50 protein-coding genes and 1 other annotated feature (2 of these 51 cut by a window edge) are annotated in these 57671 nt (G+C 47.0%); of the genes, 48 read left to right on the forward strand and 2 right to left on the reverse strand.

The features are described from left to right. The 31 genes from MKY28_RS04980 to MKY28_RS05130 form a co-directional block, all read left to right on the forward strand. A protein-coding gene (locus MKY28_RS04980; protein ID WP_036614890.1) for an ABC transporter ATP-binding protein crosses the window boundary here: on the forward strand, positions 1–1016 show its 3' portion. It extends 754 nt beyond the left edge of the window; the window shows 1016 of its 1770 coding nt (coding positions 755–1770); its start codon lies beyond the left edge, outside the window; the stop codon is at positions 1014–1016. Positions 1017–1173: 157 nt separating this feature from the next. Further along, positions 1174–2805 carry a bacillithiol biosynthesis cysteine-adding enzyme BshC gene (gene bshC, locus MKY28_RS04985; RefSeq protein WP_340935197.1) on the forward strand — a complete coding sequence of 544 codons (1632 nt, stop codon included), beginning with the start codon at positions 1174–1176 and terminating at the stop codon, positions 2803–2805. A 44-nt stretch (positions 2806–2849) separates the two neighbouring features. Continuing rightward, complete coding sequence (locus tag MKY28_RS04990; protein WP_036674829.1) at positions 2850–4115, forward strand: adenosylhomocysteinase; 1266 nt, start codon at positions 2850–2852, stop codon at positions 4113–4115. Between the two features lie 273 nt (positions 4116–4388). Further along, the gene (gene mraZ, locus MKY28_RS04995) at positions 4389–4826 is read left to right on the forward strand and encodes a division/cell wall cluster transcriptional repressor MraZ (RefSeq protein WP_017687291.1); all 438 of its coding nucleotides are present in this window, start codon (positions 4389–4391) and stop codon (positions 4824–4826) included. 18 nt (positions 4827–4844) lie between these two features. Next, positions 4845–5795: a 16S rRNA (cytosine(1402)-N(4))-methyltransferase RsmH gene (gene rsmH / locus MKY28_RS05000; protein ID WP_036674830.1), complete on the forward strand. Its 951-nt coding sequence runs from the start codon at positions 4845–4847 to the stop codon at positions 5793–5795. Positions 5796–5822: 27 nt separating this feature from the next. Next, positions 5823–6251, forward strand: a complete 429-nt coding sequence (locus MKY28_RS05005; protein WP_036674831.1) for a hypothetical protein — start codon at positions 5823–5825, stop codon at positions 6249–6251. A gap of 12 nt (positions 6252–6263) precedes the next feature. Next, positions 6264–8597: a penicillin-binding transpeptidase domain-containing protein gene (locus MKY28_RS05010; protein WP_340935201.1), complete on the forward strand. Its 2334-nt coding sequence runs from the start codon at positions 6264–6266 to the stop codon at positions 8595–8597. Between the two features lie 94 nt (positions 8598–8691). Beyond that, positions 8692–10644, forward strand: a complete 1953-nt coding sequence (locus tag MKY28_RS05015; protein ID WP_036614879.1) for a stage V sporulation protein D — start codon at positions 8692–8694, stop codon at positions 10642–10644. 140 nt (positions 10645–10784) lie between these two features. Beyond that, positions 10785–12272 (forward strand): UDP-N-acetylmuramoyl-L-alanyl-D-glutamate--2,6-diaminopimelate ligase, encoded by a 1488-nt coding sequence (locus MKY28_RS05020; protein WP_340937830.1) that lies wholly within the window; start codon positions 10785–10787, stop codon positions 12270–12272. Further along, positions 12272–13684, forward strand: a complete 1413-nt coding sequence (locus tag MKY28_RS05025) for a UDP-N-acetylmuramoyl-tripeptide--D-alanyl-D-alanine ligase (RefSeq protein WP_340937832.1) — start codon at positions 12272–12274, stop codon at positions 13682–13684. The genes MKY28_RS05020 and MKY28_RS05025 overlap by 1 nt, the downstream gene beginning before the upstream one ends. 12 nt (positions 13685–13696) lie before the next feature. Beyond that, complete coding sequence (gene mraY / locus MKY28_RS05030) at positions 13697–14665, forward strand: phospho-N-acetylmuramoyl-pentapeptide-transferase (protein ID WP_047843751.1); 969 nt, start codon at positions 13697–13699, stop codon at positions 14663–14665. A 3-nt stretch (positions 14666–14668) separates the two neighbouring features. Continuing rightward, positions 14669–16090: a UDP-N-acetylmuramoyl-L-alanine--D-glutamate ligase gene (gene murD, locus MKY28_RS05035; protein ID WP_253501944.1), complete on the forward strand. Its 1422-nt coding sequence runs from the start codon at positions 14669–14671 to the stop codon at positions 16088–16090. A gap of 48 nt (positions 16091–16138) precedes the next feature. After that, complete coding sequence (gene spoVE, locus MKY28_RS05040) at positions 16139–17236, forward strand: stage V sporulation protein E (RefSeq protein WP_127545333.1); 1098 nt, start codon at positions 16139–16141, stop codon at positions 17234–17236. Positions 17237–17243: 7 nt separating this feature from the next. Further along, positions 17244–18353 (forward strand): undecaprenyldiphospho-muramoylpentapeptide beta-N-acetylglucosaminyltransferase, encoded by a 1110-nt coding sequence (gene murG / locus MKY28_RS05045; RefSeq protein WP_036674835.1) that lies wholly within the window; start codon positions 17244–17246, stop codon positions 18351–18353. A gap of 149 nt (positions 18354–18502) precedes the next feature. Continuing rightward, positions 18503–19408, forward strand: a complete 906-nt coding sequence (gene murB / locus MKY28_RS05050; RefSeq protein ID WP_340935203.1) for a UDP-N-acetylmuramate dehydrogenase — start codon at positions 18503–18505, stop codon at positions 19406–19408. Between the two features lie 17 nt (positions 19409–19425). Beyond that, positions 19426–20709 (forward strand): UDP-N-acetylglucosamine 1-carboxyvinyltransferase, encoded by a 1284-nt coding sequence (gene murA, locus MKY28_RS05055; RefSeq protein ID WP_100527062.1) that lies wholly within the window; start codon positions 19426–19428, stop codon positions 20707–20709. Positions 20710–20767: 58 nt separating this feature from the next. Beyond that, positions 20768–21535, forward strand: coding sequence for a cell division protein FtsQ/DivIB (locus MKY28_RS05060; protein ID WP_340028841.1), 768 nt, complete (start codon positions 20768–20770; stop codon positions 21533–21535). A gap of 293 nt (positions 21536–21828) precedes the next feature. Beyond that, positions 21829–23112, forward strand: coding sequence for a cell division protein FtsA (gene ftsA, locus MKY28_RS05065; protein WP_036614863.1), 1284 nt, complete (start codon positions 21829–21831; stop codon positions 23110–23112). Between the two features lie 150 nt (positions 23113–23262). Next, positions 23263–24378: a cell division protein FtsZ gene (gene ftsZ, locus MKY28_RS05070; RefSeq protein ID WP_017687306.1), complete on the forward strand. Its 1116-nt coding sequence runs from the start codon at positions 23263–23265 to the stop codon at positions 24376–24378. A gap of 261 nt (positions 24379–24639) precedes the next feature. Continuing rightward, positions 24640–25620, forward strand: a complete 981-nt coding sequence (gene spoIIGA / locus MKY28_RS05075; RefSeq protein WP_091014080.1) for a sigma-E processing peptidase SpoIIGA — start codon at positions 24640–24642, stop codon at positions 25618–25620. An 11-nt stretch (positions 25621–25631) separates the two neighbouring features. Then, positions 25632–26354, forward strand: a complete 723-nt coding sequence (sigE, locus tag MKY28_RS05080; protein ID WP_017687308.1) for an RNA polymerase sporulation sigma factor SigE — start codon at positions 25632–25634, stop codon at positions 26352–26354. A gap of 111 nt (positions 26355–26465) precedes the next feature. After that, on the forward strand, positions 26466–27248 hold the full coding sequence (sigG, locus tag MKY28_RS05085) for an RNA polymerase sporulation sigma factor SigG (RefSeq protein WP_017687309.1): 783 nt from the start codon (positions 26466–26468) through the stop codon (positions 27246–27248). A gap of 174 nt (positions 27249–27422) precedes the next feature. After that, positions 27423–27815 (forward strand): YlmC/YmxH family sporulation protein, encoded by a 393-nt coding sequence (locus MKY28_RS05090; RefSeq protein ID WP_017687310.1) that lies wholly within the window; start codon positions 27423–27425, stop codon positions 27813–27815. 51 nt (positions 27816–27866) lie between these two features. Beyond that, entirely contained in the window at positions 27867–28766 is a 900-nt protein-coding gene (gene pgeF / locus MKY28_RS05095; protein WP_340935204.1) for a peptidoglycan editing factor PgeF, read from the forward strand. A 6-nt stretch (positions 28767–28772) separates the two neighbouring features. After that, positions 28773–29474, forward strand: a complete 702-nt coding sequence (locus MKY28_RS05100; RefSeq protein ID WP_036614854.1) for a YggS family pyridoxal phosphate-dependent enzyme — start codon at positions 28773–28775, stop codon at positions 29472–29474. Then, a complete protein-coding gene (locus tag MKY28_RS05105) occupies positions 29465–29932 on the forward strand; it encodes a cell division protein SepF (RefSeq protein ID WP_036614853.1) in 468 nt (155 codons plus the stop codon). The genes MKY28_RS05100 and MKY28_RS05105 overlap by 10 nt, the downstream gene beginning before the upstream one ends. A 7-nt stretch (positions 29933–29939) precedes the next feature. Then, a complete protein-coding gene (locus MKY28_RS05110; protein WP_036674839.1) occupies positions 29940–30209 on the forward strand; it encodes a YggT family protein in 270 nt (89 codons plus the stop codon). A gap of 15 nt (positions 30210–30224) precedes the next feature. Further along, the gene (locus tag MKY28_RS05115; RefSeq protein ID WP_307416744.1) at positions 30225–31007 is read left to right on the forward strand and encodes a YlmH family RNA-binding protein; all 783 of its coding nucleotides are present in this window, start codon (positions 30225–30227) and stop codon (positions 31005–31007) included. Between the two features lie 240 nt (positions 31008–31247). After that, complete coding sequence (locus tag MKY28_RS05120; protein WP_017687316.1) at positions 31248–31757, forward strand: DivIVA domain-containing protein; 510 nt, start codon at positions 31248–31250, stop codon at positions 31755–31757. Between the two features lie 57 nt (positions 31758–31814). Next, positions 31815–32107, forward strand: a binding site (T-box leader). Between the two features lie 341 nt (positions 32108–32448). Next, on the forward strand, positions 32449–35547 hold the full coding sequence (gene ileS, locus MKY28_RS05125) for an isoleucine--tRNA ligase (RefSeq protein ID WP_047843743.1): 3099 nt from the start codon (positions 32449–32451) through the stop codon (positions 35545–35547). A gap of 165 nt (positions 35548–35712) precedes the next feature. Beyond that, positions 35713–36072 carry a DUF5665 domain-containing protein gene (locus tag MKY28_RS05130; protein WP_340935207.1) on the forward strand — a complete coding sequence of 120 codons (360 nt, stop codon included), beginning with the start codon at positions 35713–35715 and terminating at the stop codon, positions 36070–36072. Between the two features lie 38 nt (positions 36073–36110). Here the strand turns inward: MKY28_RS05130 and MKY28_RS05135 are convergent, their stop codons facing one another. Further along, the gene (locus MKY28_RS05135) at positions 36111–36848 is read right to left on the reverse strand and encodes a TraR/DksA C4-type zinc finger protein (RefSeq protein ID WP_340935211.1); all 738 of its coding nucleotides are present in this window, start codon (positions 36846–36848) and stop codon (positions 36111–36113) included. Positions 36849–37069: 221 nt separating this feature from the next. On the opposite strand from MKY28_RS05135, the gene lspA reads away from it, so the two are divergent. The 8 genes from lspA to MKY28_RS05175 all read left to right on the forward strand — a co-directional run bounded on the left by lspA (position 37070) and on the right by MKY28_RS05175 (position 43588). Beyond that, positions 37070–37564: a signal peptidase II gene (gene lspA, locus MKY28_RS05140; RefSeq protein ID WP_017687321.1), complete on the forward strand. Its 495-nt coding sequence runs from the start codon at positions 37070–37072 to the stop codon at positions 37562–37564. Continuing rightward, positions 37557–38519 (forward strand): RluA family pseudouridine synthase, encoded by a 963-nt coding sequence (locus tag MKY28_RS05145; RefSeq protein ID WP_445670885.1) that lies wholly within the window; start codon positions 37557–37559, stop codon positions 38517–38519. Before lspA ends, MKY28_RS05145 begins: the two co-directional genes overlap by 8 nt. A 110-nt stretch (positions 38520–38629) precedes the next feature. Beyond that, positions 38630–39883 carry an LL-diaminopimelate aminotransferase gene (locus MKY28_RS05150; RefSeq protein WP_036674844.1) on the forward strand — a complete coding sequence of 418 codons (1254 nt, stop codon included), beginning with the start codon at positions 38630–38632 and terminating at the stop codon, positions 39881–39883. 203 nt (positions 39884–40086) lie between these two features. Continuing rightward, on the forward strand, positions 40087–40977 hold the full coding sequence (locus tag MKY28_RS05155; protein WP_047844436.1) for a decaprenyl-phosphate phosphoribosyltransferase: 891 nt from the start codon (positions 40087–40089) through the stop codon (positions 40975–40977). A gap of 18 nt (positions 40978–40995) precedes the next feature. Continuing rightward, the gene (locus tag MKY28_RS05160) at positions 40996–41628 is read left to right on the forward strand and encodes an HAD-IB family hydrolase (RefSeq protein ID WP_036614827.1); all 633 of its coding nucleotides are present in this window, start codon (positions 40996–40998) and stop codon (positions 41626–41628) included. Positions 41629–41654: 26 nt separating this feature from the next. Further along, the gene (locus MKY28_RS05165; RefSeq protein ID WP_197997836.1) at positions 41655–41945 is read left to right on the forward strand and encodes an EamA family transporter; all 291 of its coding nucleotides are present in this window, start codon (positions 41655–41657) and stop codon (positions 41943–41945) included. Beyond that, complete coding sequence (locus MKY28_RS05170; RefSeq protein WP_235431595.1) at positions 41932–42252, forward strand: EamA family transporter; 321 nt, start codon at positions 41932–41934, stop codon at positions 42250–42252. The genes MKY28_RS05165 and MKY28_RS05170 overlap by 14 nt, the downstream gene beginning before the upstream one ends. A gap of 31 nt (positions 42253–42283) precedes the next feature. Continuing rightward, positions 42284–43588, forward strand: coding sequence for a DUF6080 domain-containing protein (locus tag MKY28_RS05175; protein ID WP_340935213.1), 1305 nt, complete (start codon positions 42284–42286; stop codon positions 43586–43588). Positions 43589–43685: 97 nt separating this feature from the next. Here the strand turns inward: MKY28_RS05175 and MKY28_RS05180 are convergent, their stop codons facing one another. Next, positions 43686–46361, reverse strand: coding sequence for a YhgE/Pip domain-containing protein (locus MKY28_RS05180; protein ID WP_340935215.1), 2676 nt, complete (start codon positions 46359–46361; stop codon positions 43686–43688). A 710-nt stretch (positions 46362–47071) separates the two neighbouring features. On the opposite strand from MKY28_RS05180, the gene pyrR reads away from it, so the two are divergent. The 9 genes from pyrR to MKY28_RS05225 form a co-directional block, all read left to right on the forward strand. Further along, a complete protein-coding gene (gene pyrR, locus MKY28_RS05185; protein WP_017687330.1) occupies positions 47072–47635 on the forward strand; it encodes a bifunctional pyr operon transcriptional regulator/uracil phosphoribosyltransferase PyrR in 564 nt (187 codons plus the stop codon). Continuing rightward, positions 47635–48546, forward strand: a complete 912-nt coding sequence (locus tag MKY28_RS05190) for an aspartate carbamoyltransferase catalytic subunit (RefSeq protein WP_036674848.1) — start codon at positions 47635–47637, stop codon at positions 48544–48546. Before pyrR ends, MKY28_RS05190 begins: the two co-directional genes overlap by 1 nt. Before the next feature lie 126 nt (positions 48547–48672). Then, positions 48673–49977 carry a dihydroorotase gene (locus MKY28_RS05195; protein WP_036674849.1) on the forward strand — a complete coding sequence of 435 codons (1305 nt, stop codon included), beginning with the start codon at positions 48673–48675 and terminating at the stop codon, positions 49975–49977. Positions 49978–50412: 435 nt separating this feature from the next. Continuing rightward, on the forward strand, positions 50413–51555 hold the full coding sequence (gene carA / locus MKY28_RS05200) for a glutamine-hydrolyzing carbamoyl-phosphate synthase small subunit (RefSeq protein WP_047843735.1): 1143 nt from the start codon (positions 50413–50415) through the stop codon (positions 51553–51555). Between the two features lies 1 nt (position 51556). Then, positions 51557–54775 carry a carbamoyl-phosphate synthase large subunit gene (gene carB, locus MKY28_RS05205; RefSeq protein WP_340935220.1) on the forward strand — a complete coding sequence of 1073 codons (3219 nt, stop codon included), beginning with the start codon at positions 51557–51559 and terminating at the stop codon, positions 54773–54775. 103 nt (positions 54776–54878) lie between these two features. Continuing rightward, a complete protein-coding gene (gene pyrF / locus MKY28_RS05210) occupies positions 54879–55619 on the forward strand; it encodes an orotidine-5'-phosphate decarboxylase (protein WP_076250785.1) in 741 nt (246 codons plus the stop codon). Then, positions 55616–56257 carry an orotate phosphoribosyltransferase gene (gene pyrE / locus MKY28_RS05215; protein ID WP_340935223.1) on the forward strand — a complete coding sequence of 214 codons (642 nt, stop codon included), beginning with the start codon at positions 55616–55618 and terminating at the stop codon, positions 56255–56257. Before pyrF ends, pyrE begins: the two co-directional genes overlap by 4 nt. Positions 56258–56547: 290 nt before the next feature. Continuing rightward, positions 56548–57477, forward strand: coding sequence for an ABC transporter ATP-binding protein (locus tag MKY28_RS05220; RefSeq protein WP_253501909.1), 930 nt, complete (start codon positions 56548–56550; stop codon positions 57475–57477). Beyond that, positions 57440–57671: the 5' portion of an efflux RND transporter periplasmic adaptor subunit gene (locus MKY28_RS05225; RefSeq protein WP_036614803.1), read on the forward strand. The gene runs 878 nt beyond the window's last position; 232 of the gene's 1110 nt are visible here — the first part of the coding sequence; its start codon is at positions 57440–57442; its stop codon lies beyond the right edge, outside the window. The genes MKY28_RS05220 and MKY28_RS05225 overlap by 38 nt, the downstream gene beginning before the upstream one ends.

The raw sequence follows: 57671 nt of genomic DNA on the forward strand, positions 1-57671 counted from the left end.
CCATTAAATTGCTGAATGCCTTGCCACGTCTGGACGAGCCCAAAAAGGAAAAACCAGCTCCGGCTGGTATTATCAAAGGCAGCAATAAGCCTCTGGTACAAGTGAAAAACTTGAAACAGTACTTTAATTTGGGTAAAGGTAACATTCTCAAAGCGGTCAATGACGTAAGCTTTGATATCTTTGAAGGTGAAACACTTGGCGTTGTAGGCGAGTCTGGCTGTGGTAAATCCACAACAGGTCGTACCATTCTGCGTCTTTATGAGCCAACTGGCGGAAATGTTAACTTCAACGGAACGGATATCTACAAGTTGTCCCCGCGCAAAATGAAAGAAATGCGTAAAGATATGCAGATGATCTTCCAAGATCCATATGCATCTCTTAACCCGCGTTTCAATGTTATGGATATTATCGGGGAGTCACTCGATATTCATGGTCTGGCTTCCAGCTCTAAAGAGCGCAAGAGACGAGTGGAGGAACTGCTTGATCTGGTAGGTTTGAATCCAAGTCATGCACTTCGTTATCCACATGAATTCTCCGGTGGTCAAAGACAACGGATCGGGATTGCGCGTGCGCTTGCTGTAGACCCTAAATTCATCATCTGTGATGAGCCATTGTCTGCACTGGATGTATCCATTCAGGCGCAGGTCGTTAAATTGCTTGAAGAACTTCAGCAACGTCTCGGCTTGACATACCTGTTTATTGCGCATGACTTGTCAATGGTTAAACATATCAGTGACCGTGTAGCTGTAATGTACATGGGTAAAGTGGTTGAGCTCGCAGAAAGTGAAGAACTATATGCGAACCCTGTCCACCCTTACACCAAAACATTGCTTTCCGCGATCCCTGTACCTGATCCGGAAGTGGAAGCGAACAAACGTCGCATCTTGCTGCCAGAAGAGCATATGAGCCCGATTCAGAACGGATCTGGCGGTCCTGCAAATGATCCGTACAACCTGGAAAATTCTCAATTGATTGAGGTTTCCAAAGGTCACTGGGTTGCAGAACCTTACGTATAATAGGAATATTAAAGCGATATGCTATTATTGATGTATTAAATGCCGCCGACTCGTTCGGCGGTTTTTTTCGTATTTTAATTACTTTCTTTTGACGAAGCGGCCCTGAATTCGGTACAATCAAGAAAGGCTCTTTGAAGCAGAATAGGAGGCAGACCTCATGAACGGTATTACCGAGGCACTCCGCAGCGGATCAAGACTTGCAGAAGATTATATCTGTTCAAGAGATGCTGCGCGTGGCCTTTACGAGTATGACATTCGCTGGGAATCAGGACTTCAGGCGCGTGCCGAGTGGCTGGACCAATCGGAAAACACACGTATTGATCGTCGTGATCTGGCAGAGTATTTACGTATATATAATAAGCGGGTGAACGACCATGGAGAGGTTCATGCGTCCATCACACGTCTTGCAGAACAAGATGCATTAGTGGTTACAGGAGGACAGCAGAGCGGTCTGCTCACCGGACCACTGTTCGTCATATACAAAGCCGCCAGCATAGTGGCAGCTGCGCGTGAAGCGGAAGAAAGACTTCAACGCCCGGTAGTCCCAGTATTTTGGATTGCCGGTGAAGACCATGACTGGGATGAGGTTAACCACACATATCTACCTGATCGTCAGGGAGACATGAACAAGGTTAAGTTACAAGGACGATTCGCAGGAAGGGATTCTGTGAGTAATGTTCATGTGGATACGCAGCAGTGGATGAATGTACTCGAACAGGTGGAACATCTTTTACCTGATACGATACATAAACCAGGACTGATGAAATGCATCACAGAGATCCATCAATCCAGTTCAAATCTGAGTGATGCATTTGCCCGCATGATATCTGCTTTGTTTGCCAGCAGTGGACTTGTTCTAATGGATGCATCGGATCCAGATTTACGCAGGTTGGAACAGCCCGTGTTTGAGCGGTTGATACGAAAAAATGAAGTGCTGCGCAGCGCATACACTCAAGGTGCTTCGCTGGTACAACAAGCTGGTTATGCTATGCCTGCCGAAGTGGCGGAGGATGGAGCTAATCTGTTCTACATTCATGAAGGTACGCGTCTGCTCTTGTTGTTGAAGGACGGTTTATATAGTGATCGCAAAGGTTTGGTTTCTTTCTCAGAGGAACGTTTGCTTCAGGAACTGGGAGAACATCCGGAGCGCTTCAGTAACAACGTATTGACACGACCATTAATGCAAGATTCCGTGTTGCCTGTAGCCGCTGTTATTTTGGGGCAAGGTGAAATTGCATATTGGGGTTTGACTCGGGAAGCATTCCGTCAGTTCGGCCTGCAAATGCCCATTTTGTTGCCGCGGTTGTCTTTCACCATTATGGAAGATATTCATCACAAACATATGAAACAATATGGACTTTCTTTTCAGGATGTTCAATATCATATGGAAGAAAAGAAGGAGCAATGGCTCGCACAGCAGGAGACGTTCCAGGTAGATGAACAGTTTGACAAGGTTCAGGAAGCGTTTCTTGATCTGTATGGACCGTTGCTAGATGAGATCGCGGAGATTCATCCGGGGCTGGAACGAATTGGCGACACCAATTTGAGTAAAATCAACGAGCAAATGCAGTATCTGAAACAACAGACTCACAAAGCTATCGAAGATAAACACAATGTGAGTCTAAGGCACTGGAACGGCATTCAGAACTCCTTATTCCCAACGGGCAAACCACAGGAACGAGTACATAATGCACTCTTTTACCTGAATCGTTATGGCACCGAGTGGATCGATGAACTGATTAAGGCCTCAAGTGAATTCCTTGGAGAGCATAAGGTTATTGCACTGTAGAGCCCTTTATAATAGAAGAAACACATAAACGAGGAGGACGTGAAATGACTACACCTGCATTGCAAAACAGTATTGTTAAAGATATGGGACTCGCTTCAGAGGGTCACCTGAAAATTGATTGGGTAGAAGCGCATATGCCGGTACTGAACCGCATTCGTCGCCAGTTCGAACAGGATCTGCCCTTCAAAGGTTTGAAGGTTGCTATTTGTCTTCATCTGGAAGCGAAAACAGCTTACTTGGCAAAAGTGATCCAAGCCGGTGGAGCAGAAGTGACGATTACGCATAGCAATCCATTGTCTACACAAGATGATGTTTGCGCAGCATTGGTGGAAGACGGCGTTACGGTGTATGCGAAGTACAATCCGGAGCCTGCGGAATTCAAATCACTGCAACTGCGTGCGCTTGAGGTGAAGCCTGATCTCATTATTGATGATGGTGGAGACTTTGCAACCATTATTGCATCCGAGCGCCCTGACCTCGCAACAACCATTCGCGGAGGAGCAGAAGAAACGACAACGGGTATTATCCGTTTGAAAGCATTGGCGAAAGAAGGCCAATTGAAGTTTCCGATGGTTGCGGTTAATGACGCATACTGCAAGTATCTGTTTGACAATCGCTACGGTACTGGACAATCTGCATTCGACGGGATTATTCGTACAACTAACTTGGTTATCGCTGGTAAAAACGTAGTGGTAGCAGGTTATGGCTGGTGTGGTAAAGGTGTAGCGATGCGCGCCAAAGGTCTTGGTGCAAATGTGATCGTAACCGAGATCGATCCAATCAAAGCGGTAGAAGCACACATGGACGGGTTCCGGGTCATGACGATGGTGGAAGCCGCCAAATTGGGCGATTTCTTTATTGCAGTTACAGGCAATAAGGATGTTATCACAGGGGAGCATTACGATGTGATGAAGGATGGAGCGATCCTGAGTAATGCGGGTCACTTTGATGTTGAAGTGAATAAACCTGAACTGGCTAAACGTTCCGAATCGATTCGCACAGTTCGTCGCAACATTGAGGAATATCGTTTTAAAGATGGTCGTAAAATGTACCTTCTTGCTGAAGGTCGTCTTGTGAACCTGGGTGCAGCAGATGGTCACCCTGCCGAAATCATGGATACAACGTTTGCTCTGCAGGCGCTTGGTCTGCGTTATGTAAGTGAGAATTATGAAAACTTGGGTAAAAACGTTGTTAATGTACCTTATGATATTGACCAGCAGGTTGCCAGCTATAAACTTGAAAGCCTGAATATTGGCATCGACTCCTTGTCAGCTGAGCAAGAGAAATATCTGGATAGCTGGAAATTTTAAGCACTATCCAATAATTACAAGCTGATGAAATGATTCAATAGGTATAGAATGGTTTATTGATGATATGGCTCATGTGCGGGTAGACATACGATTGCCCGTTTAAGGGAAGCGTCTTTGATCCTGAGTTACAGGATCAAGGACGTTTTTTTATGCTGAAAAATTAAAAAATCAAGTCATGCAAGAAGGGTTTTGATTTTTTTGTGCGAATCTATTATGCTTAGGTGGTGGAAAGTGGGGCAAAGTGGGAGAAACGGGTGAGGAGTGAGTGGGCCAATGTTTATGGGGGAGTTCCAACATAGCATTGATGATAAGGGTCGGGTTATCATTCCGGCTAAATTCCGCGAATCTCTGGGACCGTCTTTCGTTGTCACACGGGGTTTGGACCAGTGTCTTTTCGTGTACCCCATGGAGGAGTGGGGGGTCATGGAACAGAAGCTCAAAGCACTGCCATTGATGAAATCTGATGCACGTGCGTTTACCCGGTTTTTTTTCTCGGGTGCAACCGAATGTGAACTGGACAAACAGGGCAGGGTAAATCTGCCGGGCAATTTAAGAGAGTATGCCAAGCTGGACAAGGATTGTGTTGTTCTTGGCGTGTCGAACCGGGTGGAGATTTGGAGCAAAGGCATATGGGAGAGTTATTTCAATCAATCCGAAGAAGCATTCAACGACATTGCCGAAAAGCTGGTCGATTTTAATTTTGATTTATAAAGTCAGGAGGGGTGCAGGTTGTTTCACCACATAACCGTACTCAAAGAAGAGGCAACAGAGGGATTAAACATCAAGCAGGACGGTATATACGTGGACTGCACTTTAGGCGGTGGCGGACATAGCTCCGTGATTGCTTCCAAGCTCGGTCCAGGGGGACGTCTGATCGCACTTGATCAGGATGATTGGGCTTTGGATAATGCTCGCGAGAAGCTCGCAGCTTATGGAGAACGTGTAACATTGGTGAAAACCAATTTTCGGGATCTGGAACAGGTACTCAAGGATCTGGATGTACCAATGAAGGATGGTGTACCACAGGTCGACGGTATTTTGTACGACTTGGGTGTGTCATCCCCGCAATTTGATGAAGGAGAACGTGGATTCAGCTACAATCACGATGCTCCGCTCGATATGCGAATGGACCAGGATGCAATGCTGACGGCCAAAGAGATTGTGAATGAGTGGCCAGAAGAAGAGATTGCTCGAATTTTGTATCGCTATGGTGAAGAGAAGTTTTCGAGAAGAATTGCCCGTGTTATCGTGGGAAAACGAGCGCAATCTACCATTGAGACGACAGGTGAACTCGTGGAACTGATCAAGGAAGGCATCCCGGCGGCAGCTCGCCGTACAGGTGGACATCCTGCCAAACGCAGCTTCCAGGCATTACGCATTGCCGTCAACGATGAGTTGGGTGCGTTTGAAGAAGGCTTACATCAGGCTGTTCGTTGTCTGGCACCAGGAGGACGTGTATCTGTTATTACCTTCCACTCCCTTGAGGATCGGATATGTAAACAGATTTTCAGCAGTTATCTGGAAAAATGTACATGTCCACCCGATTTTCCGTTGTGTGTATGCGGCGGCAAGGGGACCCTGCGTTTAGTTAACAGAAAACCGTTGATTCCAACGGAAACGGAATTGACCGAAAATTCACGTGCTCGTTCAGCCAAGCTGCGCGTAGCCGAGAAATTGTAGATCAAGAGTGGAGGAGAGAATCGGAGTATGGCATATACACGTGGTAATCTCGCTGTAAAAGAAAAAGCGTCCCAGGAACGTGTGACCCAGCAACGATACAAAGAAACCACCAAAGTGGTGACCCGTCGTACGGGTCTTCCGGCACGCGAGAAGATTTTGTATCTGATTACCCTGGTTGCAGTTATCCTTGTTGGAGGAGCCTTGATGTCTCGTTATGCTCATATCTATGATCTGAACAAGCAGGCGCAGTCCACTATTTCGGATATCAAGGGGTATGAAAAGACGATTGCAGACCTGCAGGTGGAAAAAGAAACATTGAACAACCAGGTCATCGAAAATGCAAAACAACTTGGTTACGTTGAAGCTTCCGGTAAGGATGTCATTTATGTACCTCGCTCAACAAGTACGAAATCAACTGGCACTGAGTCGTCCTCGAATACAGCAAGCAGTAAGTAAAGAGGTGTTCCGATGATAAAAAGAATAAAGATGCGCACGTTGCTTATAGGGGGATGTATTACCCTCTTTTTTCTTGTACTCGTAACCCGAATCTTTTTCATTCAGGTTGTGAATGGCGGTGAATGGCAGAAACGGGCAGCCGGTTTGGTAGAGCGGGAACAGACGATTAAGGCTGCACGTGGAACGATTACGGATCGAAATGGTAATATTTTGGCTACCGATGCCCCTGCGTATACGGTTTCTGTTAATCCGTTATTAATTAATGAACTCGGAATTCAGGATGTTGTTACGGAGAAACTCTCTACCCTTCTTGGGAAAAATGAGAGTGAGATGCGTGCTTTGGTCACAGCGAAGAAAAAAGATGGTGAGTTTTTTCAGCAACGTGAAGTACGGAGTGAAGGATATAAGATAAGTCCAGAGCTTGCGGAAAAAGTCAACGAACTGCGTGAGGAATTACAAGAAGAGTACAAGGCTCGTAATGCAATTGTGATGGCTCAGGAGTCGAAGCGTTTTTACCCTGAAGAAACACTTGCTTCTCACCTCTTGGGATATATGAGCCGTGATGGGAAAGCTGTCAATGGACTTGAAGTCTCATATGATGAAGCGCTGACAGGCACAGATGGATATCTGAATTATCAGAAGGATGCCAAAGGCATTAAACTTCCGGATTCACAGGATAACTATTTGCCACCTCAGAACGGTAAGAACCTTACGCTGACCATCGATGATACGATCCAGTTCTACATTGAGGATGCAATGAAAGAAGCCGTTGCCAAGTATAATCCACTTAGCATGACGGTCATTGCTGCGGACCCAAACACGATGGAGATTCTAGGGATGGCGAACTGGCCAACCTTTAACCCGAATACGTATGGGAGTACACCTGATCAAAAGAATTTTATCAACCATGCTACCCAATCCATCTATGAGCCAGGTAGTACATTCAAAATAGTTACTCTAGCAGGGGCTGTTGAAGAAAAACTCTTCGATCCCAATGCAAGTTTTGAATCCAAACGCATGTATATCGGTGGTTTCCCGATTAGTGATAATGGTCATTCCTATGGTTGGATCTCGTATCTCGAAGGTGTCAAACGGTCAAGTAACATTGCTTTTGTTAACTTGGGTTACAACATGCTTGGCGGTGAACGTCTGCGTCATTACATAGACGAATTCGGTTTCGGCAAAAAGACGGGTATTGATCTGCCAAATGAGGCAGCGTCCCCGATCAAGCCACTGGTTTACAAATCCGAGATTGCTACGGCAGCCTATGGGCATGGTCTTGTACAGGTAACACCAATTCAACAGGTCGCAGCCATCTCTGCGATTGCCAACGGCGGCAAATTGTTGGAGCCACATCTGGTGAAGGAGATCAAGAACCCGAATGATGGAACAACGGAAGTCATCAAACCTAAAGTTGTCCGTCAGGTGATTTCCAAGGAATCTTCCAAACTGGTGAGCGGTTATCTGGAACAAGTGGTTGCAGATCAGACGATTGGTACCGGTCGTAACGCCTATATTGAAGGTTACCGTGTAGCTGGTAAGACAGGTACAGCAAGAAAGGTTGTTAACGGAGCATACAGCAAGTCAAAAGACGTTGTATCGTTTATTGGATTCGCGCCCGTGAATAATCCGAAGATTGCTATACTTGTTGTCATTGACCAACCGGATGGAACCAACATTGGGGGAGGAACCGCAGCTGCGCCGGTGTTCAAAAAGATTGTCAGCCAGACTCTTCAATACATGGGAATACCCAAAGATACAGCCAAAACTCCTGACAAAAAGTCAAAAGAAGTCTCTGTCGTGCAAGCCAAGGCGCCTGACTTAAGTGGCAAGACAGCCAAACAGGCCAGAAGCCAGCTTCTAAGCGCAGGTATTGCTTATGTGACTCTTGGTCAAGGTGATAATGTAATTCGGCAGTATCCGGTTGCTGGCGCCTCTATGAATCCAGGCCAACGAATCTATCTGCTAACGGAAGAAAGCAGCAAGATGAAGATTCCCGATCTAACAGGTGAATCTCTCCGGGATGCCCTTGAAGTACTTTCTCTCATGAAAGTGGGGGTTACGGTCAAGGGCGAGGGTTATGTCGTGAAACAAACCGAGCAGGTCGCAGGTGAACAGAGAACTGTACAGCTGAACTTGCAAACTGCCAAAGCTGCAGTGACAGGTATAGCCGATGAAGCTCCAATCTCTTCTGATCCGTCATCAGAAGCTGAAGTGAAGGAACAAGAGGCTTCGGGCGGAGAAGCTAAAACCGACGAAACAGACGAAACAGATAACAACAAGGCTCCTACCAATGAATCCGAATCCTCTGACGATCCAGCAACAAACGGAGCTACACTTCCTTAGGGAGCTCTGACAGCTTGTTCTAACCCCCGGTTGTCCTGAATATTCATGAATGGAACGAATGTCATGATTTTGGGACGAGTGGGGGGATCTTTTCGTGAAGGGATCAAGCGTAAATCTGCGGCGCAGGCTGCTATGGAGTTTAATGATTTTAGTTTTGTTATTTTCGGCCCTGATGATCAGGCTTGCTTATGTACAGCTCGGGGAAGGCCCTGAATTGTCAGCAAAAGCAGAAGAATCCTGGCGGCGTAATATACCTTACTCAGCCAAGCGAGGGGAGATCCTGGATCGAAATGGAACCTCTCTGGCTTATAATGTGACAACACCGACTATTATGGCCATTCCGGCTCAGGTTAAAGAAGCTGAAACGACGGCTAAAGCGCTGGCCCCATTGCTTGGGATGACGGAAGAAAAAGTGCTCGCAACCATCAAGAAACGAGAACTCATTGTACGACTACAACCCGGCGGCCGCAAAATTACGATGGAGAAAGCTCAGCGCATCCGTGATTTGAAGCTTCCGGGTATCGTTGTTGCTGAAGACAATAAACGTTTTTATCCTTATGATGATTTGGCTGCCCATATTCTTGGTTTTACGGGCATTGATAATCAGGGCTTAACGGGTGTCGAGAAGAAATATGATGATAAGCTGAATGGTTTGAATGGCAGTGTGTCCTACTTGTCCGATGCGGCCGGAAGGCTAATGCCGGGCTCATCCGAGAAGTATGTGGAACCGAAGGACGGCCTTAACCTCAAGCTGACCATTGATAAATCCATTCAGTCCATCATGGAGAGAGAACTGGATCAGGCCATGGTGAAGTTCCAGGCGAACTCAGCATTGGCCATAGCGATGAATCCGAAAACGGGTGAAATTTTGGGGATGTCCAGCAGACCGGGATACGAACCTGCCGATTATCAGCAATATCCCGCGGAGATATACAATCGCAATTTACCGATCTGGATGACCTACGAGCCGGGTTCCACATTTAAGATCATTACTTTGGCAGCAGCGCTTGAAGAGAAAAAAGTCAATCTGCAACAGGATCAATTTTTTGATCCCGGATATGTTGAGGTGGGTGGAGCCCGTCTGCGCTGCTGGAAAAAGGGCGGCCACGGAAGTCAGACCTTCTTACAAGTTGTGGAGAACTCATGTAACCCGGGCTTTGTGGCTTTGGGGCAGAGGCTGGGCAAAGAATCGCTCTTCTCCTATATTAAAGACTTTGGTTTCGGTACCAAGACAGGGATCGACCTCAGCGGAGAAGCCAGTGGAATTCTGTTCAAACTGTCCAGAGTGGGACCTGTCGAGCTTGCAACGACGGCTTTTGGTCAAGGTGTATCCGTAACGCCCATTCAGCAAGTAGCTGCTGTGTCAGCGGCCATCAATGGGGGTAAACTTTACAAGCCTTATGTTACGAAAGCGTGGGTCCATCCGGTCACCGGAGAAGTCATGGAAGAAGCCAAGCCGGAACTGGTTCGTCAGGTGATCTCGGAGAATACATCCAAACAAGTACGTGAAGCACTCGAGAGTGTTGTCGCAAAAGGTACCGGGCGTCCGGCATTCATTGATGGATACCGGGTCGGTGGCAAAACAGGTACAGCCCAGAAGGTTATCAACGGACGTTATTCCTCGACCGAGCATATCGTATCCTTTATCGGATTTGCACCGGCAGATGATCCACAGATTGTGGTCTATACCGCAGTTGATAATCCCAAAGGAATTCAGTTCGGAGGTGTGGTTGCCGCCCCGATTGTGCAGAACATCCTTGAAGATGCTTTGCATTATATGAATGTCCCTGTTCGGAAGGATCAGGTCGCCAAAGAATACAAGTATGGTGAAACCAAAATCGTGACAGTCCCAGACCTGACAGGAGCTACTGTTGAAGATCTGTACGAAGACCTGAACATGAATTTTATGCTGGCGAAGTCTGGCAGTGGTAAATACGTGATTAATCAGGCACCCAAACCTGGGGCGAGGGTAGATCAGGGATCAACCATCCGCATTTATATGGGGAATGTACTGAACGATGCACATGATCACACAAAGGATGAATAACGGGGCTTAGGGGTAGTTTGAGGCTTCTAGCGCAACAAAATTCATTCAAGTGCGTTTCATTATTGGGTTGTATTGACGATATTAATAAATACAGACATATGTTAAAACAGAAGTATAATTGGAAAAGTGAGGTTATTCATGTGCTTTTAAAACAATTTGCATCGATGCTGACCACCGCCCGCCTCGTGGGCGAATCAAATACAGAATGCCAAAACCTTCAGACAGATTCCCGGCAGGTAAAACCGGGTGATCTGTTTATCTGTCTTCCGGGACATACAGTAGATGGTCATGATTATGCAGAAAAAGCTGTAAATGCCGGTGCAGTTGCATTGGTGGTTGAACGGCAGCTGGATCTGCCTATACCACAATTGCTGGTGAAGGACAGCCGATTTGCGATGGCTGTTCTGGCAGATTTCTTTTTTGACTCGCCAAGCCAGAAGATGAATATGATTGGTGTAACGGGAACGAACGGGAAAACAACGACTACCTATTTGATTGAAAAAATCATGAGTGATTACGGACGCAAGACGGGATTGATCGGTACTATTCAAATGAGGTATGACGGTCGCACCTACCCGATGTCAGGAACAACACCAGAGGCGCTTGATCTGCAGCGTAGTCTGCATGATATGGTTCAGAAGGGTACGGACTGCTGTGTTATGGAAGTTTCTTCTCACGCATTGGAACAAGGACGAGTAAAGGGAACAAATTTCCGTACTGCGGTATTCACTAACCTGACGCAGGATCATCTGGACTACCACCATTCCATGGAGGAATATCGCGGGGCCAAAGGATTGTTCTTCGCACGACTGGGTAACGGCTATACGGAAGATGCTTCACAGCGTAAATTCGCTGTTATCAATGCAGATGATCCGGCTGCGGCTTATTTCATCTCTGTGACTGCGGCTGAAGTGATTACATATGGCATGGGTGAAAAGGCGGATGTACGCGCATCCCAAATCTCAATCACGTCTCAGGGAACTTCTTTCCACGTGGATACATTTGCAGGCAGCACGGATATTCGCTTGCGCATGGTAGGCAAATTCAATGTGTACAATGCAATGGCAGCCATCTCTGCAGCGCTGGTGGAAGGTATTCCGCTGGAAGAGATCAAGCGCAGTCTGGAGACGGTTCCGGGCGTGGATGGACGTGTTGAAGGAGTGGACGAAGGACAGCCATTTGCTGTTATTGTCGATTATGCCCATACACCGGATGGACTGGAGAATGTGCTGCGGACGGTGAAAGAATTTGCCGAAGGACGTGTAATCTGCGTGTTTGGCTGTGGTGGTGACAGGGACCGTACGAAACGTCCTCTCATGGGGAAAATTGCTGCGAATTATAGTGATTTTGTACTGGTTACTTCCGATAATCCACGGACAGAAGATCCGGATCTGATTCTCAAAGACATTGAACAGGGCCTGATTGAAGAATCCGTTCCTGCTGAACGTTATACGATGATTGTGGATCGACGCCAGGCGATTCATGAAGCTATTGAAATGGCAAGCCCAGCCGATGTAGTATTGATTGCGGGCAAGGGTCACGAGACCTATCAGATTATCGGCACAACCAAAACCGATTTTGATGACCGAATCATAGCCAAAGAAGCGATAAGGGGCAAATCCAATTGATAAAAAGAACATTGGCACAATTGGCCGAGATGTGTGGAGGAACATTAAGTGACGTTGCTGCTCATGGCAATGTAATGGTCGAAGGGGTGTTTAGCGATTCGCGTAAACCTCTGGAAGGCAGTTTGTTTATCCCGCTAGTGGGTGAAAGGTTTGACGGACACGAATTTGTGCAAGCCTGTCTAGAGAAGGGTGCTGCAGGGGCGATCTGGCAAAAGGATCATGGTATTCCGCCACAAGGAGCTGTCATTGTTGTTGACGACACACTTGTCGCGCTGCAAGCACTCGCATCTGCTTATCTAACGGAGAATAAAGCGGCTGTAGTCGGCATTACAGGCAGCAACGGCAAGACAACAACAAAGGACATCGTGGATGCCATACTCTCGACGACGTTCAAAGTGCATAAGACGCAAGGCAACTTCAATAATCACATTGGTTTACCACTGACTGTACTAAGCATGGACCCGGATACCGAGATTATCATTTTGGAGATGGGTATGAGTGGTCGCGGGGAAATTAACGATCTGTCGGTTATTGCGCAGCCTGATGTAGCGGTCATTACCAATATTGGTGAATCACATCTGCTTCAGCTGGGGTCCAGACTGGAGATAGCCAGAGCCAAAGCCGAGATTGCCGCGGGATTGAAGCCTGGCGGGTTACTGATCTACAACGGAGACGAGCCTTTAATTGCACAAGTCCTTGAAGAACCCGCAACGAAACAACCCGATGGATTGCAGCGGTTTACATTTGGTCTGCAAACCGATAATGATGACTATCCTACCGGACTTATGAATGCGCAGAACGGGGTAGTTTTCACTACCAAACAGTCTGGAGAACATGCTTTTACGCTACCTCTGCTAGGAACGCATAATGTCGTTAACTGTCTGGCTGCTTTGGCAGTAGCCCGTCATTTTAAAGTGACGACGGAGCAGATTGCCGCGGGATTGTCTCGCTTGAAACTGACAGGCATGCGTATTGAGGTTACGCAAGGCGTTAGTGGTCTAACCCTGCTGAATGATGCATACAATGCAAGTCCAACCTCCATGAAGGCCGCAATCGATGTACTAGAAGGTCTGAAAGGATACCGCATGAAAGTGGCTGTGCTTGGTGATATGCTTGAACTCGGTCCCCAAGAGCAGGATCTGCATTACGGAATCGGAGAGTATATCACATCGGCCAAAATGGACATGGTGCTGGTATATGGTCCGCTATCAGCCAAGATTGCTGAAGGAGCAAGCAAGCATATGCCTACAGAGGCTGTGCATGCTTTTATAGATAAAGAAGAAATGACCCGTTATCTACTGGAGAAACTACATCCCAGAGACGTTGTTTTGTTCAAAGCCTCAAGAGGCATGAAGCTGGAGGACGTGGTCGAAGCACTACAAATAGCACCATTACAGAATCGAGTAGACTAGAGGGGTGAACCCATGGATTTTCAGGTATTACTGTTAACAATCGGCGTTTCATTTATTCTGGCGGTGATTGCCGCACCGCTCCTGATTCCGCTGTTACGCCGGATGAAATTCGGACAGCAAGTTAGGGAAGATGGGCCTCAGAGCCATTTGAAAAAAAGCGGAACACCTACAATGGGTGGAGTCGTCATTTTAGTTGCGTTCACATTGGCCTTTTTGAAATTTTCGGCAGTCAAGAATACAGACTTTTATGTCTTGCTCGTGGCTACGCTGGGATTCGGGCTCATTGGCTTCCTGGATGATTACATCAAAATTGTATTCAAACGTTCGCTGGGACTGACGGCCAGACAAAAAATGCTGGGCCAATTGTTCTTCAGTGCAGTGATGTGTTTCTTGCTGATCCAGAATGGACACAGCACAGCCATCTCTATTCCGGGAACGTCATTCTCGTTTGACTGGACCGGATGGTTCTATTATCCTTTTGTCGTATTCATGATGCTTGCCATTACCAATGCGGTTAACTTTACCGACGGTCTGGATGGTTTGCTGTCAGGGGTAAGTGCGATTGCCTTTGGCGCGTTTGCCATTGTGGCAATGCAAGCCACGTCGATGCCGGCAGCAGTGTGTGCAGCAGCGATGATCGGAGCCGTACTTGGTTTTCTGGTATACAATGCACATCCGGCCAAAGTGTTTATGGGAGACACCGGTTCTCTGGGGATTGGCGGTGCGATTGGTGCGGTAGCCATTGTAACCAAAACAGAGCTTCTATTTGTCATCATTGGCGGTATTTTTGTTATCGAGATCCTGTCTGTCATCATTCAAGTGGTATCTTTCAAGACTCGTGGCAAGCGTGTATTCAAAATGAGCCCCATTCACCATCACTTTGAATTAAGTGGTTGGTCAGAATGGCGAGTTGTTATTACCTTTTGGGCGGTAGGCGCAATTTTGGCCGCTCTTGGACTTTATCTCAACAAGGGGTTGTAGATCATGAACCATCCTGAATCATATCGCGGACAACAAGTAGTCGTGCTCGGATTGGCCAAAAGCGGCGTACAGGTCGCCAAAGTGCTGGATCGCGCCGGAGCGAAGGTTACAGTAAATGATAAAAAAGAGAGAGATCAATGTCCCGAAGCTTCCGAATTGGAGGCTTTGGGAATTTCTGTTGTATGCGGAGGGCATCCGGATGATCTGATTCACAGTGGTGTGAAGCTGGTTGTCAAAAACCCGGGTATCCCATACCATGCAGCTCCTGTGCAGCAAGCTTTAGCATTGGGCATTGAAGTGGTGACCGAAGTAGAGGTTGCTTATCATCTATGTGCAGCACCCATGATCGGGATTACGGGTTCGAACGGCAAAACAACAACAACCACTTGGGTGGGGGAAATGTTGGAACATGCCGGCCTCAACCCGATCGTTGCCGGTAATATCGGAACACCTCTCTGTGAAGCGGCAGAGCAAGCTTCTCCAGATAACTGGATGGTTGTTGAACTTAGCAGTTTCCAGCTCAAAGGAACGGTTGATTTCCGTCCCCGGATTGCCAGCTTGCTTAACGTTGCAGAGACGCATCTGGACTATCATGGGGATCTGGATGATTATGTGGCTTCCAAAGCGAAACTGTTCGCGAATCAGCAGCCTGACGACGTGGCCATTCTGAATTGGGATGATGCGGTATGTCGTGGTCTGGTTCCTTACATCAAAGGCAGATTGCTTCCCTTCTCAATGATTGAGAAGTTGGATGTAGGTGTGTATGCAGATCCTCCTTATGTGGATGGAGAAGAGGATGATGTGAAGCGTCAGATTATCTACGCGGATGAAAAGGGAAATCACCACACCATTATTGACATCGAGAACATTGGCATCGCTGGACAATTCAATGTGGAAAATGCAATGGCCGCTGTGGCCATTGCCGTAGCGGCAGGAGCTGATCCAGCAGTGCTGGCTGCTCCGCTTGCAGATTTCAAGGCGGTTGAACACCGACTTGAATACGTTCTAGAGCATAATGGCTCTGCGTACTACAACAACTCCAAAGCGACCAATTCGAAAGCTACGGTTATGGCCCTGAATTCGTTCAAGGAACCGGTCGTATTAATTGCTGGTGGGTTGGATCGCGGGTCAGACATGATGGAGTTGTTACCCTTGTTCCAGGAACGGGTAAAAGCTGTCGTTGCAATTGGAGAGACACGGACAAAAATTGCCAAGGTCGCGGAACTTGCCGGATTAAAGCAAATTAAGGTCGTCGATAATGAGGAGGACGCTGCCCGGACGTTAACCGTTGCTGTGCAGGAAGCATCGAAGCTTGCAAGTGCCGGTGATGTCGTTTTGTTATCCCCGGCATGTGCAAGTTGGGACATGTTTGCTTCCTATGAAGAGCGGGGACGCATTTTTAAAGAGGCGGCGCATAACTTGTAAGTAGGGGGGTGGAAAAGCCCCTACTTACATGCAAGGGGTGGCCTCCTGATGAAACAGACGCGACCGGCACCAGATATTTGGTTGCTGATTTGTATTTTGGCATTGCTTGCCATCGGCATTATTATGGTATATAGTGCGGGCTCGGTGCTTGCCTTTCATGACTATGGCGATTCATTTTATTTTGTAAAAAGACAGGCCCTGTTTGCGGTGCTTGGGCTTGTGGCCATGTTCGTAACTGCTAATGTAGACTACCGGGTGTGGAGGAAATATGCCAAGCCTATATTGATTGCCTGTTTTATAATGCTAATTGCGGTGCTCATTCCTGGAATCGGTGTGGTTCGCGGTGGTGCACGAAGTTGGCTGGGCATTGGTTCGTTTGGTATTCAGCCCTCAGAATTCATGAAGCTGGGCATGATTTTGTTTCTCGCTCACTGGCTGAGCAAGGAACCGGGTAAAATCAAAACCTTCACAACGGGGCTTCTGCCACCGCTGGGATTGATTGGTTTGGCTTTTGGGATTATTATGCTGCAACCTGATTTGGGGACTGGCACCGTGATGATGGGCGCAGCGATGCTTATTATTTTCACAGCCGGAGCGCGAATGAAACATCTAAGCCTGCTTGCTCTTGGTGGCATAGCGGGGTTTGCAGGTTTGATTGCAGCAGCACCCTATCGGCTGCAGCGTATCACAGCGTTTTTGGACCCGTGGTCCGATCCGCTGGGTGCCGGATATCAGATCATTCAATCCTTATACGCGATTGGTCCTGGAGGACTGGCGGGATTGGGACTGGGTATGAGCCGGCAGAAGTACAGTTATGTACCTGAACCGCAAACGGACTTTATTTTTAGTATTTTGGCCGAAGAACTCGGCTTTATAGGTGGAATGATTGTATTATTGTTGTTTCTGGTGCTGGTGTGGAGAGGGATGCGTGTAGCCATGACCGTTCCGGATGCCTTCGGCAGTCTGCTTGGTGTTGGTATCGTAGGTATGGTCGCCGTACAAGTAATTATTAACATTGGTGTTGTCATTGGCATGATGCCTGTTACGGGTATTACATTGCCTCTGATCAGTTACGGCGGATCATCATTGACCCTCATGCTCACAGCACTGGGCATTTTAGTGAATTTATCCCGTTATGCGAGGTGACTATGCGATGCGAGTCGTTCTAAGCGGTGGCGGTACGGGTGGACATATCTATCCGGCCGTTGCCATAGCAAGACAATGCGAGGCGGAGAATCCGGACTCGACATTTCTATACATCGGAGGAACCAGAGGGCTGGAAAGTAAACTGGTTCCCCAAGAAAATATTCCTTTTAAATCCATTGATATTACGGGTTTTCGACGGAAATTGTCCATCGAAAACCTGAAAACGGTCATGCGTTTCATTCAAGGTGTACGCAAGTCCAAAAAAATGCTGAAGGAATTCAAACCGGATGTTGTGATTGGTACAGGTGGATATGTGTGTGGACCTGTGGTGTATGCAGCAACAAAACTGGGGATTCCGAGTATAATTCATGAACAGAACGCCATCCCTGGTCTGACGAACAAATTTTTGATGCGTTATGTGGACACGGTTGCCGTTAGCTTTGAAGGTTCTGAAAAATCGTTTTCCGGCGCAAAAAAGGTGATCTACACCGGTAATCCGCGAGCGACTACGGTAGCTCAGGCTAGCCGTGATCGTGGTTTTGCAACGTTAGGTGTACCGATGAACAGCCGTGTTGTTCTTGTGGTTGGTGGCAGTCGCGGGGCAAAAGCAATCAATCAGGCCATGGTGGACATGGCTCCAATGCTGGAACAACTGGATGATGTACATGTCGTTTACGTGACAGGGGATACCTATTTTGATGAAACGCGTGAAGCCATTCGCAGCTCATTGGGTACGATGCCAAACCACCTGCATGTCTTGCCTTACGTGCATAATATGCCTGAGGTGCTTGCCTGCACATCCTTGATTGTAAACCGCGCAGGTGCATCATTCCTTGCGGAGATTACATCACTGGGTATTCCTTCGATCCTGATTCCGTCACCTAACGTGACTAATAATCATCAGGAAGCCAATGCACGCACGCTTGAGGGTGGAGGTGCATCACTCACGATGCTGGAGAAGGATCTTACAGGCAAAGTCCTGTATGAAGCCATCGCCAAGATTATGAATGATGAATCGGGACGCAAACGAATGGCTGAAGCCTCCCGGAAACTGGGGAAACCCGATGCAGCTGAAGTGCTTGTTCATGAAATTCAGCGTCTTGCTGCACGCCGATAAAGTGTGATTGTGGGCGATTGTCACACACAAGACGGGGCTGACATAAGATACCGTATAAATCGTGACCATCGTTCCATGGCGCCAGAACACGGTCTGTAACAACAGAACATACCGTGCTCATCGGTTTTGAAGCAAAGGAGGAAGCAAACATGCATCAGTGGATATCGTTACTATCCCAGAATAATGTTGGCAGAGTTCTTGAAAACGAATCGCTAGCCAAATACACCACATGGAAGATCGGCGGTCCTGCGGATGCACTGGTCATTCCCGAGAATAAAGAGCAGATGATGAATCTCGTTCAATTGCTTCACACGTATCAGATTCCGTGGATGCAACTTGGGCGGGGCTCAAACATGCTGGTGTCAGACAAAGGAATACGTGGTGTGGTGGTGAAACCAGGCGAGGGCTTTGATTATGCCGAATTTCACGAAGGCGGTGTAACCGCCGGAGCGGCGCATTCTTTTGTAAAACTCAGTGTGGTTGCTGTCAAAAAGGAATGGACCGGTCTGGAATTCGGCAGCGGTATCCCCGGCACTGTCGGTGGAGCCGTATACATGAATGCAGGCGCGCATGGATCGGATGTGTCACGGATATTCAAATTCGCTGAGATTGTACTGGAGACAGGGGAATTGGTACGTTACAGCAAGGAGGACATGGATTTTGCCTACCGCCACTCTGTTCTGCATGATCGGAGAGGCATCGTGCTGGAAGCTACATTTGAACTCCAGCATGGAGAGCGCAACGTCATTTCGGAAACGATGGCGGCTTATAAAGACCGCCGGCGCCGCACACAGCCACTGCAGATGGCATGTGCAGGTAGTGTATTCCGAAATCCACCGGGTGATCATGCAGCCCGCCTGATTGAAGCAGCAGGGCTGAAAGGAATGACCCAGGGAGGCGCACAGGTATCCACCATGCATGCCAATTTCATTGTTAATACAGGCCAAGCAACAGCAGAGGACGTTATCACCCTAATGCAGCAGATACAGAGCACTATATCATCTCAAAACGGTATTAACCTGGTACCGGAAGTCTTCGTAGTGGGTGAGCGGTAAACCCCGGAGGTGATACATTGGACAAATTGGTGATTGAAGGCGGGAAACCCCTCTCAGGATCCATACGCATCCATGGAGCAAAAAATGCCGCTTTACCGATTATGGCCGCAAGTTTGTTGGCAGATGGAGAAGTTACACTGCATAACGTTCCACACTTGCTGGACATTGAAGTGATGCTGTATATCCTGGAACGGCTTGGATGCACGTGTCGGCATGAACAGGGAACAGTGACGATTAATACCTCGTCTATCCGGTCATATGATGTGCCAGAAGATCTAATGAAGCAGATGCGCTCTTCCATTTTTTTGATGGGACCATTGCTGGCTAAGTTTGGGCAAGTGTCAGTGTATCAGCCAGGAGGCTGTGCCATTGGAGAACGCAAAATTGATCTTCACCTCCGGGGCCTGGAAGCGCTCGGAGCTTTGATTGAAGAGCAGGACCAACAGATTATCTGTCATGGGCACAATCTGGTGGGTACAGATATTCATTTGGATTTCCCGAGTGTGGGAGCGACGGAGAATATCATGATGGCAGCCGTTATGGCTAAAGGGACGACAACCATCTGCAACGCCGCAAGAGAACCTGAAATCCAGGACCTGCAACACTTTTTGAATGCTATGGGTGCAAGCATTATTGGTGCAGGAACGGATACAATCACGATCAATGGCGTTGAGAGACTGAAACCTTGTTCCTATGAGATTATACCGGATCGAATCGTTGCCGGAACCGTAATGATTGCAGCAGCAGCAACACGAGGCAATGTTACGCTTACACACTGCAATCCTGCTCATCTTACTTCACTTATACATGTATTGAAGCGCACTGGTGTTCAAATCACAGTCTGCAATGATATAATGACGGTGAGCTGTATGAGCCGTCCCAAATCAGTAGACCGTATTGTGACTTCTCCGTATCCTTCGTTTCCGACAGATTTGCAATCGCAAATCATGGTGCTGCTCAGTCTGGCAGACGGATTCAGTGTGATGAAGGAAACGGTATTCGAGGGCCGGTTCAAACATGTGGATGAACTGAATGTGATGGGGGCTGATATTTCAGTCGATCTAAACGCAGCATTTATCCGTGGTGTTCCCCGTCTGTACGGGGCTACAGTAGAAGCAACCGATCTTCGTGCAGGTGCAGCTCTGGTCATTGCTGGTCTGGCTGCTCAAGGCAAAACGGTTGTGGAGCAAGTGCATCATATTGACCGGGGCTACGATCAGATCGAGAAGTTATTCCAAAGTCTTGGAGCATCGGTTGAGCGACAGTCGCCCGTTTCGAAACAGTTGGATTTTGCCAATTAACGTCCTTGGCGTCCCCTTCTTGAAGGGAGGGGACCTGAGGCTTTGTGGAGCGCTACTTATGCCTAAAAGTCAAATTCCGGTTCTGAAGAAGAATCGGCCAAAAGGAAACACAAGCCGCAAAATTGTAATTATTCTCTTATTATTATTTATTGTATTGCTGGCTGTATTATTCTTTCGTTCTTCCATGAGTCGGATTTCGGCAATTGAAATTACGGGTAATGTATATACAGCAACTTCAGAACTGCTGGAGAAAAGCGGACTGAAAGAAGGCGAACAATTTTTTGGGACAAGTACTGCCGAGGTTATTGAGCGTCTCAAGACCATCAAGGCGATTTCCACCGTTACCGTGGACAAAAAGTTTCCGGGGATTATCCATATCAAGGTTCAGGAATATGCCACGGTTGCTTATGAGCTTGGTTCTGACGGTACGCTAAAAGCGATATTAGCCAGTGGGACAAGCTTGACAGTTCCGGCAACAATTGGTGTTGCTGTGGAGAAGCCCATATTGACCCAATGGAAGGCTGATGATCCACTTAAAGCCAAGCTGAGCCAGACACTGGCTAAAATTCCGAATGAATTGACGACGGATATTTCGGAAATTATTCCGAATCCAACGCCTTCATTTCCGGATCAGATTCGGATGTATACCAAATCGCAGTTTGAAGTGATTACAACCGTCTCTCTTTTATCGGATAAAGTGGAGTATCTGAATCAGGTGATTGAGACCGAACGGCCTGGGAAAATCACCATGCTTGAGGCAGATACCTATGTCCCTTTCATCCCGGATGACTTGGAAGATGATGCTGAACCAGGAGCAAGCCCCTGATCTTTGCCATCATGAGGCTGGACTGAATATGAAAGCCTAGGCAGGTCGGGGTTTGACCCCGTCAGAGCAATGAAACTTGTTCTTTCTGAGATGAAGAAAAAATGATACACTTGAACTTATGGCACATGAGTTGCCTCCTTCTTTTTTCTTCAATGTTTTATGTCTGGCAACCAGATTTTGACACCCAAAAACATTGTAGAAAAAAGAGGGAAAGCCTGAAGTGTGTTGAATATGTTTTAAGAGTGTTTAAATTCGAACGTAATTTACTATTGGAGTCAGGAGGTGCCACAGACTTGAGCAACAATGACATCATTGTTAGTTTGGACATCGGTACATCCAAAATTCGCGCTATTATTGGGGAAATGAATAATGGAACCTTTAATATTATAGGAGTTGGATCTGCCGACTCGGAGGGAATTCGCAAAGGTGTAATCGTAGATATCGATCAGACGGTGCAGTCGATTCGCAACGCAGTGGATCATGCAGAACGTATGGTAGGTATTCAAATATCCGAAGTGTATGTTGGAATCTCGGGAAATCATATCGGACTGATGAGCAGTCACGGCGTCGTGGCTGTGTCTAACGAGGATCGTGAAATCGGAGAAGAAGACATGGAACGGGTGTTGAAAGCAGCCGAAGTCATTGCAGTTCCGCCGGAACGGGAAATTATTGATGTTGTCGCCAAGCAATATGTTGTAGATGGCTTGGAGGGCATACAGGACCCCCGTGGTATGATTGGTGTTCGTTTGGAAGTTGAAGCAACGATCATTACGGGTGCAAAAACCGCGATACATAATCTTTTGCGCTGCGTGGAAAAAGCGGGTCTGAAAGTAAGCGATCTGGTTCTCATGTCGCTTGGAGCGGGTCAACTGGCTTTGTCCAAAGATGAAAAAACGATGGGTTCAGTGCTTGTTGATATTGGAGCAGGTGCAACAACCATCGCCATTTTTGAAGAAGACAGTCTTGTTGCAACATCAACGTTGCCTATAGGTGGGGAATTCGTAACAAATGATATCGCCTATGGCTTACGCACGTTAACGGATCAGGCGGAGAAGGTGAAACTGAAATATGGCTGCGCCTGGTTGGATGATGCTGCTGCGGATGTGATGTTCAAAGTCACCCGAATTGGCAGTAATGTAGACAAGGAGTTTTCACAGGAGGATCTGGCAGCAATTATTGAACCTAGGGTTCAAGAAATATTCCAGATGATATCCCAAGAAGTGAAGCGTCTTGGTTACAACGAGCTTCCTGGAGGTTATATACTAACGGGAGGTACGGTCTCTATGCCGGGGGTTCTGCAGGTCGCTCAGCATGAGCTTGCTGCTTCGGTACGAGTTGCAGTTCCGGATTATATTGGTGTGCGTGACCCCGGGTTTACAAGCGGAGTCGGCATATTGCACAGTGTAATTCGCAGTTTGCGCATTCGTCCCTCGATCAATAACGGCGGTGGAAATAACAACAACAATAATAACAACAAGAAACCGACCAACCGTCCGAAGCCAAATACGGCACAGGAATCGGAGCAAAAACCCGGTCTGTTCGAGCGGCTGAAGAATATGTTCAGCGAATTTATATAACAGGTTGGATCCATTTCATACATTCTTGAAGCCGTCTGAATGCGCCGGTACTAAAATAAACGCTTTCGTTCGTCGATATATGAAATTGATTCGGTTCAAATCAAAAATTGGACGGGCCATCCATGCACATTGAGGGGGAGATGGAATAATATGTTGGAATTTGATTTCGAGATGGAGAGCTTGGCTCAAATTAAAGTCATCGGTGTAGGCGGCGGCGGAAGCAATGCAGTCAACCGTATGATTGAAAATGGTGTACAAGGTGTTGAATTTATTACGGTAAATACGGATGCTCAGGCGTTACACCTGGCGAAATCCGAGCATAAATTGCAAATCGGTGATAAATTGACTCGTGGTCTTGGTGCTGGCGCCAACCCGGATGTAGGTAAAAAAGCAGCGGAAGAGTCCCGCGATCTGATCATGAACACGTTGAAAGGTGCAGACATGGTATTTGTTACAGCCGGTATGGGCGGTGGTACAGGTACAGGTGCGGCTCCGGTTATTGCCGAAATCGCTAAAGAGTGTGGTGCACTTACCGTTGGTGTCGTAACTCGTCCATTTACTTTTGAAGGACGCAAGCGTTCCAGCCATGCAGAGCAAGGTATTGAAGCTCTCAAGGAAAAAGTCGACACACTGATCGTGATTCCTAATGATCGTTTGCTCGAAATCGTAGACAAAAAGACTCCTATGCTTGAAGCATTCCGTCAAGCGGATAACGTACTTCGTCAAGCTGTACAAGGTATCTCTGATTTGATCGCTGTACCGGGTCTGATCAACCTTGACTTTGCTGACGTCAAAACGATTATGCACGAACGTGGTTCAGCCCTTATGGGGATTGGTGAATCAACTGGTGAGAATCGTGCCGCAGAAGCAGCACGGAAAGCCATTATGAGTCCTTTGTTGGAAACTTCTATTGAAGGTGCTCGCGGCGTAATCATGAATATTACGGGTGGCGTTAATCTGTCCCTGTATGAAGTGAACGAAGCGGCAGAGATCGTAACTTCTGCTTCCGACCCGGAAGTGAATATGATCTTTGGTGCCATCATTGACGAAGACCTGAAAGAGGAGATTAAGGTTACAGTTATCGCAACTGGTTTTGAAGATAAACCTGCTCCACCACCACCAGGACGTAAGCCAGCTCCAGCAACAGCGGAGACGACAGATACGCGTTCGCCGAACCTGCGTCCTTTCGGAAATCAGCCGAGCAATGATCAGCTGGACATTCCGACATTTTTACGCAATCGTTCACGCAATAATAACAACGATTAATACGCAAATCAATTTATTGGAAACCCGGTACTCCTTATGGAGCGACCGGGTTTTTTCTGTTTATTTAGATATCATAGCATACAGTAATGAACAAATTCTGAACAAAGGGCCTGAGCAATTCCGACAAAAAAAGTTGGAACCACACCCCCATGATTAGACAGACTTTGAACAGGGGGCTCCGTATACTTGTGAATATGCTCATGAATATCAGGATATCGGGTACCGGTATTTCGATATGTTGCGCGCAGGCAGGTGAAGACTTTGGTTGTTTATGTGGATCTAATTTTTTTGACAAACCTGTGTATTGACGGTGCACTCATCGGAATGACCGCCTGGATGCGCAAGACAAAGCTGGTTTGGTGGCGATGGTTGCTGTCAGCCATTGTGGGTGCATTATACGTGGTCATGATGTTTGTACCGGAGTTTGATTTTATGTTCACCTTTCTGATCAAGTTCGGGTTCTCGCTGGTCATGCTTACGATTGCTTTTGGTTTTAAAGGTCTGCAGGCTTTTGCGAGGACGCTCGGTACCTTCTATGTGATTAATTTTGTCGCTGCCGGAGGTATTCTGGGTGTGCATTACATGCTTCAGAGCTCCGGTGAGTTGTTTAACGGCATTTGGTTCACGGCTTCTGGCGGTATGTCATTTGATCTGAAAATTGCTTTCTGGTTCACGTTTATCGTATTTTTTGCTGTCCTGTTTTTATTCAAAGCTGTGCAGAGCTCAAAACGGAAAACGGATCGCATGACGACCTATTTGGGTAAAGTTGAGGTCTGCATCGATGAGGTAGTCATTTCTTGTACAGGCCTTCTGGATACGGGCAATCAACTCACAGATCCCTTATCGCGCATGCCGGTCATGGTAATGGAGGTTTCGTTATGGCAAGACATGTTACCCGCTTCATGGAAGGGTAGACTCAAGGACGAGGCGCCGGACAACCTTATTCTGGAGCTTGATCAGGAAAGTTTTCAGTGGCAGGATCGACTGCGGCTGGTGCCTTATCGGGGCATTAACAAAGGGACTGCGTTTATGCTGGCAATGAAGCCGGACCGGGTGAAGGTGACGATGGAGGAAACATGTTATGAGACGACAAGGGTACTTATTGGTCTGGATGGAGGTGTTTTGTCGTCTGATGGGAAATACCAGGCCGTGATTCATCCTGAACTTGTGCAAGACGCTGCTTCTGCGCAGTCTACGGCTCTCTCTGCGGGAGCAACAGAAAAGCCGCTGAATGTGGTATAGGAGGAACGTACATGCTTGTGAAATGGAAACTGGTGGCGCAGCTGCAATATTACCGTCTGTTATTTTTGTTGGGGCTCAAAAGTGAAGAGATCTATTATATTGGGGGAAGTGAGGCACTTCCGCCGCCTTTGACAAGGGAAGAGGAAGAATTTTTGCTGCAAAAATTATCCTCGGGAGACTCGGCCATTCGCGCGATGCTTATTGAGCGCAACCTGCGTCTGGTGGTGTACATTGCACGAAAATTTGAAAACACAGGAATCAATATTGAGGATTTGGTCTCCATTGGAGCGATCGGATTGATCAAGGCAGTTAATACATTTGACCCGGAAAAGAAAATCAAACTGGCAACCTATGCTTCACGTTGTATCGAAAATGAAATTTTAATGTACCTGAGACGTAATAGTAAGATCCGAACTGAAGTTTCTTTTGATGAACCGCTCAACATTGATTGGGATGGAAATGAACTATTATTATCCGATGTATTGGGTACTGAAAACGATACAATCTATCGGAATATTGAAGAGCAGGTAGACCGGAAACTTTTGCACAAGGCACTGGAAAAATTAACGGAGCGCGAGCGAATGATTATGGAGCTTCGTTTTGGCCTGACGGATGGGGAAGAAAAGACACAAAAAGATGTAGCCGATCTTCTCGGAATCTCCCAATCCTACATCTCTCGACTCGAAAAAAGAATCATTAAAAGACTCCGCAAGGAGTTTAATAAAATGGTCTGAAATACATCATTGGTCAGAATGGGTATTACTGGCAAGGGTGCCAAGTACGAATAAAAAAGCCTGCCCCGGAGATAATGTACATTAATGTTTCTCCTTGGGAGGTAAATCACGATGACCCGAAACAAAGTCGAGATTTGTGGCGTGGACACCGCAAAATTGCCTGTCCTCACCAACACTGAAATGCGGGAATTGTTTCATTCCCTTCAGCAACACCATGATCGCTCAGCAAGAGAGAAATTAGTGAATGGCAACCTGCGTCTGGTACTCAGTGTCATTCAGCGTTTTAACAATCGGGGGGAGTTTGTCGATGATCTGTTCCAGGTTGGTTGCATCGGCCTGATGAAAGCCATTGATAATTTTGATTTATCCCAGAATGTCAAATTTTCAACCTACGCGGTGCCGATGATTATCGGTGAAATCCGTCGATACCTGCGTGATAATAACCCAATTCGGGTATCTCGCTCCTTGAGGGACATTGCTTATAAAGCACTTCAGGTCCGTGACAGCCTGACGAATAAAAACTCCCGGGAACCGACGATATTCGAAATTGCGGAAGTACTGAATGTGCCGAAGGAAGATGTTGTTTTTGCATTGGACGCCATTCAGGACCCGGTCTCGCTCTTCGAACCGATTTATCATGATGGTGGAGATCCGATCTATGTTATGGATCAGATCAGCGATGACAGAAACAAAGATGTGTCATGGATCGAGGAAATTGCACTTCGTGAAGCGATGCATCGTCTTGGTCAGCGGGAAAAAATGATTCTGTCGATGCGGTTTTTCGAAGGGAAAACCCAGATGGAAGTGGCTGATGAAATTGGCATTTCCCAGGCTCAGGTATCACGTCTGGAGAAATCAGCGATACAGCAGATGCAAAAACATGTAAAGTCATAACACGATGCAAAGGCAGAAGGACGATCAATCGGGGCAGTGTATACCGTTGGTCGTCTTTTTGTTTTGGACCGTTTCCACATTTGATGAAAAACAGGACATTTTTCGCCCCTGAAACATATATTGTATAGAAGCGTGAAGAACGGGCAGAAGAGGAATAACAGGGGGCGGGAATGAATGAAAGTAAATACGAGCGAAGTAGCGGCACGAGGCATGAAAATCTCGGACTTTCAGACAAAGGATGTCATTAACATTACGGATGGTAAACGCCTCGGTCAGATCAGTGATTTGGAGCTGGATCTGAAGCAGGGACGAATTGAAGCGATTGTTGTGCCAGGGTACAGCCGTTTTATGGGTCTTTTTGGCGGGGGAACGGATCTGGTGATTCCCTGGAGAAACATTGTGAAGATTGGTTCAGATGTAATACTGGTGAAGATGGATGAGGTGAAGGAAAATACGTATGACGAGCGTGATCGCGAAGCGCGCCTGTATGATGAACAGCAGCATAACCGCACAGAGCGTGTGGAACGCATTGAACGGTCGGAACGTAATCAGCGTCGAACGATATAAATGAGACAGAATGTGGCTCATTTGGTACACTGGAAGTGGTGAGGTGAGATAATGGAACCCTTTGTATTGGATAAAGAATTACTTGAACGGACCAAGAACCCAAATTCAGATTTCGGTCCTGATCCGTTATTATTATATGTTGAGCCCTGGATACAGCAATTTGAACAGCTGTCAGTCGGGTTTACGACGAGGCATGGTGGAGTTGGAAAAGTTCCGTATGCTACGCTCAATTGTGCTTATCATGTGGGGGATGACCCTGAAGTTGTACTTAACAACCGTAGGCTTGTAACCGAGAAGCTTGGTTTTGCAGCAGAAGCATGGACCTGTGGAGAGCAGGTGCATGGCAAACATGTAGCTGTAATTACCGCTGAAGATCGGAGCAGAGGATTACTTGATCGTCAATCTGCGTTGCAGGATACGGATGGATTGGTCACGAATGTGCCTGGTGTGCTGCTGACTTCTTTCTACGCAGACTGTGTTCCGCTTTATTTCTATGACCCTGTGCAGCAGGCGGTAGGTCTTGCTCATGCCGGCTGGAAAGGTACAGTTGCGGGTATCGCTGTATCCATGGTGGAGACGATGGAACGGGAGTATGGCAGCCGTAGGCAGGACATTCGAGCTGCAATCGGTCCGTCGATTGGGGATTGCTGTTATGAAGTGGATGAGGCGGTCATGCAGCATGTACGGGTTTGGTTTGATGATTCCCCGGTTAATGATAAATACGAGGATTCTGCTTCTAAACAAGCATATCGAGCCGTGAATAACGGTAAAACGATGTTAAACTTGAAAGAATGTAATCGACACATTATGATGAAAGCAGGAATAATGCCGGATCATATCGAATGTACAACATGGTGTACAAGTTGTCATCCCGAACTATTTTTCTCCTATCGGAAGGAAAATGGTGTTACAGGGCGGATGGCGAGTTGGATTGGGCTGGAAGAGAGGTGACCCTCTGTGTCATTGGAGGAGCGTATACAACAGGTAAATCAGAAGATCGAGGATGCATGTCGGCGCAGTAACCGTCATCGTGATGATGTGAATGTGATTGCGGTCACGAAATATGTCTCACTTGAAACAACGGGATCGGTGCTGGATCATGGTCTTGAGCATATTGGAGAAAACCGGTGGCAGGATGCACAGGCCAAATGGGAAGCTTTTGGTCAGCAGGGTACCTGGCACTTTATCGGTCATTTGCAGACAAACAAGGTGAAAGACGTGATTGGCAAGTTTCGTTACATACATTCACTGGATCGTTTGTCATTGGCGAAGGAGTTGGATAAAAAAGCAGCTTCACTTGGCATCCAAGTGGAAACGTTTTTGCAGGTGAATATTTCGGGTGAAGAGAGCAAGTATGGATTACAGCCTGAACAGGCAAGTTCTTTTTTGCGTGATATTCGTTCGTTCAACAATCTCAAGGTCGTTGGCCTAATGACTATGGCACCTCATGAGGAAGATCCGGAGCTGACGCGTCCCGTATTTCGTGGATTGCGTGAGCTGAGAGATCAATTGAATGGACAAGCCCTTACAGCAGAGCCATTGACTGAGCTGTCGATGGGGATGTCCAATGATTTTGAAGTGGCCATTGAAGAAGGTGCAACCTGGGTACGGCTAGGATCGATTCTCGTAGGAAAAGAGGAGGGTTCACGATGGGCGTAATGAATAAATTTATGAATTTCCTCGGACTTCAGGAAGAGGAAGAGATTGTGGAACGTGAACGAATGGCTGCGCAGGAGGAAAATGAGGCTGAACATCAGGAAGCTGAAACCTCCAGTCTCGATAAACGTAGAAACCAAAGGGGGAATAATGTGGTGAGCATTCATTCCCAGAAAAATGTTAAAGTTGTCCTGTATGAACCGCGTTCTTATGACGAGGCTCAGGAAATTGCCGACCATCTGCGTTCGCATCGTACCGTTGTGGTGAATCTGCAACGAATTCGCCAGGACCAAGCGCTGCGCGTTATTGATTTTTTGAGTGGCACGGTATATGCATTGGGTGGCGGTATTTCCAAAATCGGCGGAAACATTTTTCTCTGTACGCCAGATACGGTTGAAATTCAGGGATCAATTACGGAAATACTGGCTGACAGCGAGCAAGATTATAACAGAATGAGGTGAGCCACTTTTGTATCAGATTGAAAGCGTGTTGTACACGTTATACCAGATTTACTTTTACATGGTCATTGTCTACATATTGATGTCTTGGCTTCCCAATGCGCGGGAAAGCTTCATCGGTGAATGGCTGGGCAAATTAGTGGAACCATATCTAAGACCGTTTCGCCGATTTATACCGCCTTTGTTCGGTGTGCTGGATATTTCCCCGATTGTGGCGCTGATCGTTCTGCAACTTGCGCTTAATGGGCTAATCTCCATACTCCGGTATTTTGCATATTAGGGTAGGGTGACATAGATGAGCGGTGAAATTTACGAACATTTTAGCCATGATGAGCGGGATTTTGTAGATAAGGCTTCGGATTGGGTTGAGCAGGCGGGTAAGTATCATGACATGAAGCTAACTGACTTTCTTGATCCAAGACAGGTTTTTATATTACAGACTCTTGCCAATCGCCGTAACGACGTTCAGATTCGTCTGGATGGTGGTTACGAGGCTGCTGAACGCAAGCGTGCGCTGGTTGCACCTGATTATATGTATCTGGATGATGAGGATATGGGTATGCAGGTGCTCAGTATTACGTCTGATGATCAGAAAATCTCGGAGCTGGAGCATGGGGACTATATGGGTTCCCTGCTCGGGCTTGGGATGAAACGTGGAAAGATCGGGGATATCCAAGTGCTGGAGGACGGTTGCCATACAGTGGTGGCGGCGGAAACCGGCGCTTTTTTATCGCTTCAACTGAATCAGGTGCATCGGTTACATGTGTTCACAGAGTTACTTCCTTTGGATCAGATGCGATGGTCAGAGAGTAAACTGGAGACGATGGACATTACGGTCGCTTCTCTTCGTTTGGATGGAATCTGCGCAGATGTGTATCGGCTTAGCCGCAGTAAAGTGTTGGTACCGATCAAAGCTGGTCGTTGCCGAGTGAACTGGAAGGTTGAGGAAGATCCCTCCAAATCGCTAAAAGCGGGTGATGTCGTATCCATTCAGGGATTTGGCCGTTTCAAGGTTATGGAACAGGATGGGATGACCAAAAAAGGCCGTTGCCGAGTGAAAATTGGCAAATTTGCCTGAGTCTGTTGCAGGAAAATCCGCTTTCTTGTCGAAATGTTTATCATAAAGGTGTAGAAAATACGCGGTGTATCCGATAAACATTAAGTCAAAGCTTTACATGAACGTTGGAGGATGTAATTTTGATCCTGCATTCCGTATACGTTGCCAAGGTTAGGCATCAACGATACGGCCCCTTGGGTGGTACCCATATGCTGCAAACCTTCTCTGGACGGGAAGGAACTTTAACAGGAGGTGGACAGCATGCCATTAACGCCGCTGGACATACACAACAAGGAATTTTCCCGACGTTTGCGCGGGTATGACGAGGATGAAGTCAATGAATTCCTGGATCAAGTCATCAAAGATTACGAAGGCGTCATTCGCGAGAACAAAGAGCTGAGCAATCAGTTGCTGTCCGTTCAGGAGAAACTGGATCATTTTTCTACAATTGAAGAGACGCTTAGCAAAACGATCATCATTGCGCAGGAAGCTGCTGATGATGTGAAGGGTAATGCGAAGAAAGAAGCGCAGTTGATCGTGAAGGAAGCAGAGAAAAATGCAGACCGGATCGTGAACGAATCGTTGGGCAAATCTCGCAAAATTGCTTTGGAAGTGGAAGAACTGAAAAAGCAGGCCTCGATTTATCGTGCCCGTTTCCGCACGCTTGTTGAAGCGCAGCTTGAACTGTTGACTCAGGATGGTTGGGAAGTACTGGAGAGCCGGGAGCAGGAAGTGCGTGACCGTGAGCGGGAGATGAAAGAAATTTATTAGTCTGTCGCCTGGTTGACTTTTGTCTGCAAAGAGGCTATAACTATATTCATAATGAATAGTGATTCCATGACGGGTTCAGTACGTTATGATCTCATCCCTCAGAGAGTTGGTGGTTGGTGCAAACCAATGGATGAGTTATAGCCGAATATCTCCCCGGAGAAGTGACGCTGAAGCGGTGATCTTGATTGCCGTGTGTAAGCCGAACCGTAAGCCGTACGTTATAACGGCACCCTGCGGTAGTATAGCGGGGCATAAGCGCTGTTGATGACAGAGCATACCCAGGCTTGCCTGGATGTGGTTTGTGATGAACAGAATTAGGGTGGTAACGCGAGTATAGCCTCGTCCCTTTCCAGGGACGGGGCTTTTTTGTGTCCAAAAAAGGCGAACGCCCATGAGGCCCGAAGGGACCTCAGGGAGAGAGCCCACCCGCCGGGAAAGTGAAGCACCCGGCAACACCCGCCTCGTGGTAAGGCCATGCGGCGTTCATGCAGGGAACAGTCGCAAAATGGCCGCCACTACGCACATCCACCCCTCGCCCATAAGCGCCACCGATCCCCCACCGACAACCCATCCCGGGTGTCCAGAGGGCGGAGCGCCTATGGGGTCTCCCTTGGCAAGGGGGATTTAGGGGGATTGAAACGCTTTTTGTGGACGGTCCACAATCCAACCAAAGAAAGGGAAGATAATCATCATGCAACGAGTTGACGTCAAAGAGAAGGCACGTGCCAGAGAATTACGCGTGTTAGATAAATGGAAAACGGAGAATACATTCAAAAGATCCATCGAAAACCGGGAGGGCAAGCCAAACTTCGTATTTTATGAAGGGCCACCTACAGCAAACGGTAAACCACATATCGGTCACGTACTGGGACGGGTAATCAAGGATTTTGTTGGACGGTATAACACGATGAAGGGTTACCGTGTTGTTCGTAAAGCGGGTTGGGATACACATGGTCTGCCTGTAGAACTGGGTGTACAGAAAAAGCTTGGTATCTCCCACAAGTGGGAAATCGAAGATTACGGCGTGGAGAAATTCATTAACGAATGTAAAGCGAGCGTATTCGAATACGAGCAACAATGGCGTGATCTGACAGAAGGCATCGGATATTGGACGGATATGAATAACCCGTATATCACCCTTGATAACAACTATATCGAGAGTGTATGGAACATCCTGGCGACAATTCATGAGAAAGGCCTGTTGTATCGTGGTCACCGTGTGAGCCCGTATTGTCCTTCTTGTCAGACAACACTGAGTTCCCATGAAGTTGCACAAGGGTACAAAGACGTCAAAGACCTAAGCGCTACAGCGAAATTCAAACTGAATGACAGCGGAGAATTTGTACTGGCTTGGACGACAACACCTTGGACACTGCCTTCACACGTTGCACTTGCCGTGAATCCGGATATGGACTACTCCCGTGTTCGTCAAGGTGATGAAGTGTACATCATGGCAACCAATCTGGTTGAAAAAGTGATGAAAGATACCAAGGGTGAGTATGAAATCATTGGTGCACTGAAAGGTGCCGACCTCGTTGGCAAAACGTATGATCCTCCGTTCAACTACGTACAGGCTGAGAAGGCTAACATCATTCTGGGTGCAAGCTTTGTAACGGATGCAAGTGGTACGGGTATCGTACACATGGCTCCTGCCCATGGTGAAGATGACTACCGTGTATGCCGTGAGAATGGGATCAGCTTTGTGAACATGGTGGACTTGGAAGGTAAATTTGTCGCTGAGGTTACTGACTTTGCCGGACGTTTCGTGAAGGATTGTGATATTGATATCGTGCGATATCTGTCTGAGCATGGGCGTTTGTTCAGCAAAGAAAAATATGAGCACAGCTATCCGTTCTGCTGGCGTTGTGATACACCACTTCTGTACTATGCAATGGACAGTTGGTTTATCCAAACGACAGCCATCAAGGACCAATTGATTGCCAACAACAGTGAAGTGGATTGGTACCCAGGTCACGTTCGTGAAGGTCGCTTCGGGAAATTCCTTGAGGATCTGGTGGATTGGAACATCAGCCGTGATCGTTATTGGGGAACTCCGCTGAACATCTGGGTGTGTGAGGAGACTGGCGAACAATTTGCACCACACAGCATTGCAGAATTGCGTGCTCGTGCGGTAGGTGATGTGCCAGAGAATCTTGAATTGCATAAACCATATGTGGATGACGTTAAAGTCATGAGCTCTTGTGGCAAATATGAGATGAAACGTACACCGGAAGTGATCGATGTCTGGTTCGACAGCGGCTCCATGCCGTTTGCCCAGCAGCACTATCCATTTGAAAATAAAGAAGTATTCGAACAGCAGTACCCTGCGGATATGATCTGTGAAGGGATTGACCAGACACGTGGCTGGTTCTACAGCTTGCTGGCGGTTTCCACCCTTTTGACAGGCAAAGCGCCTTACAAAGCGGTTATGGCTACAGGACACGTTCTTGACGAGAACGGACAGAAGATGTCCAAATCCAAAGGTAACGTTATCGATCCTTGGGAAGTAATTGAAGAATACGGTACAGATGCATTCCGCTGGGCTTTGTTGTCTGACAGTGCACCGTGGAACAGCAAACGTTTCTCCAAAGGTATCGTAGGGGAAGCCAAATCCAAAATGGTGGATACGCTGGTTAACACCCATGCATTTCTGACGCTTTATGCTACCATTGATGGATTTGATCCACAGGAGCACCCGTTCCAACTGTCCGCACACAAGCTGGATCGCTGGATTCTGTCGAGACTGAACAGCCTGATCCTGGTTGTAGAAAAAGCGCTGCTGGTTAACGACTATCTGAACTCTTCCAAAGCGATTGAAGCATTTGTTGATGAGTTGAGTAACTGGTACATCCGTCGTTCCCGCGACCGTTTCTGGGGAAGTGGCCTGACAGACGATAAATTGGACGCTTACCGCACATTGACTGAGGTACTGGTGACTACTGCGAAGTTGGTTGCTCCGTTCACACCGATGCTGGCAGAAGACATCTATCTGAACCTTGCAACAGGTGAGAGTGTGCACATGGAAGACTATCCGGTAGCTAATGAAGCGCTGATTGATGCAGGACTGGAACAGGATATGGAGACGGCTCGCCGCGTGGTTGAACTTGCCCGTAACGTTCGTAACGAAACAGGCATTAAGACACGTCAGCCACTGTCCGAATTGATCGTTTCCCTGGATAAAGGCTTTGACCTGACAAGTTATGAAGAGATCATCAAAGAAGAGATCAATGTAAAAGGAATCCGTACGGAGCATAATGATGCGGAATTCGTTGACTTTACATTGAAGCTGAACCTGAAGGTCGCAGGTAAGAAATACGGTAAAAACGTAGGGTTCCTGCAAAACTTCTTCAAAGGAATGTCGGCTGATGAGACGCGTAAAGTGGTTTCGGAGGGTGTGCTGAACATCGTTTCTCCAGAAGGCGAAGAGCTGCAAGTGACGAGCGAAGAATTATTGGTTGATAAACAGGCCAAATCTGGCTTTGCTTCAGCATCAGGTTACGGTCTGACGGTTGCACTCAATACCGAAATCACGCCAGCCTTGGAACAGGAAGGTTGGGTCCGTGAAGTGGTTCGTGCTGTGCAGGATACCCGGAAACGTCTGGATCTGCCGATTGAGAAAAGAGTACGTTTGACACTGGATGTGGATGCATCCCTTCAGGAAGCTATTCAGGCGTTTGATGATGTGTTGCGTGAAAATGTTCTCGTAACCGAAGTTACATTTGGCTCGAATGAGTCCATGGAACGCGTTGAAGCCGGAGGCAAATCGATCGGTATTTACATCGAAGCGTAATTCGGAGCATGTCCCATTCAATTAGGACAGAATATAGAGTATAAACAAACGAGCCGCAGAGGCAGGGACATATTCCCTGTATCTGGGCTCGTTTGTTTTTTAGGCAATAAGGCAATGATTCTATAGTGCAGTCAATCTATATTGATCAAAGGAACTGACCAAAACATGAGCGAACATGACAAGCAAACCGCAGCCACTTCACAACAACCAACATCAGATAATCTGAATTCGCATGACAAAATTGAAGAGTTACATACCCTGACGAATCGTCTGGCGAATGAACTGGAACGTTCACGAATTGCGCAATACACAGAATTGCTGAACAGGCCATGGAAATTGATTGGACTTAACCTGTTGTCAGGAGCCGCACGAGGTGTGGGGATTGCGATTGGGTTTACCTTTTTCGCAGCAACGATCATTTACGTTTTGCAGCTACTTGGGGCGCTCAATCTTCCCATTGTTGGAGATTACATCGCTGATATTGTGCGCATTGTCCAGCGTCAGCTTGATATGAACACTTACTAAGCGATTAGTAATTAAAGGTGAAAGATATCAAAGTACATTTAGTAAATGTCATCCGTCTCCATATCCGGTTCTAACAGACCCTCGCCCTCACGGTTCTCCAGGTACTGACGATATTGCCTATTGCGCACGATGGAGACGTCATGACCATAGATGTCCGTGGCAACAAAACTTTCGTACGCTTCAACGCAGCCTTCCACTTCATCGGTAGCTTCAATCGCCATAACATCATAGCTGTCGATATCGCGTCCTTCAGCCATGGCTGGTGAATTCGATGTGCCCCAACTTTCAACAATCTGCCAAGTGTCTTCACCATCGAAGCCATTTTGATCCTCACGCTCGTCCAGACTGGTTCGACCAAATGCCGGGGCAAGGAATTCTTCCTCTACAGGGCGGTTCTCAGAGACAACGGTTTCTGGTTGATGTTTTTTGCAGTATTTGGTGTAGGGCACAGCTTCCATGCGTTCATAAGGGATGGGTTGCTGACAGACCGCACATGTACCGTAATGTCCTTCTTCGATGGAGTGCAGTGCAGAATCGATTCGTTCCAATTGGAATTCATCATGTTCCAGCAGGGAAATATCTTTCTCGCGTTCATACACCTCCGTAGCTATGTCGCCAGGATGGTTATCAATTGGTGATAATTCACCTGTCTGTAGTTTAAGGGAGTCTCCAAGTCCATAATGCTCGTTTTCCGACAGTCTATGTTCAATATCGCGCTTATCGGACATCAGTTGGGAACGTAGAAATTGTAGTTGTTTGTTAGTAAAATGTGACATGATTTTCCCCTTTCTGCTTTCATGCTGGAATCCGGATTTTGACTCTATTGTAGGATGTGCCATTGAGGGCAAGATTACAGAAGGGAAATGTTATCGTTTTTGCCATAAGCATTGCGATGTAGCGCGTCGTGGACGATTTCCAAACAGCTGTGCTACAATAAACAAGTCTGGCGTAAGCCTGGTATCGTTTGGAAAAGACAAGAACGGAGTGACAAACAAACGTGGTGTATTATATCCTTGCTTTTATCGTATTTTTATTGGATCAGGGAACCAAGTATCTGATTGCAACCCGGATGGAACTCAGAGAAGAAATTCCGGTCATTGGCAATTTCTTTGTCATCACATCACATCGTAACTCAGGAGCAGCATTTGGCATTCTGCAAGACCAGCGTTGGTTCTTTATCGTGGTTACGTTGATTGTGGTCGTTGCCTTGATTTGGTATTTGCAAAAGGTAAAAGATACCCCGCACAAATTGCTGCCTGTGGCGCTTAGTTTGGTGCTTGGTGGAGCAATTGGCAACTTCCTTGACCGGGCATTGACTGGAGAAGTTGTAGATTTTGTACAACTTAATTTTGGAAGTTATACGTTTCCCATTTTTAACATCGCCGATTCGGCAATCTGCATCGGTGTAGGGTTGATCATAGTGGAGACATTGCTTGAAGGACGGCGCGAAAAAGCAGCCGCGAAGATTGAAGGGAATGAACATCATGAGTAATCCGAATAAGGAACAGATTAACGACGAAGAACTAATGAATGGCAATGAACGTATGGAATGGACCGTTGCCGCTGAACATAAAAAAGAACGAATTGACAAATATATTACGGAAGCCGTGGATAACGTATCTCGCTCCCAAGTTCAATTGTGGATCAGAGACGGGATGGTTACAGTAAATGGTGCTGTAGTCAAAGCCAATGCCAAGTTATCCGAAGGTGATCTGATTGAACTACAGATTCCTGAACCGGCTGCCGTTGAGATCATTGCCGAAGATATTCCGCTAGAAGTGGTATATGAAGACAGCGACCTGATCGTGATTAACAAACAGCGTGGTCTTGTGGTGCATCCAGCACCAGGACATACGTCGGGTACCCTCGTTAATGCACTTATGCATCACTGCAAAGACCTCTCGGGTATTAATGGGGAGTTGCGTCCTGGTATTGTGCATCGTATCGATAAGGATACATCCGGCCTGATCATGGCTGCCAAGAACGATCGTGCTCATGCATCACTGGCTGCTCAGTTGAAGGAACATACGGTGAATAGACGGTATATTGCGCTTGTTCATGGTCATCTTAATCATGATCAAGGTACCATTGATGCACCGATTGGACGGGATACCAATGACCGCAAAATGTATACGGTCACAGAACGTAACAGTAAACATGCCGTTACGCATTTTACCGTTACAGAGCGGATTAATGATTACACCTTGCTGGAATTGAAACTGGAGACAGGACGTACTCACCAGATTCGGGTTCACATGAAATTTATTGGTCACCCGCTTGTAGGAGATCCAACTTATGGACGGAATAAAGGCATCAAAATGCAAGGACAGGCTCTTCATGCGGCCATTCTTGGATTTGTGCATCCAACAACGGGAGAATACCTTGAATTTTCAGCTCCGATTCCGCAAGATATGGAAGACGTGCTCGCCTCGCTACGCAGTCGTTAACAGCTCCAAGAAAGTACAAATGTTCGGATACTTTGTCCATGGCTTTGATCACGCAAATGCTTCATATTAAAGTGTAGAAATTTGCGTCAAATGAGGAGATGAACAACGTTATGAGTATCGATAAATACCAAGAAACTTACATTCAGACTAATTTTGCCGACCGTATCGGTGGCTCCAACTATGGTAAAGACACGAACATTTATAAATTCGAGAAAATCAAACGTGCCAAAGCTTCGGCCAAAAAAGATTTTCCCGATGTGGAACTGATTGACCTTGGTGTAGGTGAACCGGACGAAATGGCTGATGCAGGCATTGTAGCTGCACTTGCAGAAGAAGCTTCCAGACCTGAGAATCGTGGTTATGCTGACAATGGTATTCCTGAATTCAAAGCTGCTGCTGCTTCCTACCTGAAAAACGTATTCAACGTAGAAGGTATCGATGCAGATACTGAGATCGTACACTCCATTGGTTCCAAACCAGCTTTGGCGATGATGCCTTCATGCTTCATCAATCCGGGTGATGTGACGATCATGACCGTTCCAGGATACCCGGTTATGGGTACACATACGAAGTATCTGGGTGGAGAAGTGTTCAACATCCAATTGACGAAAGAGAACAACTTCTTGCCTGATCTGACGGCTATCCCGGAAGACATCGCAAAACGTGCGAAGTTGCTCTACCTGAACTATCCGAACAACCCAACAGGCGCAAGCGCGACGGTGGAGTTCTTCACTGAAGTTGTGGAGTGGGCTAAGAAATACAATGTTGTGGTTGTACATGATGCTCCATATGCAGCATTGACGTATGATGGCAAAAAACCGTTCAGCTTCCTATCGGTACCTGGTGCGAAGGATGTCGGCGTAGAGCTGCACTCTCTGTCCAAGTCCTACAACATGACAGGTTGGAGAATCGGATTTGTAGCGGGTAACCCGCTTGTAGTCAAAGCATTCAGTGATGTGAAGGACAACAATGACTCCGGTCAGTTCATCGCGATTCAAAAGGCTGCTGCTTATGGATTGAATCACCCTGAAATTACGGAAAAAATTGCAGAGAAATATTCTCGCCGTCACGACATGCTCGTTGCCGCACTGAACGAACTGGGCTTCCAGGCTGAAAAACCTAAAGGTTCATTCTTCCTGTATGTAGAAGCACCAAAAGGTGTGGTTGGCGGACGTCGCTTCGAATCAGGCGAAGATTTCTCCCAATTCCTGATCCGTGAGAAACTGATCTCATCCGTACCTTGGGATGATGCCGGTAACTTTGTTCGTTTCTCCGTAACCTTTGAAGCGAAGGGTGAAGAGGAAGAGAAACGTGTTATTGCTGAGATCAAACGTCGTCTGAGCGACGTACAATTTGAATTTTAATCGCATCACCCAATAGTTAAATCATGTACTAACGAAGAGACCGGAAACGGTCTCTTTTTTTATGCCCATATTAGAATTTTTTCATTTACTCCCTTTACAAAATTATACAAGCAACATATGATTAGATCTTTACGTTATTTGTTATATACAGAAGTTGTTGTTGAAGGGAGTTATTACAATTGTTATCATCACGAACAAGTACGGTGTCCTCACCGGCTACAGGAACAGGCAGTACAGTGTCAGGATTATTCAGATTGTTAAGACCCAAACAGTGGACTAAAAATCTGCTGTTATTTGCTGCGTTACTATTTTCTTTTGAGGAGATTCGGACTGAAACCATTCTTGCGACGTTGCTTGGTTTTATTCTATTTAGCCTCGTTGCAGGCTGTGTGTATATTTTAAATGACTTTGTAGACCGAGACAGGGATCGACAGCATCCGGTGAAAAGGTATCGTCCTATGGCTTCTGGGCAGGTGAATCCGAGTCATGCTTTGTTGTTTGGCATTATTCTATTAATCCTTTCCGTAGGAACGGCCTTCATGATGAACCCTCTATTCGGGGTGTTATGTATCGTCTATTTCCTGTTGAATGTATCGTATTCATTTGTGCTGAAACATCTCGTTATCCTGGATATGATGACCATTGCAGCCGGCTTTGTACTTCGTGCCATTGCAGGTGGTGTGCTGATCCATGTGCCATTCACACCGTGGTTTTTGATCTGTACCATGCTGTTGTCGTTGTTTTTGGCCATTGGAAAACGCAGAAATGAACTCACGTTGCTTGAGGGAAATACGGGATCACATCGTAAGGTTTTGGATAACTACTCCATTACGTTACTGGATCAATTCAATACAATTGTGACGACAGCTACGATTATCAGTTATTCCCTGTTCACATTCACTTCAGATCGAACCATTCATCTCATGTGGACGATTCCATTGGTCATTTACGGCATGTTCCGTTACCTGTATCTGATCCACATGAAGAACCAGGGAGGTTCGCCCGATCGTGTGCTGTTTGAGGACAAGCCTATATTAATTACGGTTATGTTGTATGTGATAAGTGTTGTTACAATCTTTGCAATCTTTGAATAAAGGCTGAGGGGGATCAGGGTGAAAAGCACGAAAGTCGCAATTTTTGATATTGATAAAACGATCATACGCAGTGATTCCATGTTTCAATTTGTGCATTACGGTGTTCGCCGTTACCCGTGGCAGGTATGGAGATTACCTGTCATTGCATTACATACCGTGTTATTCAAGGCAGGCTTCATGACGGTTGAACAAGTCAAACGATCCTACTTTCAAGAAATTGAGCGTATGTCTGAAAAAGATCTCGAACATTTCTTTGATACTCGCTTGCGTACGTCCATTTTTGCCGAGGCCAGTGTAGAGATGCAACATCGCAAAGAAGCAGGGTATCATGTCTTGCTGGTAACTGCATCTCCGCATGCCTATATGAAATACTTTAATAATTTTCCTTGGGTGGATCATGTAATTGGAACTGAACTTGTCCGTCATGAGAATGGTTACACATGCAGAGTTGATGGCAGCAATTGCAAAGGGGAAGAGAAGGTACGCCGAATTCAGGCTTATCTGAGTGAGAAGAATATGGTCATTGATTATGACCAGTCATGTTCCTACTCGGACTCCTTATCCGACCTTCCAGTCATGCAACTTGTAAGTCAACGATACTTTATTAACAAGCGTGTTCCGGACATGGAGGCATTAACGTGGGGGAAATAAAATCGCGTCATACTGGTAAATGGTTGATGCTCGTTTCCGCTTTTCTGACAGCAACGGGTCAATTGTTCTGGAAATGGGGACTAACCGAGTGGATTTACCTGGGTGTTGGTTTTCTGTGTTATGGACTTGGAGCGATTTTGATGATTAAAGCTTTTGCTCTGGAAAAACTCTCTGTTGCTTATCCTCTGATGTGTGCTAGTTACGTATTTGCCTTAATCTATGGGTATTTTTTGCTTGGAGAAGAAATTACGGTGCAGAAGCTGGCAGCAGTTGTGTTGCTTGGAATCGGGGTGACATTAACCAGTGTTGATCGATAGCTGGATGGTTGCCGTATTAATTGTCATGACGTTGTGTGGTGCACTGGGCGGGGCCGGACTGAAAGCTTATGCTTCCAGTCGCAATCGTCTGCATGTACTCATGGGACTTGGATTCTACGGAACGGGTGCGTTGCTGAATATTGTATTGCTGAAGTTTCTTCCATTAACCGTAGTGTTGCCTGCGAACGCATTAACATATGTCTGGACTCTCATCATAGCGCGGTTGATATTTAAAGAGACCGTGGGCCCTTTACGCTGGATAGGTGTGGCATGTATTATGGGTGGCCTATGTTTATTGGTATTTTAGAACTTAATTAATCAGGATGTGAAATGAAAGCATGAACTTTTTAGATTACTTCTTTTATAATCGCAGAGCCAACTGGACAGCCTTTTACCTGTTTGCGGGATTTGCTCTGTTTTATGGTTTAATGAACGGCTCGTATGTTCTGTACATTGAAAATAATGCAGAGATGCTTGGGGCGTATAGCCCTTTTAATACGACGTTGTTTCCAATCAATTTATTCAACTTTGATCCTTCAATGTATTATGGGGACAACAGTTCTTCCGTGATCCATCCGCTGATTTCCTTTCTCGCTGTCACCCTTGCGGCTGTAGCGAAACTGCTGGGAGGCAACTGGTTCTTTCTAATCCTGCAATCGCTGGTAAATGCGGGTTCGGTGGTGCTGGCGTATCTGTTCCTGAGTCAAAAAGAAGATAAACCGACCATCGTACCGCTACTGTTTGCCTTATTGTTTGGTTTCAGTTCCTACTTAATGTTTACTGCATTGATCCCGGATTCGTATCCTTATGTACAGTTCGTTATTCTGTTGTCGGTGGTTTACATGCAGTATACTCGTGAGCGTCAGGACGTACGTTATGTACCCAATGCATTGCTTACATCGATTAACTTTGGACTAACCTCGACCAATATCGTACCATTTGCTGCTGCCACATTCTTCAATATGCATGCATGGCGCAATAAGGCGAATTTGAAAAAATACATCGGTATCATGGCATTAGCGGTTCTGATCATCGTCGTATTAACTGGCGTCCAGTACGTTGCCTTTGGAGGTCGCAGCTGGGTTAGTAACTGGCTGTTGGGCATTCAAAATGGTGGAACCAGCTATGCAACGCCATTCCAGTTCGCTGTTCACTGGAAAGCATTGAACATGTTAACTATTAATCCGATGCTGACACCGAAAATGCATTTACTGGACCCGGGCATGGCGGCCTTTGTTACGGATCTATCCCGTTCCAATCCAATCCATGTGCAGATGACAGGTATCTTTATTTTACTACTGGCATTCATGGGCTTCATTAAAGGCATTCGTGAACGAGAAGTGTGGACCCTTGTGCCATATATTTTGTTTGCCTTTTTGCTTCACGTAGTCGTGGGCTTTGGTCTAGCTGTGTTTCAATACGATATGTACCTGTATGCGGGACATTATCTGTTTGCGTTTTTCCTGTTGGGTGGAAGTTTCGTCATCAGCCTTCGTCCGGGATTGGGGAAAAAAGTGGTTATAGGCTTGATCATGTTATGTGTTATCGTTACGGCAAGTAACAACATCTATCGCCATGTAGAAACATTAACAACAATCAAACAATCCTATAATCAGTTGGAACAGGAACGCTCAGTGAAATAGTCAAATAGTAAATGTATCGATTCATATAATGAAACGAGAAAAGGCCATTGGATGGAAAGTCCAATGGCCTTTTCTTATTTAGCGTTGAGCAAATGAGTTAAGCAATAATTTTGGTCTTCTTGGCATTCTCGGCTGAACGTTTGGTGAGACTGCTGAGTGGACGTTTCAAAGCGAGAGCAACAATGAGACTCAGCGCGATGAACATACACAACCACAGAATATCCTTGATGGCAGTAGACCACAATATGCCGCCGACCGACTCACGCAGCAGACTGATCGCATACGTGAAGGGCATGAACGGATTCAATGCTTGGAAAAAGGGTGATGTCATGCTGATTGGGAACGTACCGCCGGAGCTGGAGAACTGGAACACCATGAAGATAATGGCGATCCCTTTTCCGATATTTCCAAATACGGACAGCAGGGTGTACGTTATGGTGACAAATACGGCACTCACCAGCATGGCAAACAGGACAAACCACAGTTTATCTGCAACATAGGTACCCAGGATTAAGATATCTCCCAGGGTGACACATATCGCCTGAAGTAACCCAATGGTCAGAAAAGTAGCGAGACGTCCAAGATATAACTCATATCCCCGGAACTTGCCCCCTGGATTTTCAGCTTCGGCACGAAGCAGAGAAATCAACAGTGTTGAGCCAACCCACAGAGACAGCACGCCATAAAATGGTGACATGGCCGATCCATAATTCGGAATTGGGTAAAGCTGTTTTTCCTTAATTTGCACCGGACTTGCAAGGAAAGCACTCTCTTCTTCAATATCGCCGCGCAAAAGTTTGGCGAGCTCCGCAAACTGGTTATTACCTTCGACCTCCCGAAGTTTGTCAGCAGCCTTGCTGATGGCACTTTCCAATGCTGGCAGATCATCACGTACAAGCGCGGCAACACGGTGAACTCCTTTTTCGACCTCCGGCAGCTGATTCTGTACAAAATCGGATGCCTTGCCTATCTGTTTCTCGGCAGTAGGCAGATCATTACGAACAAAATCAGCTGCTTCGTTCAGTTTGTTTCCCAGCTTGGGCAGATCGTTTCGAATTAATGAAGACACTGTGTTCAGAGCTTGGATAAAACCTTCACTTTTGTTCGCGAGTGTTTCTGATATCTCATGGATCTTAGATTGTATTTGAGGCAGTTCGCTCTGGATTTTTGTCAACTCGGCCTGCCCAAACGTAATTCCTTCTTTGGCTGATGCAAGAATGTCCGCAATATCCGGAATACGATCTTTTGCTCCTTGCAGAGTTTCTGCTGAAGTGGAGAGGGTAGACCTGAGCTTATCCGCACCAGCTGCAAGTGCAGGCGATATTTCACTTTCATAGGTGTTTAAGATATTGCCTATCCCGCTGCTGATGTCCTTCGAGAGAGTATTTAACTGAGCGATGACCTCTGTTGGTGGAGTTGTATTACGACGCATGGCATCACTGATGATGCCAGCCAAGCGGATCTGCAACTGAAGTTTATCTGAAATGGAGTTCAGTTGTGTGATTTTATCGGCAAGTGGTTGGCTTGGAAGCAAGTTATTGATGTTGCCCAGTAGTTCTGCCATACTGTCCACGAGTTTTACCGCAACCCCTAAACGTGAAGCAATCCGGTCGAGATCTTCTACTGTAGGAAGGTTATTAAGATCCGAATTTTGCAATTGTGCAAATACGTCTCCTGCAGCGTTAGTAATCTGCTGCACCAGCAGCAGATTTTGGCGGATCGTCGGGCCAATTGTCTGAAACGCTTCTTCACTGGAATCCACGAACTGATTTAATCCCTCTGCAAGCTCAATCCCGTTGCCAGCGATTTGTGATACTTTGTCCAAATCTTGTTCTGCGGCCGTTACGATAGACAGAGCTTTGTTCGTTTTATCCAGCGCCGTTTGGATAACATCTGATACCTGTCCAAAGTTTTCATCCACTTCTCGAATGCGATCTACCGCTTTTTGTATATCCGGTATTCGCCCTTGAATAGTCAGCACTTCGGAAGCCGCCTCATTAATTTGTGGCCAATACTCCTGCACCTTGAGCACATACTGTGCTGCTTCATTGATTTCAGGCAGTTTTTTCTCGATTTCAACGATCTTTTGAGCATCTTTTACAATCTCGGGCATGGCTTTTTCTACTTCCAGAACCTTTTGACCTGCGGCTTGAATAACCGGAAGATTTTTCTCCAGTGTAAAAATGCCTTTCTCCATTTTGCGTAATGTTGGAAGCTGGGAATTAATCTCAACCCCGGCTTCATTCAGCTTGGTTAGAACGGCCTCACTGACGGCTTCAGTGAAATTTTCATTGATTTGCGTTGTTATGGCAGATACACCAGAGCCTGTGATTTTAGGAGCAATGGCATTCACCTTCTCATTGACGGTATAGATTACTTCCGGTCGCTCCAGCTTCCCATCAACGATGCCTGTAATTTTGGATGAAAAGTCCCCCGGAATGAGCAGGCTTGCATAATACTCTCCAGTTTGCACACCCCGATTAGCCTCAGCCTGGTCCACAAAAGTCCAGCCCAGCTTTTCGTTGTGTTTAAGGCTGGATACCAGTTCGTCTCCGATATTAACATGGGTTCCTTCAACAGTCGCACCCTTGTCCTCAGTTGTCACCGCAATTTTGATCCCCTGGGTATTACTGTATGGGTCCCAGACGGACTTCACGTTGACCCAGTCATACACCCCGGGCAGTAGAATAATAGCCACAATTAGAAATATACCTGTGGGAACCTTCAGAATATGCAACCAGTCTGTTTTGTAAACGTGCCAAATGTGACGCATGACTTCCTCCTAAATGTACATAAATGTAGGGCGTAACTTATTTCTATGTCGTAAATTTGTGAATCTTATGTATATCGGCATTATTGCAGTATCTAATAATGGGTTCATGTTTATAAACTGTACCCATTTCACTTGCTACTAATTCAGAGCCTTCATATATTGCGTAAAATGAAACTCACCGATTGTTCTAAAAGAAGTGTTTTGTCTCTACTTGAGTATAGTCAGAGGTTTATTTTGGTTATATCAAATTTCTCATTTGCCTATGGATAAATATGCAGAAATGTTGTATAATTATGAATAACCAATGAGATGTATTGTGCATGGATGTTTTTCAGCCTAACTGCTGATTCTAAGAAGAACGTAGCAGAGGGTTTTCACCTGCGATGGTGAGGTGTTGACAGGGGGTTGTCTTTCTGTCATAATTCATGAAGACAAACGGACATATTGATTACAGAACCCTGTGAGGTCCTGCAATATGAACGACATGAATAGCACCTTTAAATCAGTCCCGTGAGACTGGCAAGGTAACGTGAACGATACATCGTTTTTTTTGCTGCGGCAAATGAAGCGATGCATCCCCGAGAGTAAACTTTCTTCAGAGCGGTCTGAAGTTCGGAGACTCCTTGCCAATAAACACGGCAAGGAGTCTTTTTTTTTCTCCTCGTCACGGGGCCATGATGCTGAAGGGAAATCCTGAGGAGGCTGAACGCATGAGCACAGAGACACATGTCATTATGGATGAGACGGCGATCCGCCGCGCATTAACACGGATTGCCCATGAGATATTGGAGAAAAACAAAGGAATCGACGATTGTGTGTTGGTCGGTATCCGTACACGCGGGGTTTACCTTGCAGAACGGATTGCCGCCAAGATTGAAGAAATCGAGGGCGCCAAAGTCCCCTGGGGAGAGCTGGATGTGACTCCTTACCGCGATGACCGCTTGGACGAAAATAAAGCGAATCGCAAGGAAATGTTGATTATGACACCTGAATCACTTTCGATCCATAACAAAAAAGTGATTTTGTTCGATGATGTGCTCTATACCGGACGGACGATTCGCGCAGCGATGGATGCCCTGATGGACTGTGGAAGACCGCAGAACATTCAGCTGGCTGTACTCGCAGACCGCGGACACCGGGAACTTCCGATTCGACCTGATTTTATCGGCAAGAATGTGCCGACTTCCAAATCAGAGGAGATCGAAGTTGCACTCATGGAAACGGACGGACAGGACGAAGTCAAGATCACTCAGAACCGGGGGGAGCAAGCATAATGATTACACAGACAGCATTGAGAGACCGAAGCTTGCTTGGACTGAAGGAACTTAGTCGAGGAGAAATCGAGTCCATTCTTAACCGAGCGGCTCACTGGGAAGCGCAGAAAGAGAAACTGGTTCCGGTACTGGAATCACGCTTCGTTGCGAACATGTTCTTCGAGAACAGCACACGTACCCGCTTCTCCTTCGAAATGGCAGAGAAACGCCTGGGCGCACAAGTACTGAACTTTACGGCAGCCGCATCCAGTGTGGAAAAAGGAGAGTCCATCTACGATACGGTACGAACACTTGAGTCGATGGGCATTGATGCAGGCGTGATCCGGTTGAAACCGGCAGGCGTTCTGCAACAACTGGCTCAGAAAGTGAATGTACCACTCGTGAACGCCGGAGATGGCAACAATGAGCACCCCACACAGGCACTGCTGGACCTCTACACGATGAGGAAAGCATTTGGCGAACTGAAAGGCTTGCGTGTTTCCATCATTGGTGACATCCTGCATAGCCGTGTAGCTCGTTCGAACCTGTGGGCACTGCAAAAGTTTGGTGCAGATGTACGCTTCTGTGCTCCGCAAACGATGCAGGCACCGGAACTCGCAGAGCATGCTCCTTATGTCGGTCTTGAAGAAGCGCTGGATGCAGATGTAGTCATGATGCTTCGTGTTCAACTGGAACGTCATCAACATGGCTTAATTACTTCAGCTGAGGATTATCGCGAACACTACGGATTGACGGAAGAACGGGCATCACGCCTAAAACCAAGCACCATTATCATGCACCCTGCTCCAGTGAATCGCAACGTCGAGGTAGATGACGCGGTTGTGGAAAGTGAAGCATCCCGGATCTTCCCGCAGATGGCAAACGGCGTTCCAATCCGCATGGCGGTTATGGAACGTGCGATGAAACTGTAACAGGGTCTGGCTGTGGGTCATAGGCTGACGGTACGGTAGTTCTTATAGAGCAATAAGAGAGTACACGATAAAGAAAATCATCCGGCTTGCCTGGTAAGCCGGACAGAACCGAAGCGGAGGGCAATTATGCTACAGATTATAAAAAACGCAAACGTCTTGAACCAACAAGGGGAACTTGAACGGAAAACCATCATTATAGATGAAGGTAAAATTAAAAAGATCGCTGGTCTGGAAGACCAAGCCGTTCTGGATGCCGAAAAGTCAGCGCAAAGTGTGACAGACGCATCAGGCAAACTGGTCATTCCGGGATTGATCGATATGCATGTGCATCTGCGTGAACCTGGATTCGAACACAAAGAGACGATCGAGACAGGTGCCCGTTCAGCAGCACAAGGTGGTTTTACAACAATCGCTTGCATGCCGAACACAAGACCAGTAACAGATACAGCGGAAGTTGTGAAGCTGGTATTGGATAAAGCCAAAGAAGCTGATCTGGTTAAAGTGTTGCCTTATGCAGCCATTACAAAAAATGAACTGGGTCGTGAACTTACCGATTTTGCCGCATTAAAAGAAGCAGGCGCTATTGGATTCACAGATGACGGTGTAGGCGTACAAAACGCTCAAATGATGAAGGATGCCATGAGCCTCGCGGCAAGCATGGATATGCCAGTGATCGCTCACTGTGAAGATGACTCACTGGTTGTTGGTGGATATGTGACGGAAGGTGAGTTTTCGAAGCGTCATGGCATCAAAGGGATTCCAAATGAATCCGAAGCCATCCACGTTGGACGTGATATCCTGCTGGCAGAAGCAACGGGAGTTCATTACCATGTCTGTCACGTAAGTACAGAGCAATCGGTTCGCTTGATTCGTCTAGCGAAGTCCATCGGCATTAAAGTAACTGCTGAGGTATGTCCGCACCATCTGGTGTTGTCGGATGAAGATATCCCAGGCATGGATGCCAACTGGAAAATGAACCCGCCGCTACGCTCACCACGCGATGTGCAGGCTTGTATCGAAGGTTTGCTAGACGGCACGCTGGATATGATCGTAACTGATCACGCGCCACACAGTGAAGAAGAGAAAGCCAAAGGCATGGAGCTGGCACCTTTCGGAATCGTAGGATTCGAAACAGCCTTCCCGCTGCTGTACACCAAGTTTGTGGAAACAGGATTGTGGAGCTTGGAATTCCTGGTGAAACGCATGACAGCTGATCCGGCACGTGTATTCCGACTGGATACAGGCAAACTGGAAGAAGGAGCACCAGCCGATATCACGATGATTGACCTGAACGAGGAAAAAGCGGTTGATCCTGCAACGTTTGCAACCAAAGGAAGAAACACACCATTCACAGGTTGGAAGCTGAAAGGCTGGGCCGTACAAACTTGGGTGGATGGCAAAAGCGTGTGGAATAACACGGTACAACAGTAAAACGGTAACTTAGCAAATTAATAAATCAGTAACTCTATATCTTTAACTCTTTAAATCAGTAACAGTAAATCTTAACTTTTTAAAACAACAAATCTTTTTAACTCTAAAACTTAATCTACAACTTTTACACCAGTAACATCTTTTCAACTAACTCGAGGCAAATCATGCCGAGAGTCTAACATACGAAACAAAGCAAAGTTGAATGTCATGATTTTGAACTTGGACACCAACGTAACTGCGGAGCGGACAGAAAAGACCCGAAGAAGCAAAGCGTTCGCCTTTATCACCAGATTACATCATTTAAAAAATGATAAAAAGTAATCCGGGGATAACAGCGATCAAAGGGTTTTCTGTACGCGGAGCCGCACAATCGTAACGTCCCCATGTTCAACCCCAATGCATTCAACGTTGATAAACACAGAGGAGTGAAATGGGATGCAGGCACAGGCAAGATTATTGTTGGAAGACGGCACACTGTTCACCGGGAAAGCATTTGGTGCTGAAGGTGAAACTACAGGTGAGGTCGTTTTTAATACGGGAATTACAGGCTATCAAGAGGTGCTTTCGGATCCTTCCTATTGCGGTCAAATCGTAACCATGACGTATCCGCTGATCGGAAACTACGGCATTACGCGTGATGACTTTGAGTCGATTCGTCCATACGTACACGGTTTCGTTGTGCGTCGTCATGAGCCAACGCCGAGTAACTGGCGTGCGGAATACAGCGTAGACAATCTGCTCAAGGAATACGGCATCGTAGGAATCAGCGAAATTGATACACGCATGTTGACTCGCCGGATTCGTCACCACGGCACAATGAAGGGAATTCTCACAACAGGATCGAAGCCTGTGGAAGAACTGCTGGAGATGATGGGAGACACCACCATTGCCGAGCTGCGTAACCAGGTGCCTATGACTTCTACAGAGCATGTCTACAACAGCCCGGGAACGGCTGAGCGTATTGTGCTTGTGGATTATGGTGCGAAAACAGGAATCTTGCGCGAACTCAGCAAACGTAACTGTGACGTTGTTGTTGTTCCACACGATGTAACAGCAGACGAGATTCGTCGCCTGAACCCGGACGGCATTCAACTGTCCAACGGCCCTGGGGACCCGAAAGACGTACCTCACGCAGTTAACATGATCAGTGAACTTCTTGGCGAATACCCGATCTTCGGCATCTGCCTGGGTCACCAGTTGTTCGCACTTGCGGCAGGAGCAGACACCGAAAAGCTTAAGTTTGGACACCGCGGAGGAAACCACCCGGTGAAAGAACTGGAGAGCGGACGTTGCTTCATCACATCCCAGAACCACGGATTTACCGTAAACGAAGAGTCTGTGAAGAGTACAGACCTGGAAGTTACACATATCAACAATAACGATAAGACCATTGAAGGTCTGAAACATAAATCATTCCCGGCATTCTCGGTTCAATATCACCCTGAAGCAGCCCCGGGTCCTTACGACAACAGCTATCTGTTCGACCGCTTCATCGAGATGATTCGCGAGCACAAGATCACTAACCCGCAAAAGCCGCGTCAAGCCGTATTGGCAGCCGCAGTGAAAGGAGCACAATAACATGCCGATTAACAAAGATCTCAAAAAAATCCTGGTGATTGGTTCCGGTCCAATCGTCATCGGTCAAGCGGCCGAGTTCGACTATGCCGGTACACAAGCTTGCCAGGCTCTGAAAGAAGAAGGCGTGGAAGTTGTACTTATCAACAGCAACCCGGCGACCATTATGACGGATACAAACATGGCTGACAAAGTCTACATTGAGCCAATTACACTGGATTTTGTAACCCAAATCATTCGTCAAGAGCGTCCAGATGGCTTGTTGCCAACACTGGGTGGTCAAACAGGTCTGAACATGGCTGTAGAGCTGGCTCGTGCTGGCGTGCTGGAACGTGAAAATGTGAAATTGCTCGGAACACAGCTGACATCCATCGAGAAAGCGGAAGATCGTGATCTGTTCCGTGACCTGATGCGTGAATTGGAACAACCTGTACCAGAGAGTGTCATCGTAACGACACTTGAAGAATCACTTGAATTTGCGAATGAGATTGGTTATCCAATCATCGTGCGTCCAGCCTATACACTGGGCGGAACTGGCGGCGGAATCTGTGCGAACGAAGAAGAACTGCGTGAGACGGTGGCAGCGGGAATTCGTTACAGCCCGATTGGGCAATGTCTGGTCGAGAAGAGCATTGCAGGTATGAAAGAAGTCGAGTATGAGGTTATGCGAGACAAAAACGATAACTGTATCGTTGTCTGCAACATGGAAAACTTTGACCCGGTAGGTATTCATACAGGTGACAGTATCGTCGTAGCACCAAGCCAAACATTGTCGGACCGTGAATATCAAATGCTGCGTTCAGCTTCCCTGAAAATCATCCGTGCCCTGAACATCGAGGGTGGATGTAACGTACAGTTTGCACTGGACCCACACAGCTTCCAATACTATGTTATCGAAGTAAATCCACGGGTAAGCCGTTCATCGGCTCTGGCTTCCAAAGCAACGGGTTATCCGATTGCAAAAATGGCTGCCAAAATTGCCATGGGTTACACGTTGGATGAAATCGTGAACCCGGTAACAGGCCAAACGTATGCTTGCTTTGAGCCTACACTGGATTATATCGTGAGCAAAATCCCACGCTGGCCGTTCGACAAGTTCATCTCGGCGAACCGTAAACTGGGAACTCAGATGAAAGCAACAGGCGAAGTAATGGCTATTGGCCGGACATTCGAAGAGTCGATTCACAAAGCAGTTCGTTCCTTGGAAATTGGCGTACATCGCCTCTACCTGAAGGATGCCGAAACGCTGGACGAAGCTACCCTGAACGAGCGTCTGATCAAAGCAGATGATGAGCGTATCTTCCTGATTGCCGAAGCGTTCCGCAGAGGTTATACGTTGCAACAGCTGCAGGATCTGACCAAGATTGACTGGTGGTTCCTGGACAAAATCGAAGGTCTGATCGCATTTGAAGATCGCATTCGTGAAGAATCCGAATTGTCTTCCGACATTCTGTATCAAGCGAAACGCCTTGGGTTTACAGACCGTGCTATTGCTGAACTGCGTGCGCAAGGTCAACCAGGAGGCACATTAACAAGTGAAGCGGAAGTTAGAACTCGTCGGGAAGCAGAGAACCTGCGCCCAGTGTACAAAATGGTAGATACATGTGCGGCTGAGTTTGAAGCAACAACGCCATATTACTACTCAACTTACGAGACAGAAAATGAAGTAATTCCTTCAGATAAGAAAAAAGTTGTGGTGCTGGGTTCAGGACCAATCCGGATCGGTCAAGGGATCGAGTTCGACTACTCTACTGTACACGCAGTATGGGCATTACAAAAAGCAGGCTATGAAGCAGTCATTATCAACAATAACCCGGAGACGGTGTCTACGGACTTTAATACATCGGATCGCCTGTACTTTGAACCGCTCTTCTTCGAAGATGTTATGAACGTGATTGAACAGGAGAAACCAGTAGGGGTTATCGTACAGTTCGGTGGTCAAACGGCCATCAACCTGGCAGCACCACTGCGTAATGCAGGTGTAACCATTCTCGGAACGGATCTGGAAAGCATCGATGAGGCGGAGGATCGCAAGAAGTTCGAGCGTCTGCTCTCCCGTCTGGAGATTGCACAGCCAAAAGGTAAAACGGTCATTTCCGTTGATGATGCGGTAGAAACAGCTCAAAGTCTGGGCTACCCGGTACTGGTTCGTCCTTCCTATGTACTCGGCGGTCGTGCGATGGAGATTGTATACTCCGATGCTGAATTGCTGACATACATGGAACAGGCGGTTAAAATCAATCCAGAGCATCCGGTCCTGATCGACCGTTACATGATGGGGAAAGAAGTTGAGGTTGACGCCATCTGTGATGGTGAAACGGTATTGATTCCGGGAATCATGGAACATATCGAGCGTGCAGGGGTTCACTCTGGTGACTCCATCGCGGTATATCCTCCTCAACATCTGTCCCAGGATTTGAAAGAGAAAATTGTAGAGATTACAATCAAAATTGCGAAAGAACTGAAAACGGTAGGTCTGGTCAACATCCAGTTTGTTATCCATGATGGCCAAGTGTACATTATCGAGGTGAACCCGCGTTCATCCCGTACCGTACCATTCCTGAGCAAAGTAACCAACATTCCGATGGCGAACTTGGCAACACAAGCCATTCTGGGTGTGAAACTAAAAGATCTTGGTTATGTTGACGGGCTGTGGCCTGAATCGGATCATGTATCTGTTAAAGTTCCGGTCTTCTCCTTCGCGAAGCTGCGTCGTGTAGAGCCAACCCTCGGACCTGAGATGAAGTCTACAGGTGAGGTTATGGGCCGTGACCCGAATTACGCTAAAGCGTTGTTCAAAGGTCTCATCGGTGCAGGAATGAAAATTCCGGCAACCGGAGCGATCGTAGTAACTGTAGCAGACAAAGACAAAGACGAAGCAGTTCCTTTGCTCGAAGGTTTCTACAGACTGGGTTACAAAATCATGGCTACCGGCGGAACAGCAGCTGCGCTTGAAGCAGCGAACATTCCGGTAACGACTGTGAACAAATTAAGTGAAGGTTCGCCGAACATTCTGGATATGATCCGTAGCGGCGAAGCAAACTTTGTCTTCAACACACTCACCAAAGGCAAAACACCGCAGCGTGATGGATTCCGTATCCGTCGTGAAGCGGTAGAAAACGGCATTGTATGTATGACTTCATTGGATACGATTCGTGCGCTGCTGATCATGCTGCAAACGATCAACTTCTCTTCGGAAGCAATGCCTGTCTTTGTAAAATAAATAACTCTCTGATGAAGGACATCAGTCAGCCTGCGGGCTGGCGGGATGTCCTTTATATCGGGCAAAAACGGAAAAATTGAGCAAGTGGAGGGGAGCGCTGGTGATGAATCAAGCGAGTTTCAATGAAATGGCTGGCCGTCTGATGGTGGCACTGGATTATCCTGGAGCGGAAGAAGCTCAAGAATTGGTACAAGCTCTTGAGGGCATTCCCTGTTATCTCAAGGTGGGTATGCAGCTGTTCTACGCAGCAGGACCGGACTTTATTCGGGAGCTGAAATCCAAAGGTTACTCCGTTTTTCTGGATGTGAAAATGCATGACATTCCCAACACCGTTCGTGGCGGAGCTGAGAGTATCACACGTCTTGGCGTAGACATGTTTAATGTACATGCAGCGGGTGGAGCCCTCATGATGCGTGCTGCACGTGAAGGTGCTGAGGCAGCAATCGCTGCCGATCCTTCCCTTAGCAAGCCCGAGATCATTGCAGTCACCCAACTCACCAGTACAAGTCTGGAAACGATGAATAACGAGATTGGCATCCCGGGAAGTGTGGAAGCTGCGGTGGTCCGTTATGCAGGACTAGCCCAAGAGGCCGGACTGGATGGAGTTGTTGCTTCTCCACTGGAAGTGCCCGCAATTCGGGCAACGTGTGGCAGTGCTTTTCACACCGTTACTCCAGGAATTCGTCCAGCGGGTAGTGGTCTGGGAGATCAGACACGCGTCTTGACCCCAGGTGAAGCCATCGCCAGAGGCAGTCATTACATTGTAGTAGGCAGACCCATTACAGGCGCTCCCAATCCGCGTGAAGCGGTAGAAACCATTTTGAAGGAGATGTTGAACGCATGATCGAACTGAATGAGATTCCAAATCATATTGCTTCCCAACTGTTGAAAATCAAAGCCGTGGCGTTACGTCCGCAACAGCCATTTACATGGACATCCGGCATCAAATCACCAATATACTGCGATAACCGCTTAACGATGTCCTATCCGGAGATTCGCAACGATATCGCTGAAGCCTTTGCAACGATCATTCGGAACCAATACCCGGATGCAGAAGTCATTGCAGGTACGGCAACCGCAGGTATCCCGCATGCTGCCTGGGTGGCTCAGAAGCTAGATCTGCCGATGGCCTACATTCGTGATAAAGCGAAAGGACACGGCAAAGAGAACCTGATCGAAGGTCTGATTACCGAAGGACAGAAAGTGGTTGTCATCGAAGATCTGATCTCTACAGGTGGAAGTTCGATCAAAGCAGCCGAAGCCGTACGTGTAGCAGGCGCAACACCTCTCGCCGTGCTTGCGATTTTCAGCTACCAGCTGGATAAAGGTGTTAAAGCATTTGAAGATGCTGAAATTCCACTTCAGACGTTGTCCAATTTCACGGCGCTGATGGATGTGGCTTTGGCTCAGGGAACGATTCAGGAGAGTGACTTTGAGTTGCTTAAATCCTGGCGTGAAGATCCTTCTTCATTTGGTAAATAATATCATTGATACCTCGAAAACATGTTCATGAATGAACGGTATCAAAATTGTAATGATTGCCGTCATAGCGGCAAAACCATCGAATATGCAAGAGGCATCCCGCACTTTGGGGTGCTTTTTTCGTTTGTTCATCAAAATATTAACTTTTTCCCTCTACCGTTGTAAAAAGCTTGTAACTTTTAGTTGGGATCGGTCGTTTATAATTCAGTGTAGGTTGGAACAGATTTCTAATTTTAGGTTTTTTGAAGAAATGATCGGGATATCAAGAAAGGATGAGCGTGATTGCTGGCATGAAGAATTTATTTCTCAGAAAAAGACCTGCCAAGAGCCAGTCAGGCGATGAACATCAACAGGGGGAAACACCGTTGGAGGCATCGACGGAGTCGGGGGAAAATACATACAACAATGAACACGATTACCCGACAAGTAAACCTCCGTTACCTGAAAGTGAAATCGCTTCAGATGAAGTGGCTGCAGCTGCTGTCACTACCGTTGATGAACCCCAGAAGAAGATCAAACCAAAGAAGGATATGCTGCCTCCATATGATGGACCTGTACTGGAGGTGCGTAACGTGCATCGCAGTTTCCAGACAGGCAGTCGCATTATCCATGTGCTCAAAGGCATTGATATGGAAGTGAATCCGCAACAACTGGTCATGCTGAAGGGGCGATCGGGCTCAGGCAAAACAACACTGCTGAATATGCTCGGTGGACTGGATCAGCCTTCAAGTGGAGACATTCTGTTCTCTGGTCAGCCTCTTCAGGATTGGGGAGACCGGCGGCGGACCGCTTTGCGGCGCAAAGAGATCGGTTTTATTTTCCAGGCGTATGCACTCATGCCCTTATTATCTGCTTGGGAAAATGTAGAACTGTCGCTGCGAATGGCGGACGTTCCGCGAGCGGAATGGAAGGACAGGGTTGGTCACTGTCTGGATCTGGTTGGATTATCCAAACGGGTGAAGCACCGACCTTTCGAGATGTCCGGGGGAGAGCAACAGCGGGTGGCTATAGCCAAGGCGATTGCCCATAGACCCAGATTGTTGCTTGCGGATGAGCCTACAGCGGAACTGGATTCCAAGATGGGCGCTCAGGTCATGGCCGTATTCCGCAATATTATTGAAGTAGAACAAGTAACAATATGTATGACTACACACGATCCTACAATTTTGGAGGTTGCGGACCATGTTTATGAAATGGCGGACGGCAGATTTATCAAGTAAAGGGGCCGCTCCGAAGAGGGGGAAACGCGCAGCGATTATTGTACTCGGTGCGATAATGGTTGCAACGATGTCCGGCTGCTCATTGCTGCCGTCAGAAACAGAGGAAGAAGTACTTCCGCCTATTACACCACCAACGATCTCCAAGAAACCGGAATATGAAGTCCGGACGGAAACGTTGGAGAAAAAAGTAAGTG

This window comes from Paenibacillus sp. FSL R5-0473 (assembly GCF_038004565.1).
GTDB lineage: Bacteria > Bacillota > Bacilli > Paenibacillales > Paenibacillaceae > Paenibacillus > Paenibacillus amylolyticus.

Excerpts from the sequence above, each read along its gene's own strand:
- bshC (WP_340935197.1), top strand. The coding sequence starts at position 1,174 with ATGAACGGTATTACCGAGGCACTCCGCAGCGGATCAAGACTTGCAGAA.
- MKY28_RS04990 (WP_036674829.1), top strand. The coding sequence starts at position 2,850 with ATGACTACACCTGCATTGCAAAACAGTATTGTTAAAGATATGGGACTC.
- mraZ (WP_017687291.1), top strand. The coding sequence starts at position 4,389 with ATGTTTATGGGGGAGTTCCAACATAGCATTGATGATAAGGGTCGGGTT.
- MKY28_RS05005 (WP_036674831.1), top strand. The coding sequence starts at position 5,823 with ATGGCATATACACGTGGTAATCTCGCTGTAAAAGAAAAAGCGTCCCAG.
- MKY28_RS05010 (WP_340935201.1), top strand. The coding sequence starts at position 6,264 with ATGATAAAAAGAATAAAGATGCGCACGTTGCTTATAGGGGGATGTATT.
- mraY (WP_047843751.1), top strand. The coding sequence starts at position 13,697 with ATGGATTTTCAGGTATTACTGTTAACAATCGGCGTTTCATTTATTCTG.
- murD (WP_253501944.1), top strand. The coding sequence starts at position 14,669 with ATGAACCATCCTGAATCATATCGCGGACAACAAGTAGTCGTGCTCGGA.
- spoVE (WP_127545333.1), top strand. The coding sequence starts at position 16,139 with ATGAAACAGACGCGACCGGCACCAGATATTTGGTTGCTGATTTGTATT.
- murG (WP_036674835.1), top strand. The coding sequence starts at position 17,244 with ATGCGAGTCGTTCTAAGCGGTGGCGGTACGGGTGGACATATCTATCCG.
- murB (WP_340935203.1), top strand. The coding sequence starts at position 18,503 with ATGCATCAGTGGATATCGTTACTATCCCAGAATAATGTTGGCAGAGTT.
- MKY28_RS05060 (WP_340028841.1), top strand. The coding sequence starts at position 20,768 with ATGCCTAAAAGTCAAATTCCGGTTCTGAAGAAGAATCGGCCAAAAGGA.
- ftsZ (WP_017687306.1), top strand. The coding sequence starts at position 23,263 with ATGTTGGAATTTGATTTCGAGATGGAGAGCTTGGCTCAAATTAAAGTC.
- sigE (WP_017687308.1), top strand. The coding sequence starts at position 25,632 with ATGCTTGTGAAATGGAAACTGGTGGCGCAGCTGCAATATTACCGTCTG.
- sigG (WP_017687309.1), top strand. The coding sequence starts at position 26,466 with ATGACCCGAAACAAAGTCGAGATTTGTGGCGTGGACACCGCAAAATTG.
- MKY28_RS05090 (WP_017687310.1), top strand. The coding sequence starts at position 27,423 with ATGAAAGTAAATACGAGCGAAGTAGCGGCACGAGGCATGAAAATCTCG.
- pgeF (WP_340935204.1), top strand. The coding sequence starts at position 27,867 with ATGGAACCCTTTGTATTGGATAAAGAATTACTTGAACGGACCAAGAAC.
- MKY28_RS05105 (WP_036614853.1), top strand. The coding sequence starts at position 29,465 with ATGGGCGTAATGAATAAATTTATGAATTTCCTCGGACTTCAGGAAGAG.
- MKY28_RS05115 (WP_307416744.1), top strand. The coding sequence starts at position 30,225 with ATGAGCGGTGAAATTTACGAACATTTTAGCCATGATGAGCGGGATTTT.
- MKY28_RS05120 (WP_017687316.1), top strand. The coding sequence starts at position 31,248 with ATGCCATTAACGCCGCTGGACATACACAACAAGGAATTTTCCCGACGT.
- ileS (WP_047843743.1), top strand. The coding sequence starts at position 32,449 with ATGCAACGAGTTGACGTCAAAGAGAAGGCACGTGCCAGAGAATTACGC.
- MKY28_RS05130 (WP_340935207.1), top strand. The coding sequence starts at position 35,713 with ATGAGCGAACATGACAAGCAAACCGCAGCCACTTCACAACAACCAACA.
- MKY28_RS05135 (WP_340935211.1), bottom strand. The coding sequence starts at position 36,848 with ATGTCACATTTTACTAACAAACAACTACAATTTCTACGTTCCCAACTG.
- MKY28_RS05145 (WP_445670885.1), top strand. The coding sequence starts at position 37,557 with ATGAGTAATCCGAATAAGGAACAGATTAACGACGAAGAACTAATGAAT.
- MKY28_RS05150 (WP_036674844.1), top strand. The coding sequence starts at position 38,630 with ATGAGTATCGATAAATACCAAGAAACTTACATTCAGACTAATTTTGCC.
- MKY28_RS05165 (WP_197997836.1), top strand. The coding sequence starts at position 41,655 with ATGCTCGTTTCCGCTTTTCTGACAGCAACGGGTCAATTGTTCTGGAAA.
- MKY28_RS05175 (WP_340935213.1), top strand. The coding sequence starts at position 42,284 with ATGAACTTTTTAGATTACTTCTTTTATAATCGCAGAGCCAACTGGACA.
- MKY28_RS05180 (WP_340935215.1), bottom strand. The coding sequence starts at position 46,361 with ATGCGTCACATTTGGCACGTTTACAAAACAGACTGGTTGCATATTCTG.
- pyrR (WP_017687330.1), top strand. The coding sequence starts at position 47,072 with ATGAGCACAGAGACACATGTCATTATGGATGAGACGGCGATCCGCCGC.
- MKY28_RS05190 (WP_036674848.1), top strand. The coding sequence starts at position 47,635 with ATGATTACACAGACAGCATTGAGAGACCGAAGCTTGCTTGGACTGAAG.
- MKY28_RS05195 (WP_036674849.1), top strand. The coding sequence starts at position 48,673 with ATGCTACAGATTATAAAAAACGCAAACGTCTTGAACCAACAAGGGGAA.
- carA (WP_047843735.1), top strand. The coding sequence starts at position 50,413 with ATGCAGGCACAGGCAAGATTATTGTTGGAAGACGGCACACTGTTCACC.
- carB (WP_340935220.1), top strand. The coding sequence starts at position 51,557 with ATGCCGATTAACAAAGATCTCAAAAAAATCCTGGTGATTGGTTCCGGT.
- pyrF (WP_076250785.1), top strand. The coding sequence starts at position 54,879 with ATGAATCAAGCGAGTTTCAATGAAATGGCTGGCCGTCTGATGGTGGCA.
- pyrE (WP_340935223.1), top strand. The coding sequence starts at position 55,616 with ATGATCGAACTGAATGAGATTCCAAATCATATTGCTTCCCAACTGTTG.
- MKY28_RS05220 (WP_253501909.1), top strand. The coding sequence starts at position 56,548 with ATGAAGAATTTATTTCTCAGAAAAAGACCTGCCAAGAGCCAGTCAGGC.